Below are 54,895 nucleotides of genomic sequence, written 5' to 3'. Positions count from 1 at the left end.
GCCGGGAAGTCAGTTCGCGAGCAAGCTCGCTCCTACAAAAAACGGTGGGGTGTTGGGCTAGAGGCTGCCGAGCAGGTCGTGAGCATCCAGCAGGCGCCAGGCGATTTCCGGGTTCTTCTCCATACCCCGGCGGATCGCGGCGGGAATAGCCTGGCGGGTCTTGCGGCAGAGGCCGGGCTGCTCGTCGAAGTCGAACTCGATGCCGCGCATGGTGCGCACTTCGTTGAAGCCGGGGGCGATGTGCAGGCGGATGCCGAGCTGCTCGAAGAGCTTGTGCTGCATACGCTCCAGGTCCGCCAGGTCCTTGAGGTTTTCCAGGCGCTCCAGCAGGCGCTGTTCCTCATGCCGGGTCAGCAGCAGGATGCGCAGGTCGGCGTTGGGGGTTTGCAGCAGGCGTTCCCGATCGCAGTTGCAGGCGCCGGGCGGGCATTGCTGGCGGAGCGGAGGAGTGCTGGGCATGTCCCGATCATAGCGGGGGATCGGGGCTTGTTGTAGGAGCGAGCTTGCTCGCGAACGAATTTCCTGGAGGCTCAGGTGCCGGGGCGGTTCGCGAGCAAGCTCGCTCCTACAGATACAGTCGGATCAGGCTCAGTGCGCCGGCTTGCGAATGGTCTTGAGCAGGTCTTCCGGGCTGATCTGCCCGACGATGTTGCTCACGCCGTCGCTGCCCGGCTGCGGTAGGCCGAGGATGTGGCCCTTGATCTTGCCGATCACGTGCATCTCGCACGGCTTGCAGTCGAACTTCAGGGTCAGCACCTCGTCGCCGTGGATCAGCTGCATCGGCTGCACCTTGGTGCGTACGCCGGTGACGCCCTTGGCCTGTTTCGGGCACAGGTTGAAGGAGAAGCGCAGGCAGTGCTTGGTGATCATCACCGGCACTTCGCCCGTCTCTTCATGCGCCTCGTAGGCGGCGTCGATCAGTTGCACGCCGTGGCGGTGGTAGAACGCGCGGGCCTTCTCGTTGTAGACGTTGTACAGGAAGGACAGGTGCGATTCGGGGTACACCGGCGGCGGGCTGGTCTCGGCCTTGCGGCCACCACGCGGGTGGGCCTGCACGCGGGCTTCGGTCAGCGCTTCGATGGCCTCGCGGCGCAGCGATTTCAGCTGGGAGTTGGGGATGAAGAACGCCTGCGGGGCGTCCAGCTCGATCCGGTCGGCGTGGTACTGGGTGGTGCCCAGTTGGCCGAGCAGGTCGTGCAGTTGGTCCAATGCCTGCTCCGGCTTGTTGGCGGCGCCGAACGGGCCGTCCAGGGCGACGCTGGCGCTGACGCTTTCCTCGCTGGTGGCGGTCAGTTCCAGGCGCTCTTCACGCAGCTTGGCGACCCACGACAGGCCGACGCGGCGCTCGGCGGAAGTCTTCTGCAGCGCCTGCTGCCAGTTGTGGTCGAGGTTGCGCGACAGCGGGTGGTTCGGGCGCAGGCGGTAGAGGCCCTCGGGCATCTCGTTGGGCTCGACGCGGTAGCGGTAGCGCTTCTCGCCGTCCTCCTCGAACTCACCCTTGGGCTCGGCGATGTTGGCGCGGAAGCCGACCACTTCGCGCTTCACCAGCACGTTGAGGCCGTCGCCGTTGGACAGCGGGTCCTTGGTCACCACCAGCAGGTCGCGCTTGCCGACCTTTTCCACGGTGCCCACCGGCAGGCCGGTGAAGGTCGGCGAGTCGAAGGCGCCGATGTCGATCTTGCGCTCGCTGACGAAGTAGTCGGTGCTGCCACGGTGGAAGGTCTTGTCCGGATCGGGCACGAAGAAGTGGTCGGTGCGGCCGCTGGAGGCGCGGGCCAGGTCCGGGCGCTCGGCGAGGATGCCGTCCAGGCGCTGGCGGTAATAGGCGGTGATGTTCTTCACGTAGCCCATGTCCTTGTAGCGCCCTTCGATCTTGAAGGAGCGCACGCCGGCGTCCACCAGGGCGCTGAGGTTGGCGCTCTGGTTGTTGTCCTTCATCGACAGCAGATGCTTCTCGAAGGCCACCACGCGGCCCTGGTCATCCTTCAGGGTGTAGGGCAGGCGGCAGGCCTGGGAACAGTCGCCACGGTTGGCACTGCGGCCGGTCTGGGCGTGGGAGATGTTGCACTGGCCGGAGAAGGCCACGCACAGCGCGCCGTGGATGAAGAACTCGATGGCGGCATCGGTTTCATCCGCGATGGCGCGGATTTCCTGCAAGTTCAGCTCACGGGCCAATACCAGCTGGGAGAAGCCGGCCTGATCGAGGAACTTCGCCCGCTCCAGGGTGCGGATGTCGGTCTGGGTGCTGGCGTGCAGCTCGATCGGCGGGATGTCCAGCTCCATGATCCCCAGGTCCTGCACGATCAGCGCATCGACGCCGGCGTCGTAGAGCTGGTGGATCAGCGCGCGCGCCGGTTCCAGCTCATTGTCGTGGAGGATGGTGTTGATCGTGGTGAACACCCGCGCGTGATAGCGGTGGGCGAACTCCACCAACTGGGCGATATCGCTCACCTCGTTGCAGGCATTGTGCCGCGCGCCGAAGCTTGGGCCGCCGATGTAGACGGCGTCGGCGCCATGCAGGATGGCCTCGCGGGCGATGGACACATCGCGGGCAGGGCTGAGCAGTTCCAGATGGTGTTTGGGCAGGGACATGGTTTCTTCTTTATCAGGTGTGCTTATCAGGCGTGGCACGGGCAATCGCGCATTGTACCGGCCAAACGCCTCACCGGCATCCGTGGCGTGCCGGGCGGCGCGACCCCTGGTCGCCGTGGCGCCGGTTTCATTGTAGGAGCGAGCTTGCTCGCGAACGCCGTGCGCCCAATGGTTCCGGGGTGTCGTCCGGTTCCTCGCCATAGGCCAGCCGGGGTTGCTGCGGCCAGTCCTGCGGCGGCAGCTCGGCGAAGCCGATGTCGGCGACCCTTGCGCATCACCAGTGCGGCGTCTTCCGGCGGACGCGCCAGGCGCCAGCCCGGCCAATGCTGGCGATCGCTAGGCTCCCGCGCGGGGCGGGAGCCTAGGTGGGCTCAGAGGAACATGCCGCCCGAGGCTTCGATGCGCTGGCCGTTGATCCAGCGGCTGCCGTCGGCGAACAGCATGGCGATGGCGCCGCCGATGTCGTCCGGCAGGCCGACCCGGCCCAGGGCGGTGTTGCTGGCGATCTGCCGGTTGATCTCGGCATTGTCGCGCACCAGGCCGCCGCCGAAGTCGGTTTCGATGGCGCCGGGGGCGATGATGTTCACGCCGATGCCGCGCACGCCCAGTTCCTTGGCCTGGTAGCGGGTCAGCACTTCCATCGCGCCTTTCATGGCGGCGTAGGCGCCGTAGCCGGGCAGGGCGAAGCGGGTCAGGCCGGTGGAAACGTTGAGGATGCGTCCGCCGTCGGCGATCAGCGGCAGCAGTGCCTGGGTGAGGAAGAACGGACCTTTGAACTGGATGTTCAGCAACTGATCGAACTGCGCCTCGGTGGTTTCGGCAAAGGCGGCGTGAATGCCGATGCCGGCGTTGTTCAGCAGGAAGTCGAACCGGTCGCGGCCGAAGTGGCTGCGCAGGCCGTCGCCAATCTGCTGGGCGAAGGCGCCGAAGCTGGCGCTGTCAGCGACGTCCAGCGGCAGCATCAGGGCGCGGCCGCCGCGTTGCCGGATATCGGCGGCCACGGCGCGGGCTTCGTCGGCCTGGCTGCGGTAGGTGCCGATGATGTCGATGCCGGCGGCGGCGAGGTGCAGGGCGGCGTTGCGGCCGAGGCCACGGCTGGCGCCGGTGATGAGAGCGATCTTGCGGGTCATGGCGAAGCTCCGGTCCGGGTGGGAATGAAGAGAGCTTATTGTTCGCAATGATCGTGATAAATCGGCTGGTTTCGGAAATACTGGTCGAGTTATCCGAACAATAGAGACCCACCGCCATGCTCCGTCCCGAACTCCTGCGCACTTTCGTCCGCGTCGCCGAACTGGCCAGCTTCACCCAGGCCGGCGAACAGCTCGGCCTGCCGCGTTCCACCGTGTCCGAGCACATCCAGGCGCTGGAGGAACTGCTCGGCACTCGCCTGCTGCAACGCACCACGCGCAAGGTCACGGTGACCCAGGATGGCCTGGTGCTCTACGAGCGCGGCAAGGACATGCTCGCCCAGCTGGACGGGTTGCAGGGCCTGTTCCGCCAGCAGGACGAGGCCTTGAGCGGGCGGCTGCGGGTGGACATGCCGACGGTGATGGCGCGCAAGCTGCTGATGCCGCGCTTGGGCGAGTTCCTCGCGCGGCATCCGGCGCTGGATCTGGAGGTGAGCTGTACCGACCGTCGCGTCGACCTGGTGCGCGAAGGTTTCGACTGCGTGGTGCGGGCCGGGGCGGTGGGCGATCCGTCGCTGGTGGCGCGCCTGTTGGGGCGGACGCCCCAGGTCACCTGCGCCAGCCCCGCGTACCTGGCGGCTCTTGGCGTACCGCGGAGCCTGGCGGACCTGGCCGGGCACCGGCTGATCCATTACGCCAGCGTGCTGGGTGCGCGGTCGGCGGGCTTCGAGTACCTGCAGAACGGCGAGACGCGCAGCCTGCCGATGGCCGGTGCGCTGTCGGTGAACAACGCCGAGGCCTACGAGAGCGCCTGCCTGGGCGGACTGGGACTGATCCAGGTGCCGCTGCACGGGGTGCGCGACGAGCTGGAGGCGGGGCGGCTGGTGCGGGTGCTGGAGGACGTGGCGTTGCCGTCGATGGACGTCTCGCTGCTCTACGCCCACCGCCACCTGCCGCAGCGGGTGCGGGTGTTCATGCACTGGCTGACGCAACTGCTGGGCGAGCCCGGTGTATTGGGCCCGCCAGTCTCCGCACGGGGTTAGCTGTCCCAGGCGGAGCCGAGGATCACCTCGCAGAAGTTGCCGCGCACGAAGTCCGGGTCCTTCATCGCCAGCACGTCAGCCTTGACGTTGCCGAAGGTGGTTTGCGGCTTGCCTTTGATGCCGTCGTAGAAGGCCTGCAGGATATCCTGCTTGAACTGTCCGCCGCGCGGATGGGCGGCGACCACGGCCTCACGCTGGGCCGCGGGGAACTGGTCGTGGGCGATACCCAGCACGTCCATTTCCACGCCGGCGGTGACCAGGGCGATCTCCGCCTTCATGTGCCGCGGGATACCCGGCGTGGTGTGCAGGGCGATGGCGGTCCAGACCGTCTCGATGTCGCCTTGCGCGATGCCGTGGCTGCGCAGGAACTCGGCGGCGCAGTCGGCGCCGTCCACTTCGAAGCGTTCGCACCGGCTGCAGTAGCGCGGCATCAGGCCCATGTCATGGAACATGGCGCCGGCATAGAGCAGTTCGGCGTCATACGCCAGTCCCTTGCGCGCACCGGTCAGCGCGCCCCAGTAGTAGACGCGCGAGGAGTGGTGGAAGAGCAGGGGCGTGGCGTTGTCGCGGACCATTTCGGTGATGGCGCGGGCGAGTGCGCTGTCGGGGACGTTCACGCCGTTCAGGTCGAGGCTCATGGTGGATCTCCGAAGGAGGTGGCTGGGGGACGGCGGGGCCCGCGCCGTGTTGTGTCCATTGGAAATCCGTGGCGCGCTGGCGGCAATCGGCGCCGGGGAGCGAATCCGGACAAGCCGCGTGCGTTTGCTGCCAGCGCCCGCCGTTCGACCGATCGTCCGGAACCCGGCAAGGCAGCGCCTAGACTTGTCGATCTCGTCGTCGCCCGAGCGACCAACTCATACGCCGGCCACGTCGGCCGCGCGAGGATCAGGAGCATCGCCATGCCCAGCCTGCAACGCATCAACCCCTGCCTGTGGTTCGACAACCAGGCCGAGGAAGCCGTGGGGTTCTACACCGGCATCTTCCCCAACTCGCGGATCGGCAAGGTCGCCTACTACAGCGAGGCGGGCCGCGAGCACCACGGCAAGGAGCCCGGCTCGGTGCTGACCGTGGCCTTCGAGCTGGACGGCCAGAGCTTCCTGGCGCTCAACGGCGGCCCGGTGTTCAGCTTCAACGAGGCCGTCTCGCTGGTGGTCCATTGCGACAGCCAGGCGGAGATCGACCATTACTGGGACAGGCTGTCCGCCGGCGGGCCGGTGGAGGCGCAGATGTGCGGCTGGCTGAAGGACCGCTTCGGGCTGTCCTGGCAGATCGTCCCGCGCCACCTCGGCGACATGGTGGCCGACGCCGACCCGGTGCGCGCCACGCGCACCATGCAGGCAGTGTTCAGCATGAAGAAGCTCGACATGGCCGCGCTGGAACGCGCCCATGCGGGCAACTGACGCGTCCGTCCGGGCGACCTCGGTGGCAGTGAAGGCGCGGCTATAGTTCAAGGCGGGCTGCGCGTCGCCAGGCAGCCAGGGAGGCGCGCGCGGTCCTGCGGGAGCTCCTGGGGCGCAGGCCCCGGGGCAGGCTGTTCTCGCGGAAGGCGGTGGCCGTTGCTCGCGGTTGTCGGTCGCCGGGTTGTCTGCGCGCACACGCGGCGTTGCAGCCAATCCCCTCGACGGATAGCGGGAGACGGCATCATGAAAGCACTGCTGGTAAAAGGACATCAAGGGACCGCGGTAGGCGATCTGCGTCGCCGCCTGGCCAAGGTACTGGACGGCGATGCCGCGCAGTTTCCCGGACTGGCGAAGGGGGACGTGTTCGACGCCCAGACCGAAGCGGCGGTGCGCCATTGGCAGGCCGGCATCGGGGTGATCGCCGATGGCGTGGTCGGCGCCTGTTGCCTGAACCTGCTGGGGCTGTTGTCGCTCAAGGGGCTGGGTATCCAGCTGCCGCAGGTGCAGCAGCTGTTCCCGGCGACCAAGCCGTCCAACGTTCGTCGCTACCTGCCCTACGTCGCCGCCGCGCTGGAGAGCGCCGGCCTCACCGAGCGGCCGTTGCTGCTGGTCGCGCTGGGTACGATCCGCGCGGAAGCCGAAGGCTTCATGCCGATCTCCGAATTTCCTTCGCAGTTCAACACGCCTTCCGGGCGGCCGCCCTTCAGTGCCTACGACGGCCGCAAGGACCTGGGCAACGACCAGCCGGGGGATGGCGCGACCTTTCGTGGCCGTGGCTATGTGCAATTGACCGGACGGGCGGACTACCGGAAGTACGGCGAGGCGATCGGCGTGGACCTCGTCGAACTGCCCGACCTCGCCAATGCGCCGGAAATCGCGGCGGCCCTGTTGGCGTTGTTCCTCGCCGACGGCGCGGCGAAGCTGCGCGCCGCGCTGCCTCCGGGGCTGGTCGGCAAACCGCGGGACTTCCTCGCCGCGCGCAAGCGGGTGAATGGCGGTAGCCACGGGCTGGACCGCTTCTTCAGCGTGTTCGACCTCGCCGCCGAGGTACTCGCGCCAGCGGCCACCAAGGGCAAGGCCGTCGCCAGGCCCAGGCTCAACGCCAGCAAGGACCCGCTGGACCTGCGCGACCGAGCCTACCTGCCGCCAGCGGCCAGCCTGCCGGACAGGTTCCCTGGCGATCCCCAGGTGGCGCGCTACCTGGGCGACTATACCCAGGCCGGGCTGATCCTCGACCAGGGTCAGGAGGGCGCCTGCACCGGCTTCGGGCTGGCCTGCGTGATCAACTACCTGCGCTGGTGCAAGGCCGGCAATCCGGTGGACGGCTTCGACGCCGTCAGCCCGCGCATGCTCTATGACTTCGCCCGGCGCTATGACGAGTACGCCGGCGAGGACTACGAAGGCTCCAGTTGCCGGGGGGCGCTCAAGGGCTGGTTCCACCACGGCGTCTGCCTGGAGCGGGACTGGCCCTACACCGCGCAGGGCATCACCCAGCCACGGTTCGGCTACGCCGCCCGCGCCACCCGCAACACCCTGGGGGTCTACTACCGCATCGACGTGAAATCCATCACCGACCTGCAGGCGGCCATCCAGGAAGTCGGTGCGATCTATGTTTCCGCGTTCACCCATGACGGCTGGAACCAGTTGCCCGGCACGCCCAGGTCCGGCGCGGCGGCGAAGAAGAAGGGCGCCGCGCCCAGCCACGCAAACCTGCAGCGGATTCCCTACGCGGGGCGGCCGTCCCAGACTGGCGGCCATGCCTTTGCGCTGGTGGGGTTCAATAACGACGGCTTCATCCTGCAGAACTCCTGGGGTGCCGGCTGGGGCAGCGGCGGCTTCGCCGTGCTCGGCTACGCCGACTGGCTGGCCAATGGCATGGATGCCTGGGTCGCGGCGCTGGGGGTGCCCGGCGTGGTGCTCGGCCAGTTGGCCGCTGGCGGCCAGGCCGGCACGGCGGTGGCGGGGGCGAACAAGGCGCTCTGGTGGGACGAGGCCACCGCCTACGAGCACAGCGTGGTGCTCGGCAACGATGGGCGGGTGAGCCGCTACCTGACCCAGGACGAACTGACCCGCACCTTGCTGTTCCAGGCCTGCGCCTTGCCCGATCAATGGCTGCGCGCCCAGCCGGGCGCCACCAAGCGGCTGGTGATCTACTGCCACGGCGGCCTGAACAGCGAGGCCGCGGCCATCACCCGGGCCCGCGCTATGGGCCGTTTCTTCATCGGCAACGGCTGCTACCCGTTGTTCATGGTCTGGAAAACCGGCGTGCTGGAGTCCATCGGCAATCTCCTCGCCGAGCGTTTGCACAGCGAACCGGCGCGCGCCGGCGGGGTGCGCGAGGTGCTGACCGACGCCACCGATGCCTTGCTGGAAACCTCGGTTGGCCGTCCGCTGGCGCGGCCGATCTGGAGCGAGATGAAGGAAAACGCCGAGTTCTCCAGCCTGCCGACGCGCGGCGGCGATCTGTTGGTCAGCGCCCTGCAGAACCTCAAGCGCACCTGGGGCGAGCAACTGGAAATCCACCTGGTCGGCCATTCCGCCGGGGCGATCTTCCTCGGCTGGCTGGTCGACGTGATGGCCGCGCGCGGGGTGGACGACCGGATTGCCTCGATCCACCTCTACGCGCCGGCATGCACGGTGCAGTTCGCCAATCGCCACTACGCGCCCCACGGGCGGTTGATGAAGAACCTGTACCTGGACATCCTCTCCGACCGTGCCGAGCGTGACGACAACACCGCCGCGATCTATCGCAAGTCGCTGCTGTACCTGGTGTCCAATGCGCTGGAGGGCGACCTGCGCACGCCGATCCTGGGCCTGGCCAATGTGCTGGACGTGAATTACCGCCGCTGGGACGGCTCGTCCGCCACCGGCGAGGCGCTGAGCAACTGGCGGCAGGCGCTGCTCACGGCGGGGCTCGCGCAGGGCCGGCGGATCCAGTTGCTGGACGCGCCGAAGGTGGTCACCTGCCGCAATCCCCGGGTGGAGATTCCCGCCGCCCACGGCTGCTTCGACAACGCCGTGGACATCCTCACCCGCACGCTGACGCGCATCACCGGCGACGCGTTGGCGACGCCGGTGGATGACCTGCGCGGCTATTGACGAGGACTCAGCGATGTTCAGCCACATCACTGTCGGCACCGCGGACCTGCCGCGGGCCATCGGGTTCTACCAGCGCCTGCTCGAGCCCCTGGGCATCGGCCTGCTGGCGCACCGCCATAACCCGGAGCGCGCGGTATTCACCCACCCGCAGAGCGACATCGCCTTCTGCGTCTATGTGCCCATCGACGGGCGACCGGCCAGCGCCGGCAATGGCAGCCTGGTGGCCTTCGAGGCGCGGACCCGTGCCCAGGTGGAGACCTTCCACCGGCGCGCGCTGGAGCAGGGCGGCGCCGACGAAGGCGGGCCGGGGCTGCGGCCGAACTATTCGCCCACTTACTACGGCGCCTATGTGCGCGACCTGGACGGCAACAAGCTGTGTTGCGTCTGCCACCTGGAGGAGTAGCGCGTCGGGGTACCCGGAGGAACCACCCGCGCGGGCGCGGGCGCGGGCTTCAGGGGTGGCGGGAGTGTGTCAGACCCACTGGTCGTTGCGCTTGCGGCGCACCCGCAGCAGGGTCGGCAGGATCAGGCCCGCCAGCAGCCCGGCGCCGGCGATGCTGCCGCCGTAGGTCATGTAGCGCATCAGCACCTGCTTGTTCTCGTCACCCAGCTGCGCCTGCACCGAGCGTAGGTCGGAGCGCGCCTGGTTCAGCTCGTTGTCCAGCGAGGTGCGCGCGGCCTGCAGCTCGTCGATCAGTTTCTTGCGCGCGTCCAGGGTTTCCTGCATGCCCTGCACGCGGGTCTTCCAGGTGTCGTTGATGCCGTCGAGCTGGCTGCTCAGTTCGGTCACCTTCTGCTCCAGCTGCGGCAGGCGCTCGGCCTGGCCGGGCTTGTCCTGCAGATCGCGGCTGGGGATCCATACGGTGTTGCCGCTTTCGCTGCGGACCTGGCTGTAGTCGCCCTGGGTGCTCACCAGCTCGACCTTCTGCCCGGACACCAGGGTGCCGACGATGCGGTAGCCATCGGTCGGGCCGCTGCGCACATAGGTGGTCAGGCTGTCGTTCACCCAACGGGCGTTGCCGGCCGCCTCCTCGGCCAGCGCCGGCAGCGTGGCCGCCAGCAGGCCACCGAGCAGGCAGGCGCCCACGGCGCGGGTCTGGAGGGAGGAAACACGGGGAGCGAGCTGGCGGGATAGGGACATGGGTCATCTTCACATGGCGATAGGAACAAACCCGGCAAGCGGGAACGAAATCGCCGGCCTGGGAAATTGTTGTGAACAGGGCGGGAAATGACGCGATCCCGCGTCAACTGGCGAAGTGCCATGCAACCCGCCCAGGTGGGCCGACAGCTGACAGACAGCCGACAGGCGGGTTGAGTTCACTGGCAGGCGAAGCGGGGGATGGGCGGCTGTCCGCGACGGGGACAGCCGGAGGCCGGCAGCGCCGGATCAGGCTCGGTCCTGCGCCGCTTCGATGATATCCAGCAGGTCGGTCAGGGTGTCTTCCAGGTACTGCCCGGCGCGGTAGTCCGGCTTCAGCGCATCGCCGCCGGCGACCACCACCTGCGGGCGCTCGACGAAACGGCCGACCAGCTCGAAGTTCTCGTTCAGCACGGCCACCACCGGGATCGGGATGCGCTCCAGCGCCAGCCGCTCGCGCAGGTCGTCCTCGGCGCGGCCCTTGGTGATTACCGCCAGGTCGATGCGCGGCTGGGCGCGTTGCAGGAAGTCCATCACGGTGATGTTGATCTGGCAGTCCGGGCACCACATTTCCCCGGCCACCAGCAGGTGGTAGCGCCGCGAGACGGCGTGCAGGCGCTGGCGGGTGGCGGCGCTGACGGCGTCGGCCCCGGCCAGTTTGTCCTGCACCCTGCGCACGCCGGCGATTTCGTCCGGCAGACCGTGGGCGACGAAGGCATCGAAGCCTTCACCGATGGAGAACAGTTCCTCGTAGGAGGCCATGAGCGTTTCTCTTGCAACGGGGGAGGCCGGCATCCCAGCAGAATTGTCGGACGAGGGCAACCGCGCGCCGGCCGTCAATCCCTGTCCGGTGCGCCCAGCGGAAAGAGCGGACGGTAGGGGCGGGCCTCGTCGACGGCGCGGGCGAACGACGGGCGCGCCAGCAGCCGCGCGCGGTACGCCCGGAGCACCGGGTAGGCGTCGCCGATGCGGTGGGTCCAGTCGGCATAGAACAGCGCCGGCGCCGCCGCGCAGTCGGCGAGGGTGAAGTCGTCGCCGTTGGCCCAGGGGTCGCTGGCGGCCAGGTGGGCTTCCAGCCAGCCATAGGCGTGCTCCAGCCTTTGCGTGGCGACCGCCAGGCCATCCTCGCGCTTGCCGGCGTCACCGCTCAGGGCGCCGGAGACGGCATGCTGCACCGGGCTCATCACGTGAAGGTCGAAGAAGCGGTCGAGGAAGCGCACCTGCAGCGCCGCCATCGGCTCGTCGGGCAACCAGCGCAGCGCGCCGCCGTGGGCGAGTTGCAGGTACTCGATGATGATGCTCGACTCGGCGATGCTGCGCTCGCCGTCGAGCAGCACCGGGAATTTCGCCAGCGGCCACAGGCGCAGCCATTGCGCCGAGTAGTCGGGGGTGTCCGGCCCGATGCAGCGGAACTCGAAGGCTGTGCCGTTCTCGTACAGCGCGATCAGGACTTTCTGGGTGTACGAAGAAAAGGGATGACCATAGAGCACGAGGGACATGGCGGGACCACCTGCGGTTGCACCGCGCGCCGTTGCGGGTGGTTTAACCCTAGTTGCCGGCAGGGGCCGGGGCAAGGTGGCGGCGGATGGCCGGAGGCTCCCCTGGTCGCCCGCCGTTGCCCATCCCCGGCGATCCTCAGCCGGTGTGCTCCAGCACGTTGACCAGGGTGCCCAGCGGGTCACGCAGGAAGAACCGACGCACGCCCCAGGGTTCGATCGCCAGCGGATAGGCGATCTCGTGATGGCCTGCCTGCGCGCGGTCATGCACCTCGTCGAGGTTGTCCACTTCGATGGACAGGTCCGGCACCGGCGCACCCGAGCCGCCTTCGCTGGCCAGGCTCATCTGCGCCAGGGCGCTGCCACCGCTGGCGAGGGTGAGCAGCCAGCCGTGGTCCATGACGATCTCCAGGTCGAAGAGGTCGCGATAGAAGCGCGCCACCTCGGCGGGCCTGGCGGTGGCGAGGTTGGCGACGATGCGGCGGACGGTCATGGCGGCGCTCCGGCGGGACAAAGGCGCCAGCATAGCCCGACAGTGGCCGTGGCGCCGGAGGGCACGGCGGCGGATGCGCGAGGGGAGGAATGCGCGGCCCCGGACGGGCCGCGCGGAGGCATCAGGCGTCGAGGTCGATGCCGGACTTGCCGGGGGCGAAGATGTTGTTCGGGTCCAGCGCGCGCTTGATCGCGTGGTCCACGCGGCGCTTCACCGGGCCGTAGCTGTCGGCCACGCGGTCCATGAACGCGGTGTTGACCCGGTACACGGCGTAGCCGAGTTTCTCGAACTCATCCAGCAGCTCGGCGAAGCAGGCGTGGGCGGCCTCGGTCTGCGCCGGGTCGGTGCGGTCGTAGAGCACGTCGATCACGTGGTGCATGTCGCGCCAGCCGACGATGAACTCGCCGACGTAGTCCAGCCCGTGCTTGTTGAGGATCCGCTTGGCCAACTGCATCTGTTTGTCGGTCTCGCTGCCGCGCGCCTGGCTGACCGGGGCGAACCACATCGAGCCGCCGCCGCCGCGCCAGTTGTACAGGCCGAACTCCTGCAGGTTGGGCACGCCCTTCATCAGCTTGGCGCGGTAGTTGAACGGCTGGGTGCCGCCGGCCTGCTCCTCGGTGATCAGGGTGCCCTTGCCGAGCGCGGCGATGGCCTGCTGGACGATCTTCCAGTTCACCGCGACCTGCTCCTCGGTGCCGTACAGCGCGGCGTACACGTTCCAGGCGCCCAGGCCCTTGTCCTTCATGATCTGCCGGACCACAGAGTCCGGCGTCGCGCCCGGCTCGCGAGTGTAGTCGCTGCGCCGCACGTTGGCGCTGCCGGCTTCCCACAGCACATTGGCGATCACCAGGGCGTTGGGGATGATCTGGGCGATGCGCAGCGGCCGCAGCACCTCGACGATCTCGGCGATGTCGCTCTCGTTCTCGAAGCGGATGGCGAAGGGTTTGTACTTCGGCGGCTTGGGCATCAGCCAGAAGCCCATCTTGGTGCAGATGCCGAAGTTGGACTGGGTGAAGATGCCGTCCAGGCTCGGGCCGTAGCCCCACTTGAACACCTGCCAGCTGTTCTCGCCCTTGACCCCGCCCATGCCGGTGCGCAGCACGTCGCCGTTGGCCAGCACCACTTCCATGCCGCACTGCATGAGGAAGTGCTCGCCGTAGGGGGTGTAGCCCACGCCCCGGTCGAGGGTGTTGCCCACAGGGCCGGCGATGGCCGAGGGCGCCGACATCGACAGCATCAGCGGCAGGTTGTTCTCCTCGATGTAGTCGTACAGCTGCTGGTAGGTGACGCCCGGCTCCACCAGCGCGGTGCACAGCTCCGGGTCGACATGGAGGATCTTGTTCATCTTCTTCAGGTCGAGGATCACCTGGCCGCGCTGGCCGGGGGCCGCCGAGCCGTAGCCGAAGTTGCGGCCGGTGGAGATGGTCCAGATCGGGATGCGGTGTTCGTTGCAGATCTTCACCACGCCCTGCACCTGCTCCACGCTGGTGGCGGTGAGCGCCGCCGAGGGCGCGTGCTCGGCGTCCGGCACCGGCATCATGATCTTCATGTACGGGACCAGCTGGTCATCCTTGAGCAGCACGTTGTCCTCGCCCAGCAGGGCGCGGAACTTGACGACCGCCTTAGCGAACTCGGTGTTTTTCACGCCACGCGGGAGCACGGCGTTCTGCTTGGTTTCGGTCATGGGACGGGCTCCTTCAGGCCTGGATCGAGAAAGACACGAAATGGCCGCTCAGCCCACTGGCGACGACGCCGGGGACGAGGCGGCCAGGGGCTGCGCCGGCAAGGGCGAAGCCGAGGGCGGCGGCCCATTGCTCTTCCTGGCCGGCGCGGCGGGGCGCGGCCTGCAGTTGCAACGGGGCACGGGCGCCATCGAAGCGCGACTCGCTCAAGGCGAAGCCGGCGCCGCACAGCGCCAGGGCATGCCCCAGTCGGCTGGCGCAGCCGTGGCTGGCATCGGCGCTGAGCAGACGGTGGCGCGAGTGGCCGCCGTCGACGCTGTGCTGCCCCAGCCAGCGCACCCGCGCGCCGGCGCTGCGGGCGCGCTCCACGGCCAGCAGGGCGCTGGCGTCGTCGAGCAGGCCGAGCACTTCGCCGCCGGCGCGCAGTTGCGCATCGAGTACCGCGAGGAAGGCGCCGTCGGCGGATGCCTGCAGCACGCGCGGCGAGGCATCCGGCGCGGCGGCGAGGATGCCCTGGTAGAAGGCCGAGTCGCGGGTCGGACGCTCCAGCAATACCAGCGCCGGAGCGCCGCCACGTTGTGCCAGGCCGCCGGCGAAGGCGCCACCCGGCAGGCTCAGCGCCACGCCGGAGGCGGCGCCCAGGGCCATGCCCTTGAGCAGGGTTCGACGTTCGAGATTCATCGCGTGGCCCTCACTTGGCTGCTGGCGCGGCGGATTGCTGGATGTACTGCGCCACGTCCTTGAGTGCGTTGTCGTCGATGTAGGCGGTGGGGAAGGCCGGCATGGCGCGGAAACCGTGGCGCACCACGGCGCTGATGTATTCCACCGGCAACTGGCGGCCCTTGATCACCGGGCCGACGCCGGCCTCGTGGCAGTGTCCGCAGACCTTGGCGTAGACGTTGGCGCCGCCGTGCCACTGGCCGTCGCCGTCGGCCAGGGCCGGCAGGGCCGCGGCGGCGAGGACCAGCGCCAGGCCGGCGGGCAGGATGCGGCGAACGCCGCGGGAAAGGATGCAAGGCATGGGCTTCTCCGTTGTTGTGCTTGTTCGAAGTAGACGGTCAGAAGGGATAGGGACGCGGGCCGTGCTGCACGCTCAGCCAGTGGTCGGTGGTGAACTCGTCGATCGCCCAGTCGCCGTTGAAGCGGCCGATGCCGGAGTTCTTCTCGCCGCCGAAGGGGGCGTTGGGCGCGTCGTTCACCGGGATGTCGTTCACGTGGGTCATGCCGGCGTGAATCCGCCGTGCGAAGCGCACGGTGCGTTCCAGGTCGCCGCCGAACACCGCGCTGGACAGGCCGAACTCGCTGGCGTTGGCCAGCTCCAGCGCGTGCTCGGCATCGCGCGCCGGCTGGATGCCGACCAGCGGACCGAAGATTTCCTCGCGGGCGATCTCCATGTCCGGGCGTACGTCGGCGAACACGTGGGGCGGCAGCACGCGGCCGGCCACGGCGCCCTCCACCAGCACCCGGGCGCCTTCGGCGCGGGCCGTGTCGATCTTGCCCAGCAGGCCGTCGAGCTGACGTTGGTTGATCACCGGGCCGATTACCGTGGCCGGGTCGCTCGGGTCGCCGCAGCGCAGCGCTTGCACGCGCTCGGCATAGCGCTCGCAGAACGCCTCGTAGAGGGGCTGCTCGACGATGATGCGGTTGATCGCCATGCAGATCTGCCCCTGGTGGAGGAACTTGCCCACCACGGCGGCGTGTACCGCGCGCTCCAGGTCGGCGTCGGCCAGCACCACGAACGGGCTGTTGCCGCCCAGCTCCAGGGCCACGTGCTTGAGGTGCGCGCCGCCGCTGGCGAGGCGCCCGATGGAGCGGCCCACCGGGGTCGAGCCGGTGAAGGAGATCAGCGCCGGCACCGGGTGTTCGACGAAGGCGTCGCCGATCTCGCTGCCGGCGCCGACCACGACGCTCAGCACGCCGGCCGGCAACCCGGCTTCCTCGAACAGTCGCGCCAGCAGCAGGCCGCCGCTGACCGGGGTGTCGCTGGCCGGCTTGACCACCGCCGCGTTGCCCAGCGCCAGGGCCGGCGCCAGGGAACGCTGGGTCAGGTGCAGGGGGAAGTTCCACGGGCTGATGATCCCCACCACGCCCAGCGGGCGGCGGTAGACGCGGCTCTCCTTGCCGGGGATGTCCGATTCGAGGATGCGCCCGTGGACCCGGCTGGGGAACGACGCCGCCTCCAGGGTGATGGCGCGGGCGGCGCCCCATTCGATCTCGGCCTTGATCCGGGTGCTGCCGGATTCGCGGATGATCCAGCCGATGATTTCCTCGCGGCGGCGGTCGAACAGCTCGACCGCGCGCAGCAGCACCGCCGCACGCGCCGAGGGGGCTTGCGCGGCCCATTCGACCTGGGCGGCGCGGGCGGCCTGGCAGGCCTGGTCGAGGTCAGCGCGGGTGGCCAGCGGCAGGCTCAGCAGGCACTGGTCGGTGTAGGGATCGCGTACCTCCAGCTGGCGCGGCGAGGCGCCGTGGCGCCAGTGGCCGGCCAGCGGTTGCAGGTCCAGATCGGCATAGGGGGGCAGGGGGAAGCTCATGGAGTCCTCTCTCTTGTTGTTCAGTGGGGAAGCACGAAGCGGATCAGGCCGCAGGCAGCGGACGGCTGATCGGGCGCGTTGGCGGGTGGAGCGGGGAGGGGCAGTGGGTCATGGCACGGGCACCGTCTTGTTGTATGCGCTGGGCGCTTTGAAGAGGGTCTTAACAAGGGGCGTGCCAGAAGCGGTTAATTTAAATAAAGTTCTTTTAAATCAATTATTTGTATTTATTTTGGGGTGGGCGAACGGGGCCGGCGAAAATTTGCTTCGCGGAATTTTATGAAGAGATTTCGCCGACTCGTCGAAATGCCTCGCCTGCGCGGTTCGTTGATCGAACGTCGGCGAACGGATAGTCGATGGTGGCAATTGACCGCTGGGGCCGGGCGGGCATACTGGACCGATTCCCTGCCTGTGCCTGCCCGAGATGACAGCCCCAAGACATAACGACAACGACCGCGCGACCCTCGAAGAGCGGTTCCTGGAAGATCTCCTGAAGAGTCGCAAACGACTGATCGTGGAGAGCACCACCGGCCTCGAGAACCGTGGCTGCCCGTCCGCCGGCGAGCTGGCCGAGACGGTGGCCTTCTCGCCCCAGGATGGCTCCATCTGGCTGTGCGGCCAGCGCATGGTGCTGATGCAGACCTCGACCCTCGGCACCCTGCGCCGCGAACTGGTGGAGAACCTGGGCACCCTCAAGGCCCGCGAGGTATTCACCCGCATCGGCTGGCAGGCGGGGGCGGCCGACGCCTCGCAGGTCAGCGAGCAGTGGCCGCAGGGCGACCCCAGCGCACTGTTCTCCGCCGGGCCGCGCCTGCACATGCTCGAAGGCATGCTCAACGTCGAGGCGCTGCGCTTCGAGATGGACAACAGCCTGGGCCACTTCGACGCCGAATTCCTCTGGCACAACTCGGTGGAAGCCGACGTGCACATCGCCCAGTACGGCATCGGCAACGACAGCGCCTGCTGGATGGCCATCGGCTATGCCAGCGGCTACGCCTCGTCGCTGCTCGGCCGCCTGGTGGTGTTCCGCGAGGTGGAATGCCGCGCCTGCGGGCAGTCGGTGTGCCGTATCGTCGGCAAGCCGGCGGAGCAGTGGGATGACGTGCAGCGCGACCTCGCCCACCTGGACGCCCGCGATTTCATCAGCCGCGCGCCCCATGCCTTCGCCAGCGCGATGGAAGTCGCCAGGATGGACACGCCGCCGCCGGGCGAGCGGGACGCGCGGAGCATGGTGGGGATTTCCTCGGCCTTCGTCGCCGCCAGCCACCTGCTGCGCTGTGTGGCACCGACCCAGGCCACGGTGCTGTTGACCGGTGAGTCCGGGGTGGGCAAGGAACTCTTCGCCGAGAACCTGCACCGTGCCAGCAGCCGGCAACGCATGCCGCTGATTTCGCTGAACTGCGCGACCCTGCCGGAGAACCTGGTGGAGGCCGAGCTGTTCGGCGTCGAGCGCGGCGCCTTCACCGGCGCCGAGCGCACCCGCGCCGGACGCTTCGAGCGCGCCGACGGCGGCACCCTGTTCCTCGACGAGATCGGTACCCTCAGTCTGGCGGCGCAGAGCAAGATTCTGCGCGCTTTGCAGGAAGGCGAGATCGAGCGGGTCGGCGGCAACGCGCCGATCCGCGTCGATGTGCGGGTGATCGCCGCGACCAACCTCGACCTGCGCGCCGAGGTGGCGGCCGGGCGCTTCCGCGAAGACCTGTTCTATCGCTTGAACGTCTTCCCCATCCACCTGCCGCCCCTGCGCGAGCGGCGGGAGGACATCCCGCTACTGATGAACCACTTCCTCCGCCGCTTCAGCGAGCGGCACGGGCGGCGGCTCGCGGGCTTCACCACGCGCCTGCTCAACGCGCTGCTGACCCACGCCTTCCCCGGCAACATCCGCGAGTTGCAGAACCTCATCGAACGGGGCGTGATCGCCTGCCCGGACGGCGCGGCCATGGACATCAGCCACCTGACCCTGGGCGGCGACCGCAGCATCGCGGCGCCGGTTGGCCTGACCCCGTCCGGTCGCCTCGGCAGCCTGCCGTTGCCCGGCGAGCAGCACGCCACCGCGCTGGCCGATGCGCAACTGCTGCAGGCCGCGTTCGAGAGTGAGCAGACCCGAGGCGCTTCCGGCGAGCCGGTGCTGGCCAGCCTGCAGGCCTTCATCGCCGGCCGCGAGGGCGCCCTGGGCACCAGCCTGGATGCCATCGAGAGCCTGCTGGTGAAGCTGGCGCTGGAACGCAGCCAGGGCAACATCACCGCCGCCGCGCAGATGCTCGGCATGAGCCGCGCCCAGGTCAGCTACCGGCTCAAGCGCTGAGGCCGGTGCGGCGACGGCGCCAGCGGGGCGCCGCCGCCGTGCGGGGTCAGAGCGGGAAGGTCCACTTCAGCCAGTAGGCCGCGCCCTCCGGGCGGTTGCGCACATCGCTTTCCTGTTGCCACTTGGCGCTCAGGTGCCAGCCGGAGGCCGCGCTGTACTGCACCGACGGACCGATGGAGAAGGCCCGGCCGCGGTTGTCGTCGAGGCGATGGCCATCCTGCTCGTCGTCGCTCACCTGGCGATAGAGGTAGCCGCCCACGCCAACCACCCAGCCGTTGCCCAGGCCCCAGCCGACGGCATAGTCGGCGTGCAGTTCCTGGCCCGACAGGTAGTCGGTAGCCTGGTTCTCGAAGTTGTAGTCGTACATCAGGCGCACGTCGGCGTTGAGCCCCTGCGGGTCGATGTAGCTCAGCGCGTAGATGGCCTGCAGGGTGGTGTAGTTGCGCCCGAGGTTGACCAGGTCGTGCTTGTCGTAGGAGCCGGTGGGCAGCACCAGGTCGACCCCGGTGGCGGCATGCAGCTTGTCGCTGTAGTGGTAGCCGAGGAACGGCCCTACGTGGATATCGCCCAGGCCGCTCTTGCTCTCGCGCTGACCCTCCACCTCTACCCGCATGCGGTTCAGCGGTACCACCGCATGGAAGCCCAGGTTGCCGCCGAGCATCTGCTGCTCGGTGACCCAGATGAAGCGCGGGACGATGGAGCTCACGTGCAGGTCGAAGTCCACCGGCAGCTCGTGGCCGTCGTTGCCGCGCAGGCTGTCGGCGCGGTAATCGGCGGCGAACACCTGGCCGTAGAGGCCGGGGGGCGGCACCACGCCCATCAGGTAGTTCTCGATGCCCATAGGCCAGGACGATCCGCCCCCTTCGGTGGCCTGGGCGGTGGGAAGGGCACTGCTCAGCAGGAGAGCGCAGGACAGGCCGAGGGCCGGGTTGGGTCGATTCATGAAGGCACGCCTTTTTGTTGTTGTCGAGGCGTCTTACTCAAGCTTTGTGCCATCTTCCAGATTTTATTTTTTATTCTTTAATATCAACAAGATAGATTTCTTGTTGTCGACTCATGCGGGAGCCCTTCGGGGCGGGCACGGGGGATTTCGTTAAGAAATTCCATCGCCTGCGAAAAGTTCGCCGTTGGTGCGTGCGATCAGCGCCCGGAGTTCGTCGAATGGCGGCATCGGCAGGTGCGCAATCCCGTTAACCTTCGGCGACCCGATCAACCGAGGACTGCATCATGGGACTGTTCGACTGGAAACACTGGCTGGTGCTGCTGGCGGTGGTGGTGCTGGTATTCGGTACCCGCCGCCTGAAGGGTGCGGGGGCGGACCTGGGGGAGGCGATCAAGGGATTCCGTCGTTCGATCGCCGAGGAGGAGACTCCACAGGTGCCGGTTCAGTCCGTGCGACAGGCGGGTGCCGCGGAACTGGAGCCGGGGGCTTCGCGCCAGTAACAGGCGTTCAGGTGCGGGCGGTCCATACGTTGCGTTCGCGTAGGGGCAACTGTCTACTTCTGGACGACCTGTGCCAGCGCTTCCCCCTCTCCCTCAGGGAGAGGGGGCAGACCGTGCTGGCTGAGACCGGGGTTTCCTCCTGCATCCATGCAGCCGTCGCGGCATCCATGCCGCTCAACCCCTGAAACTCCGATTCCACCAGACCTCCTGAAGGGGCGCTCCGGTGCGTGCGGATATTTCTCTGGAAATCCTTCGCGCCGGACTCGGTTCCAACAGGAGAAAAGCCAGCGTATCGCGCCATGACCTGTAGGAGCGAGCTTGCTCGCGAACCTGCCCACAGCCGCAACGGACGATCAGGCCAGCTCCTGACAGACATCCACCCAATCCGCCGCCACCAGCTCCGCCATGCGCTGCGGCCCGATCCGCACCGCGCTGTGCACCGCCCCGGCGGCCGGCAGCACCTCGTCGAAGGCCTGCAACGACACGTCGCAGTACACCGGTAGCGGCGTGGCCAGACCGAAGGGGCAGACGCCACCGACCGGATGACCGGTCAGTTCCACCACTTCTTCGGCGCCGAGCATCTTGGCCTTGCCGCCCAGGGCTTCCTTGAGCTTGCGATTGTCCAGCCGCGCATCGCCGCGGGCGACCACCAGCACGGTGCGCTCGCCGACGCGCAGGGACAGGGTCTTGGCGATTCGTCCCGGCTCCACTCCGTGGGCCTCGGCGGCCAGGGCGACGGTGGCGGTGCTGGTTTCCAGCTCGATGATGGCGATGTCGGGGGCCTTTTCGGCGAAGAACGCGCGAACCGATTCCAGGCTCATGGGGGCGGGCTTCCTGTGCAGGGAAAGCGTTCCAATCTAGGGAGCGACGCAGGGCCTGTCCAGTCGCGGGCTCGTGCCTGTCATCGGTTGGGCTGAACGCCTTGCTCGATGCACTGCCCATGAAAAGATGGCCTGGGTGGTTTCGGATGCGTTCCGAGAGCGCGAATCCGGAGGGCCGCAGCGCGTCGCGCGGCGCATGCTGCCCGTCGCGTGCCGCGGTTCTCGCCTTTTGTCGCACAACGCCTGGCTCCGGGTATTGCGACCTATGCTCAGGCATCCTGCGAGGTACCGCGAAAAAAATTCCGAGCCGTTGTCGATTTCGTTCCGCGGGCTTCGACTATTCGTCAGGAACCGGGAATGCCCGGCCGCCACGATGCCCCTTACAAGAGGAGAAAAACCATGCGTTTCATGGTGATAGTCAAGGCCACCGCCGAATCCGAAGCGGGCGTGATGCCCAAGGAAGAACTACTCGCGGCGATGGGAGCCTACAACGAGGAGCTGGCCAAGGCCGGCGTGATGCTCGCCGGTGAAGGGCTGCAGCCCAGCATCAAGGGCGCGCGGATTCGTTTCGACGGAGCCTCGCGTACGGTCATCGACGGTCCCTTTGCCGAGACCAAGGAATTGATCGCCGGCTATTGGATCTTCCAGGTCGCTTCGCTGCAGGAGTGCATCGATTGGGTCAAGCGGTGCCCCAATCCCTTCGAAGGTCCGTCGGAGATCGAGATCCGGCAGATATTCGAGGCCGAGGACTTCGGCGCCGAATTTACCCCCGAGCTGCGCGAGCAGGAAGAACGCATCCGCGAGCAGATCGCTCGCAAACCCTGAAACCGGAGGAAACTGCCATGTTGATGAATGCCTATCTGACCTTCGACGGCAACTGCGAAGAAGCCTTCCGTTACTACGCCGAAGTGTTGCGCGGCGAGCTGCCGGCGCTGATGCGTTTCGCCGATGCGCCGGGTTGCGAGGACATGCCGGCGGACATGAAGAACCGCATCATCCACGTGCGCCTGGAGGTGGACGGCCACGTGCTGATGGGCTCGGACGCCTCGCCGCAATGCGGGACGTACGAAGGCGTGAAGGGCTGCTCGATCACGCTCAACGTCGACAGCAAGGCCGAGGCCCGGCGCATCTTCGAGGCCTTGGGCAAGGGTGGCAAGGTCACCATGCCGCTGGAGCAGACCTTCTGGGCCGTGCTGTTCGGCGCGCTGGAAGATCGCTTCGGGGTGCCGTGGCTGATCAACTGCGAGAAGGAGGCCTGATCGGGCTCGCAATGCCTCGGCCCCCTAGAAGCGAGCTTGCTCGCGAACCACCCGACTCCGGAGCCGCTGGAGAGCGTTCGCGAGCAAGCTGGCGCCTACGAAGGTTCCGCACCCTGGCAGGAGGCATCCCGGCAGGTGCTACTTCCCGGCATCGGCGCGAAAGCGCTCCGGTGTCGTCCCGGTAAATCGCTGGAACGCCCGGTGGAAGCTGGTGACGTGCTCGTAGCCCAGCAGAAAGGCGATCTCCTGCAAGGCCATGCGGCTCGCCAGCAGGTAACGCTGGGCCAGCGCCATCCGTACTTCCAGCACGATACCCTTGAAGGTCAGGCCATGCTCGCGCAGCCGCCGTTGCAGCGTATGGGGCGGCATGCGCAGCCAGGCGGCGGTCTGTTCCAGGTCCGGCAGCGGGATGCGGGCGTTCTGCAATAGATAGAAGCGCACGTCATCGGGCAGCGCCTGGCCGCGCTCGAAGCTGGCCAGGGTCGCCGCGCCCTGGGCCTGGCACAGGCGCGTCACCGTCGGGTTGGCGGTGGAGAAGGGCCGGTCGTGGTATTCCCGGGGAATCCACAGCTCCGCCTGCGGGGCGTTGAATCGGCACTGGCCGGGGAACAGTTCCGGATAGACCCGCGCATGGAGCGGCGGCGGGTAGGGCAGATGAACCTGCATGCCGGCGCAGTCTTCCAGTTCCGGCAGCCGTTGGCACAGCCAGCGCCAGGTGCTGCTCAGCCATTCCTCGCACAGCGCGTTGCGTTCCGCCTCGCTGAACGGCGGCAGTTGCAGGGTCAGGCGGATATGGCTGGCGTCTTCGTCGCGCTGGGTGTGGATCGGGTGCGGCATCAGGCTCGACGGCTGGCCGAGGGAGATGTCCCAGGAACGCCGCAGGTTCGCCGCGCTGATCAGCGCATAGCCAATCACGCCCAGGTCGTAGAGGTTGTAGCGCTGGCCCAGGCGCAAGAAGAAGTCGCTGGGGCCGAGGAGTCCGGCGGCCTGTTGCAGCAGGCGGTAGTAGCGGGCGAAGTTCATCTCGGCGGCCGCCGCTTCGCCGGCCGGTGGCAGGCCCAGGCCGCCCAGCAGGGGCGCCAGCGCCGGCAGGGCGGGGCGCGCCCGCCATTCATCGAGGAAGTGGCGGAACAGTTGGCGGGCGGCGTAATCGATGTCGAACGAGGCGGCGGTAAGCATGCTGAAGAACTGTCGTCTGCTGCTAGCGAGTTGTCATCTTATGCTAGTCGATGGGTGAAATCCGAGCCCTATACTGCCGCCACGGACAAGAACAGACAGGGCTTCCCATGACCGCTCCGGATCGCTTCCGCTCCTCCCATTCCCCCACCGACCGCTTCGCCGACCTGCTGCTGCACAACGGTCGCTTCTACACCCTCGACCCCGCCCAGCCCTGGGCCGAGGCGGTGGCCATCCGCGACGGCCGGCTGCTGGCGGTGGGGCGCCGGGAGACGATGGAGTACCTGGTCGGCCCGGACACCCTGGTGCACGACCTCGAAGGCGCCTTCTGCATGCCCGGCCTGCATGACATGCACACCCACCCGGATCTCGCCCTGGCGCCGCGCTATGCCGACGACCTGGATGTCGGCATCGAGGACCCGACCCCCGAGCAGTTGGCCAAGGCCATTCGCGACTATGCCGCCAGTCACCCTGGCGACGGCTGGATCTACGGCCAGTACTGGGTCCGCTACACCTTCCGCGAGGCCGGGCTGAAGCCGGGCCGCGAGTGGCTGGATACGATCATGCCGGACCGCCCGGTGGCGCTGCTCGACCGCATGTGGGGCACCATGATGGTCAACTCCCGCGCGCTGGAACTGGCCGGCATCGACGCCGACACGCCCGATCCGCGCAACGGCTACCTGGAGCGCGACGAACTCACCGGTGAACCCAAGGGCCTGATGATCGACGGCGCCTATGCCCTGATCCACGCCGCCATGCCGCCGACCCCGGCCAAGGTGCTGCGCCAGTCCTACCGCGACGGCGTGCATTTCCAGAGCTCCCGTGGCGTCACGGCGGCCAAGTACCTGCACGTCTGCGAGAACCGCCTGGACGCCCTCAAGCACCTGGACGACACCGGCCAGCTCACGCTGCGCGTGGAGGCGGCGATCAGTTGGCAGGACGACATCTTCCCGGTGCGCCGCCGCTGGGAGCTGCTCGGCGGCGAACGCCACTACTACCGCAGCGCGCGGCTGTCGGCGAATGCGGTGAAGTTTCATTTCGACGGCACCGTGGAGCCGCGCTCTTCCTTCCTGATCGCCCCGTGGCCGGGCGAGGACGCCTGGCGCGGCAAGCTCAACCTGACACCCGAGCACATCACCGACATGGTGGTGGACATGGATCGCCGTGGCATCCGCGTCATCGCCCACTGCACGGGTGACGGGGCGTCCGACGTGTTCCTCGACGCGGTGGCCGAAGCGCGCCGGCGCAACGGCTTCAGCGGCATTCGTCACCAGTGCGCGCACAGTACCATCCTGCATCCGGGCAACCTCAAGCGTTTCCGCGAACTGGAGGTGATCGCCGAGTTTTCCCCGGCGGCCTGGTACCCGACACCCTTCGCCAGCGGCGCGCGCTCCGGCTATGGCACGGACCGCCTGAAACGTATCTACGACTTCAAGGGCGTGCTGGCCGCTGGCGGCATTGCGGTGTTCGGCACCGATTGGCCGGTGGCCTCCATCGATCCCTGGCTGGCGCTGGAAACCCTGGTTACCCGGCAGAACCCCTGGAACGACGATTCGGCCTGCTTCGGCGAGCCGATCAGCCTGGAGCAGGCGATTCGCGTGGCAACGCTCAATGGGGCTTGTGCGATGGGGCTGGAGCACCTGACCGGCAGCCTGGAGGCAGGCAAGTCGGCGGATTTCATCGTGCTCGACCGCGACCTGTTCGCGCAGCCGGCACGCAACTACATCCACCGCACCGAGGTGCAACTGACCTTCGTCGAGGGGCGACCGGTCTACGATCGTCTCGGCCGGTTCAGCGACACTCCGCTGGCGGCGGTATGGCAGGGCGAGCCGCCGCGCATCGAAGGTGTCAACGCATGAATGCCGCGAGCATCCCGGTGACGGTGGTCGCCGGTTTCCTCGGCGCCGGCAAGACCACGCTGCTGCGCAACCTGCTGGAGCGCTGCGAGGGCAGGCGGCTGGCGGTGATCGTCAATGATTTCGGCGAGCTGAACATCGATGCCGGAATGATCGCCGAACAGTCCGAGGCGGTGTACAGCCTGGAGAATGGCTGTATCTGTTGCAGCGTGCAGGACGACCTGCTGGCGCAGCTGGAGCGCCTGGCGAATATGAGCCCGCCTCTGGAACAGGTGGTGATCGAGTGCAGCGGCGTGTCGGACCCGCAGCGCATCGTGCAGACCCTGGGTTATCCGAAACTGCGTCGGCGCCTGCATCTCGACGCGGTGCTCACCGTGGTCGACGCGGCCCGCCGCGAGCCGCTGGAAGGCGAGTACGCCCGCCTGGAGCGTATGCAGGCCGCCGCCGCCGACCTGTTGCTGCTGAACAAGTGCGACCTGCTGGATGCCGAGGAGCGGGCTGTCCAGCGTGAACGTTTCGGCCGGGGGGCGCGGGTGCTGGAAACCATCCAGGCGCGGATTCCCGATGAACTGCTGTTGGGTGAGCCGTCGCGCAAGCTGCGTCCGCACGGGCAGGAGGGCGTCGATCATGGCGATCTGTTCGAGAGCTGGAGTTGGCAGGGCGAGGCGAGCTTCGACGGAGCCCGGTTGAAGCGCTGGCTGGAGACGTTGCCGCACAGCGTGCTGCGGCTCAAGGGGCTGATCCGGGTGGCTGAACAGGACGCAGCCTTGTGGTTGCAGTATGTGGGCGGGCGCTATCAGTTGCGCACTGCTTCGATGGCCGAGGCGGCGCAGGGCTCGCGGCTGGTGTTCATCGCAGAGAAGGATGCGGGGTTGCGGGTTGATCTCGAAGCCGGGCTGCAAGGCTGCTTTGGTTCTTCGTAGGAGCGAGCTTGCTCGCGAAACGCCCCGGCGCCGGAGTTGCCTGTGAGGCGTTCGCGAGCAAGCTCGCTCCTACAGGCTCGTTGCCTGCCACGGCGACGGGCAATAAAAAACCGGCCACCAGGACCGGTTTTTCAGGGCGCGCCGAACTCAGCGGTATTCACAGAGGTAGGCGGTGTCCTGGGCGACCTTCAGCTGGAACTTGCTGCTGGCCGGCACGCTGAAGTTGCTGCCGGCGGCGAAGGTTTCCCAGCTGTCGCTGCCCGGTAGTTTGACGGTCAGCGCGCCGGCGACGACGTGCATCACCTCCAGCTGGCTGGTGCCGAATTCGTACTCGCCGGCGGCCATCACACCGATGGTGGCCGGGCCTGCGGTCATATCGAAGGCGATGGATTTGACGGTGCCGTCGAAGTACTCGTTGACCTTGAACATGGGCTTCTCCTGCTAGAGGGGTGAAAAAGGCTGGCCAGTATGCCCAAGGGCGCGGGTGTCGTCACTAGAGGCGAAGCGGGGACCGGGCGGTCGACGGAAAACCGGGGTTCAACTGGCGACCGGCAGGGCGAGCGGCAGCAGGCGGGCGGTGTTGCGGGCGTCCTCGAGGGCGCGGTGCTGTTGTCCCTGGAAGTGCAGGCCGGCCAGGTGCAGCGCGGCGTTCAGGCCGACCGGACGTTTCAGCTGGCGGGCTTCGGCGAAGCGCTGCTTGAGGTTGATGTGCGGCACGCGGGCGAGGTGGCTGTCCAGTTGCTGGCGGCGCCATTCGATCTCCAACTGGTGACGGTCGTAGTCGCCCCAACTGGTCCAGCCGGCCAGGCGCGGGCTGTGCTGCGCGAGCCAGCGTTCGAACTGCGGCCAGACCTCGCGCAGGGGCGCCGCCGCATCGACGTTGGCCTGGCTGATGTGGGTGAGTTCGCGGCAGAAGCTGGTCAGCAGTGGCCGGCGCTGTGGCCGCACGAAGCGCTGGAAGTGGTCCAGCTCGCGGCCGTCGGCCTCGGCGACGAGGGTTGCGCCGATTTCGATGATTTCCATTTCCTCGACCGGCCAGCCGCCTTCCTCGGTGGTGGCTTCCAAGTCGATCACCAGCCAGTGGGGCATAGCGGATGCTCGCGGATGAAGTTCTCCGGAGTATGGAAGGGCTTTTCAGGACCGGCAAACCGCTGTGCTAGGCTCTGCGGCTTTCGACGGCGAGGGGTAGGGCATGGCAAAAGTCGCTTTCATCGGCCTGGGCGTGATGGGGTATCCCATCGCGGGCCACCTGCAGCGCGCAGGGCATGAGGTGTGCGTGTACAACCGCACGGCGGCGCGGTCCGCACAATGGGTCGATCAGTTCGGCGGACGTTCGGCGGCAACCCCGTGCGAGGCGGCGCAATGGGCCGAGTTCGTGATGTGCTGCGTGGGCAACGATGACGATCTGCGCAGCGTGATGCTGGGCAAGGACGGTGCGTTGGCGGGCATGCAGCCGGGCGCGGTGCTGGTCGACCACACCACGGCGTCCGCGCAGGTCGCCCGCGAGCTGGCGGTGCTGGCGGCGGAGCGCGAGCTGGGCTTCCTCGACGCGCCGGTGTCCGGCGGTCAGGCTGGGGCGGAGGGCGGCTCGCTGACGGTGATGGTGGGCGGCGATCCACTGATCTTCGGCCGTGCCGAATCGGTGATTGCCGTCTACGCGCGGATGGTGCGGCTGATGGGGCCGGTGGGCAGCGGCCAGTTGACCAAGATGGTCAACCAGATCTGCGTTGGCGGCCTGCTGCAGGGCTTGTCGGAAGCGCTGCACTTCGCCCGGAGCGCCGGCCTCGATGGCATGGCGGCTATGGACGTGATCAGCAAGGGCGCGGCGCAGTCCTGGCAGTTGGAAAACCGCCACCAGAGCATGCTGGAAGGGCGCTTCGACTTCGGCTTCGCGGTGGACTGGATGCGCAAGGACCTGGGCATCGTGCTCGACGAGGCGCGCCGCAACGGTGCCCAGTTGCCGGTGACCGCGCTGGTGGACCAGTTCTATGCCGAGGTGCAGGCCGACGGTGGCGGGCGCTGGGACACCTCCAGCCTGATCACCCGTCTCAAGGACGGTTCACCGTCCTGAGCGGGGAGGGTGCCGCCCCGTGACTGGAGGCACCCGTGCGGCCTCAGGCGCGGAAGATGAAGTACACCGCGCCAAGCAGGCACAGCCCGGCCCACAGGTAGTCGAGTTTCAAGGGCTGCTGCATGAAGTACACGCTGAACGGAACGAACACCGCCAGGGTGATCACCTCCTGCATGATCTTCAGTTGCCCGACCGACAGCACGGTGTAGCCGATGCGGTTGGCGGGTACCTGTAACAGGTACTCGAACAGGGCGATCCCCCAGCTGACCAGCGCCGCGACGATCCACGGCTTGGTGTTGAGCGTCTTCAGATGGCCGTACCAGGCGAAGGTCATGAACAGGTTGGAAAGCACCAGGAGAAAGGCGGTTTGCAGCCAGGCCGGCATGGGGAGGAGCTCCATCGGAGGGGGTGCGAAGCCTAATGGAAGCGCGGCGGGACAGAAAGGGGCGCCAGTTGGCGGTTATGCCCACTGATCCGGCCGGCTTGGCGGCAAGCGCGGCGGGCTATATCCTCGGCGCCCGATTTCCACCCGCCTTCCCGTCCGAGCGAGAGTCCCACCAATGCAGTGCCGTATCGGCTGTGGCGCCTGCTGCATCGCGCCGTCGATTTCCTCGCCCATTCCCGGCATGCCTGATGGCAAGCCGGCCGGTGTGCGCTGCGTGCAATTGGACGAGCGCAACCTCTGCCGGCTGTTCGGGGATGCGCGGCGGCCAGCCGTCTGTGCCGCCTTCGAGGCCGATCCCGAGGCTTGCGGCCAGAGCAACGAGCAGGCGCTGCTCATCCTCACCGAATGGGAGCGGATCACCGCTGCCTGAGTGACTTGGAAGTCACGATTTCAGGGGCCATACTGACGTTCGTTCCGCTCAAGACCGCGGATTACGAAGGGCGCCCGCGCCCGACAAACCAAGAATAAAGTGAGGTAAGACGATGCGTGGTGTAGTGCGTATGACCTTGTTGGCCACCGCCGTGATGGGGCTGACCGGGACCGCGATGGCGGAAGACTGGCAGCTGGCGAAGGACGAGGATGGCATCAAGGTCTATCTGAGCAGCGTGCCGGGCTCCAAGTACAAGGCCTACCGTGGCGTCGTCGATATCAAGGCCGACGTGGCGACCATCAATGCCCTGCAGGAAGACGTCAAGGGTTCCTGCAAATGGATCCACGCCTGCGGCGAGATGCGCCTGCTCAAGAGCGAAGGCGTCGATTCCTGGACCTACTCGAAGATCGACATGCCCTGGCCGGTGACCGGTCGCGACGTGGTGATCCACGTCACCACCGAGAAGGCCGCCGATGGCAGCCTGATCCGTCATATGAAGGCCGAGCCGAGCTATATCCCGGAAGAGAAGGGCGAAATCCGCGTGCCGAAGCTGATCGGCGAATGGAAGCTGGTTCCCAAGGGCGCCGGCGTGACCGAAGTGACCTACCAGGTACAGACCGAGCCGGGTGGCAGCATTCCGTCCTGGCTGGCCAACAGCTTCGTGGTCGATGCGCCGATGAACACCCTGAAGGGCCTGCGCAGCGCTGCCGAGAAGTAACTGGCGCTGTTGTTCCGCTGTATGAAAAAGCCGCCTACGGGCGGCTTTTTCGCTCCTGTCGTAGCGCGTCGGTGAGGTTCTTCGTAGGAGCGAGCTTGCTCGCGAATCGCCTGACGCTGGTGTTACAGAGGGCTGTTCGCGAGCAAGCTCGCTCCTACGGAATGGCGGAGCCCCGCGCAAATAAAAAGGGCCGCCCGAAGGCGGCCTTTTCTCGTGCGCCGTAGTGCTTAGCGGGCCTTGAGGGACACGAAGTCGCGCTGGGCGCTGCCGGTGTACAGCTGGCGCGGACGGCCGATCTTGTACGGACCGGAGAGCATTTCCTGCCAGTGCGAGATCCAGCCCACGGTACGCGCAAGGGCGAAGATCACGGTGAACATGCTGGTCGGAATGCCGATGGCCTTCAGGATGATGCCGGAGTAGAAGTCCACGTTCGGGTAGAGGTTGCGCTCCACGAAGTAGGGGTCGTGGCGGGCGATTTCTTCCAGCTTCATGGCCAGTTCCAGTTGCGGGTCGTTGATGCCCAGCTCCTGGAGAACCTCGTCGCAGGTCTGCTTCATGACCTTGGCGCGCGGGTCGAAGTTCTTGTACACGCGGTGGCCGAAGCCCATCAGCTTGAACGGATCGTTCTTGTCCTTGGCCTTGGCCACGAACTTCTCGATGTTCGATACGTCACCGATTTCGTCCAGCATGCGCAGTACGGCTTCGTTCGCACCGCCGTGGGCCGGTCCCCACAGGGCGGCGATGCCCGAGGCGATACAGGCGAACGGGTTGGCGCCCGAGGAACCCGCCAGGCGCACGGTGGAGGTGGAAGCGTTCTGCTCGTGGTCGGCGTGCAGGATGAAGATGCGGTCCATCGCCTTGGCCAGCACGGGGCTGATCGGCTTGGTCTCGCAGGGGGTGTTGAACATCATATGCAGGAAGTTTTCTGCATAGTTCAGGTCGTTGCGCGGATACATCATCGGCTCGCCCTTGGAGTACTTGTACACCATGGCAGCGATGGTCGGCATCTTGGCGATCAGGCGATGCGCCGAGACTTCCCGGTGCTTCGGATTATTGATGTCCAGGGAGTCGTGATAGAAGGCGGAGAGGGCACCGATCACGCCGCACATCACGGCCATCGGGTGCGCATCCCGGCGGAAGCCGTTGAAGAAGGTCTTCAGTTGCTCGTGAACCATCGTGTGGTTCTTGATGGTGCCGACGAACTTTTCCTTCTGCTCGGCAGTCGGAAGTTCACCATTGAGCAGCAGGTAGCAGGTTTCCAGGTAGTCGGACTTCTCGGCGAGCTGTTCGATCGGGTAACCGCGATGAAGCAGTACACCCTTGTCACCGTCGATGTAGGTGATCTTCGACTCGCAGGAGGCGGTGGACATGAAGCCGGGGTCGAACGTGAAATGACCCGTGGAGGTCAGGCCCCGCACGTCGACGACATCGGGACCCAGCGTGCCGGAGAGGACAGGCAGTTCGACGGGGGCAGCGCCCTCGATGATCAACTGCGCTTTTTTGTCAGCCATGATGGCCTCCTATTTATGCTTGAAATCATCTGTACGACCCCCCACGCAGGGCCCGCACCACTATAGAGAGATAAATCCGAATGTCAATTTGCACAATCGGACATGATCGGCTCCTCCAAGCCTCTGTTTTGGCGAAAAAAATTGCCTGTTTACGCCTTTTCGGGGGGTGCGGCAATTAGTCCTTAGGTGAAGGTCTTTCCGTTGTCATTAGGGGCCTAACTGTCTATACTCGGCGACCAGCCGCCAAGGGCCGTCCGGCCTCGCTTGATTGGTGGTTGTCACTCCCGAAGGTGATGGGTACCTGACAAGTGCACCTCCCGACAACTAGCCCTGATCCATAAAAGGGCTCTCAGTGTGAAAAAAGCCGTGAATAGCAAACGACCCGTAAACCTAGACCTAAGGACCATCCAACTCCCTATCACTGCTTACACGTCGATTCTCCACCGTATCTCTGGCGTCATTCTGTTCGTGGGCATCGCAGTGCTGCTGTTCGCACTGGATCGTTCCCTCGCTTCGGAAGAAAGCTTCGAGCAGGTGAAGGCGTGTCTGGCCAATCCGTTGGTCAAGCTTGTGATCTGGGGCCTGCTGTCTGCGCTGCTGTACCACCTGGTAGCCGGTATTCGTCACCTCATCATGGATGCAGGTATTGGCGAAACACTGGAAGGCGGTAAGCGTGGTTCGAAAATCGTCATCGCTGTCGCAGTGGTGCTGATCGTTCTGGCGGGGGTATGGGTATGGTAACTAACGTCACTAACTTGTCGCGTTCGGGTCTCTACGACTGGATGGTCCAGCGCGTCTCCGCGGTCGTTCTCGCGGCTTATGTCCTCTTCCTGCTGGGCTTCCTGATTGCGCACCCGGGCATTTCCTACGCCGAGTGGCATGGTCTGTTCTCCCACAGCCTGATGAAGATCTTCAGCCTGTTGACGCTGGTTTCCCTGAGCGTGCACGCATGGGTCGGTATGTGGACTATCACGACCGACTACCTGACTCCGATGGCGCTGGGCAAGTCCGCGACCGTCGTGCGTTTCCTCGTCCAGGCGGTATGCGGCATGGCCATGTTCGCATTCTTCGTCTGGGGTGTGCAGATTCTCTGGGGTAACTGATCCATGGCTAGCATTCGCTCTCTTTCTTTCGACGCCATCATCGTTGGTGGCGGCGGCGCCGGCATGCGCGCTGCGCTGCAACTGGCCCAGGGCGGTCACAAGACTGCCGTGGTGACCAAGGTCTTCCCGACCCGTTCGCACACCGTATCCGCCCAGGGCGGCATCACCTGCGCCATCGCTTCGGCCGACCCGAACGACGATTGGCGCTGGCACATGTACGACACCGTCAAGGGCTCCGACTACATCGGTGACCAGGACGCGATCGAATACATGTGTTCCGTCGGCCCGGAAGCCGTGTTCGAACTGGAACACATGGGCCTGCCGTTCTCCCGTACCGAGCAGGGCCGCATCTACCAGCGTCCGTTCGGTGGTCAGTCCAAGGACTTCGGCAAGGGTGGCCAGGCTGCCCGTACCTGCGCCGCGGCCGACCGTACCGGTCACGCCCTGCTGCACACCCTCTATCAGGCCAACCTGAAGAACGGTACTTCCTTCCTTAATGAGTGGTACGCCGTTGACCTGGTGAAGAACCAGGATGGTCATGTGGTTGGCGTCATCGCCATCGACATCGAGACCGGCGACACCGTTTACATCCGCTCCAAGGCCGTGGTCCTGGCCACTGGCGGTGCCGGCCGTATCTACGCCTCCACCACCAACGCCCTGATCAACACCGGTGACGGTATCGGTATGGCCCTGCGCGCTGGCGTGCCGGTGCAGGACATCGAGATGTGGCAGTTCCACCCGACCGGCATCGCCGGCGCCGGTGTACTGGTCACCGAAGGTTGCCGCGGTGAAGGTGGCTACCTGATCAACGCTCACGGCGAGCGTTTCATGGAGCGTTACGCTCCGAACGCGAAAGACCTGGCTGGCCGCGACGTGGTTGCCCGCTCCATGGTCAAAGAAGTGATCGCCGGCAACGGCGTGGGCCCGAACAAGGACCACGTACTGCTGAAGCTCGACCACCTCGGCGAAGAAGTTCTGCACAGCCGCCTGCCCGGCATCTGCGAACTGTCCAAGACCTTCGCCCACGTCGATCCGGTCGTCGCTCCGATCCCGGTCATCCCGACCTGCCACTACATGATGGGCGGCGTCGCCACCAACATTCATGGCCAGGCCCTGACCACCGATGCCAACGGCAACGAGCAGATCATCGAAGGTCTGTTCGCCGTAGGCGAAGTGGCTTGCGTATCGGTACACGGCGCCAACCGCCTGGGCGGCAACTCGCTGCTCGACCTGGTTGTGTTCGGTCGTGCCACCGGTCTGCACCTGGAGAAGGCGCTCAAGGATGGTATCGAGCACCGCCAGGCTTCCGAATCCGACCTGGAATCCGCTTTCAAGCGCCTGAACGGCGTGAACGAGCGCACCAGCGGCGAAGAAGTCGCTCCGCTCAAGCGCGAGCTGCAATCCTGCATGCAGAACTACTTCGGTGTGTTCCGTACCGGCGAGTACATGCAGAAAGGTATCGCTCAGCTGGCTGATCTGCGTGAGCGTATCGCCACCGTCAAGATCAACGACAAGAGCCAGGCATTCAACACGGCGCGTATCGAAGCGCTGGAACTGCAGAACCTCCTCGAAGTGGCCGAAGCCACTGCGATTGCGGCAGAAGCCCGCAAAGAGTCCCGCGGCGCGCATGCCCGTGAAGACTTCGAGGAGCGCGATGACGAGAACTGGCTGTGCCACACCCTGTACTTCCCGGGTGAGAAGCGTGTAGCCAAGCGTGCCGTCAACTTCGCGCCGAAAACTGTTCCGGCATTCGAACCCAAGGTTCGTACTTACTAAGGGTGCCCGCCATGTTGCAAGTGAGTGTTTACCGCTACAACCCTGAGAAGGACGCTGCGCCCTACATGCAGGACTTCCAGGTCAATACCGACGGCAAGGACATCATGGTCCTGGACGTGCTGGCGCTGATCAAGGAACAGGACGAGGGTTTCTCCTACCGTCGCTCCTGCCGTGAAGGCGTGTGCGGTTCCGACGGTATGAACATCAACGGCAAGAACGGCCTGGCCTGCATCACCCCCCTATCGGCCGCTGGCCTGAAGGGTGGCAAGCTGGTCCTGCGTCCGCTGCCGGGCCTGCCGGTCATCCGTGACCTGGTCGTCGATATGCGCATCTTCTATAGGCAGTACGAGAGCGTGAAGCCGTTCCTGCAGAACAAATATGCAGCCCCGGCCATCGAACGTCTGCAAAGCCCGGAAGAGCGCGAGAAGCTGGACGGTCTGTACGAGTGCATCCTGTGCGCCTGCTGCTCGACCTCCTGCCCGTCGTTCTGGTGGAATCCCGACAAGTTCCTGGGCCCCGCCGCGCTGCTGCAAGCCTATCGTTTCCTGGCCGACAGCCGTGACACCGAAACTCAGGCGCGCCTGGCGAGCCTGGATGACCCGTTCAGCGTCTTCCGCTGCCGCGGGATCATGAACTGCGTGAACGTCTGCCCGAAGGGTCTGAACCCCACCAAGGCAATCGGTCACATCCGTAACATGCTGCTGCAGAGCGGCACTTGATCCGAGGGCCTCGCGCCCAAAGATCATTGCAAGAGCGACACCTGTACCGCCGGAACATTGTCCGGCGGTACAGTCCCTAGGACCCAAGCCCACAAAGCGGGGGTCCTGTTTTGAAAACGTATATATGACCAGCAGGGGCATCCGGGCTGGTACCCGGACTATCTGCGGGGATCGGTGGCTTGAAGTCGCTGTGTATGACTTCGCGCCAGAGATTCCACAGGTGGAGTCCCCTTACCGAGGGTGACCAAGCATGCACGAAAGCGTAATGCAGCGGATGTGGAACAGTGCCCATCTATCCGGTGGAAACGCTGCCTACGTCGAAGAGCTCTACGAGCTCTACCTGCACGACCCGAACGCTGTGCCAGAAGAGTGGCGCACGTACTTCCAGAAGCTCCCCGCCGACGGCAATCCTGCCCCCGACGTCTCGCATTCCTCTATCCGTGATCATTTCGTACTCCTGGCCAGGAACCAGCGCCGCGCCGCGCCTGTTTCCGCTGGCAGCGTAAGCACCGAGCACGAGAAGAAGCAGGTCGAAGTCCTGCGTCTGATCCTGGCATACCGTCTGCGTGGACATCAGGCAGCGTCGCTCGATCCGCTGGGTCTCTGGGTGCGTACCGCTCCCTCCGACCTGTCGCTCGAACACTACGGGCTCACTGCTGCAGACCTCGACACCACCTTCCGTACCGGTGAGCTCTACATCGGCAAGGAAGAAGCCCCCCTGCGTGAAATCCTCGATGCGCTGAAGCAGACCTACTGCAGCACCATCGGCGCCGAGTTCATGCACATCGTCGACTCCGAGCAGCGCCACTGGTTCGCCCAGCGCCTGGAAAGCGTGCGCGGCCGTCCGACATATTCCGCCGACGCCCGCTCTCACCTGCTCGAGCGCCTGACCGCTGCCGAAGGCCTGGAAAAGTACCTGGGCACCAAGTACCCGGGCACCAAGCGCTTCGGCCTGGAAGGCGGCGAGAGCCTGATTCCGATGATCGACGAGATCATCCAGCGCTCCGGCTCCTACGGCGTCAAGGAAATCGTCATCGGCATGGCCCACCGTGGCCGTCTGAACGTCCTGGTCAATACCCTGGGCAAGAACCCGCGCGACCTCTTCGACGAGTTCGAAGGCAAGAAACTGGTCGAGCTGGGCTCGGGTGACGTGAAGTATCACCAGGGCTTCTCCTCCAACGTCATGACCACTGGCGGCGAAGTCCACCTGGCCCTGGCGTTCAACCCCTCGCACCTGGAGATCGTTTCCCCGGTGGTCGAGGGCTCGGTACGTGCCCGCCAGGACCGTCGCAAGGACGGCAGCGGCGACAAGGTCGTGCCGATCTCCATCCACGGCGATGCCGCTTTCGCGGGGCAGGGTGTGGTCATGGAAACCTTCCAGATGTCGCAGACCCGTGCTTACAAGACGGGCGGCACCATCCACATCGTGATCAACAACCAGGTGGGCTTCACCACCAGCCGCCAGGACGATGCTCGTTCCACCGAGTACGCGACCGACGTGGCGAAGATGATCCAGGCGCCGATCTTCCACGTGAACGGCGACGATCCGGAAGCGGTACTGTTCGTGACCCAGTTGGCCGTCGACTACCGCATGCAGTTCAAGCGTGACGTGGTCATCGACCTGGTCTGCTACCGCCGTCGCGGCCACAACGAGGCCGACGAGCCGAGCGGCACCCAGCCGCTGATGTACCAGCAGATCGCCAAGCAGCGCACCACCCGTGACCTGTATGCCGATGCGCTGATCGCAGCCGGCGTGCAGACCACCGAGCAGGCCCAGGAGAAAGTCGACGAGTATCGCGACGCCCTGGACAACGGCCTGCACGTGGTAAGAAGCCTGGTCAAGGAGCCCAACAAGGAGCTCTTCGTCGACTGGCGTCCCTACGTGGGCCATGCCTGGACCGCGCGTCACGACACCCGCTTCGACCTGAAGACCCTGCAGGAACTCTCCACCAAGCTGCTGGAGACTCCGGACGGCTTCGTCATGCAGCGTCAGGTGCAGAAGATCTACGAAGACCGCGCCAAGATGGCGGCCGGCGGCATGCCCATCAACTGGGGCTTCGCCGAGAACCTGGCCTACGCCACCCTGCTGTTCGAGGGCCATCCGGTGCGCATGACCGGTCAGGACGTCGGCCGCGGCACCTTCTCGCACCGCCACGCGGCGCTGCACAACCAGAAGGACGACTCGGTCTACATCCCGCTGGCTCACCTGTTCGACGGCCAGCCGCGCGTCAGCCTGTACGACTCCTACCTCTCGGAAGAAGCCGTACTGGCGTTCGAATACGGCTATGCCACCACCATGCCGAATGCGCTGGTGACCTGGGAAGCCCAGTTCGGTGACTTCGCCAACGGTGCGCAGGTCGTGATCGACCAGTTCATCACCAGCGGCGAGACCAAGTGGCAGCGCCTGTGCGGCCTGACCATGCTGCTGCCGCACGGTTACGAGGGCCAGGGTCCGGAGCACTCCTCCGCGCGTCTGGAGCGTTACCTGCAGCTGTGCGCCGAGCAGAACATCCAGGTCTGCGTGCCGACCACCCCGGCCCAGGTCTACCACATGCTGCGCCGTCAGGTGATCCGTCCGCTGCGCAAGCCGCTGATCGTGATGACACCGAAGTCGCTGCTGCGTCACAAGCTGGCCATCTCGACCCTGGAAGATCTGGCCAACGGCTCGTTCCAGACCGTGATCAACGAGATCGACAACCTGGATCCGAAAAAGGTCGACCGCATCGTGCTGTGCAGCGGCAAGGTGTACTACGACCTGCTGGAGAAGCGCCGCGCCGAAGGTCGCGACAACATCGCGATCGTTCGTCTCGAGCAGCTCTATCCGTTCCCGGAAGACGATCTGGCCGAGGTGCTGTCGCAGTACAAGAACCTCAAGCACATCGTCTGGTGCCAGGAAGAGCCGATGAACCAGGGTGCCTGGTTCTGCTCGCAGCACCACATGCGTCGTGTCATCGCCGCGCACAAGAAAGGTCTCAACCTGGAATACGCGGGCCGCGAAGGCTCGGCAGCTCCGGCTTGCGGCTACGCTTCGATGCACGCCGAGCAGCAGGAAAAACTGCTGCAGGACGCCTTCACCGTTTAACGCCAACGCGCAGTTGATACCGAATTTAAGGAAACACACATAATGGCTATCGAAATCAAAGCCCCAACCTTCCCGGAATCGGTTGCCGACGGCACAGTCGCAACCTGGCACAAGAAGGTCGGTGAAGCCGTCAAGCGTGACGAGTTGATCGTCGACATCGAAACCGACAAGGTCGTGATCGAAGTACTGGCCGAGGCCGACGGCGTCCTGGCCGAGATCGTCAAGAACGAAGGCGACACCGTTCTTTCCAACGAACTGCTGGGCAAGCTGAGCGAAGGCGGTGCTGCCGCTGCCGCTCCGGCTGCTGCAGCAGCTCCGGCTGCCGCTCCGGCCGCCGCTGCTCCGGCCGCCGCCGCTGGCGACGACAACATCCTCTCGCCGGCCGCCCGCAAGCTGGCCGAAGAGAACGGCATCGACCCGAACAGCCTGGCCGGCACCGGCAAGGGCGGTCGCGTGACCAAGGAAGACGTCGTCGCTGCCGTCGAAGCCAAGAAGAACGCCCCGGCTGCCGCTCCGGCCGCCAAGGCCGCTGCTCCGGCTGCCGAGGCCCCGGTCTTCGCCGCTGGCGATCGCGTCGAGAAGCGCGTACCGATGACCCGCCTGCGCGCCAAGGTTGCCGAGCGCCTGGTCGAGGCCCAGTCCTCGATGGCCATGCTGACGACTTTCAACGAAGTCAACATGAAGCCGATCATGGACCTGCGCAACAAGTACAAGGACCTGTTCGAGAAGAAGCACAACGGCGTTCGCCTGGGCTTCATGTCCTTCTTCGTCAAGGCCGCCACCGAAGCACTGAAGCGCTTCCCGGGTGTCAACGCCTCGATCGACGGCAACGACATCGTCTACCACGGCTACCAGGACATCGGTGTGGCAGTGTCCAGCGACCGCGGTCTGGTCGTACCGGTTCTGCGTAACGCCGAGTTCATGAGCCTGGCCGAGATCGAGAACGGCATCGCCACCTTCGGCAAGAAAGCCAAAGACGGCAAGCTGTCCATCGAAGACATGACCGGTGGTACTTTCACCATTTCCAACGGTGGCGTATTCGGTTCCCTGTTGTCGACTCCGATCGTCAATCCGCCGCAGACCGCCATCCTCGGCATGCACAAGATCCAGGAACGCCCGATGGCCGTTAACGGCCAGGTGGTGATCCTGCCGATGATGTACCTGGCGCTGTCCTACGATCACCGGATGATCGATGGCAAGGAAGCGGTAAGCTTCCTGGTCACCATGAAGGACCTGCTGGAAGATCCGGCTCGCCTTCTGCTGGACGTCTGATACGTCAATTCACACGACGGCCCCGTACTACACGACGGCCCCGAAAGGGGCCGTCCGCTTCACCGGAATAAGGATTGAGACATGAGCCAGAAATTCGACGTGGTTGTGATTGGTGCCGGCCCCGGCGGTTACGTAGCCGCCATCCGTGCCGCCCAACTCGGCCTGAAGACCGCCTGCATCGAGAAGTACATCGGTAAAGAGGGCAAGGTCGCTCTCGGCGGTACCTGCCTGAACGTAGGCTGCATTCCGTCCAAGGCGCTGCTGGACAGCTCCTACAAGTACCACGAAGCCAAAGAGGCCTTCGCGGTCCACGGTATCGAAGCCAAGGGCGTCACCATCGACGTTCCTGCGATGGTTGCCCGCAAGGCCAACATCGTGAAGAACCTGACCGGCGGCATCGCTACCCTGTTCAAGGCCAACGGTGTGACCTCCTTCGAAGGCCACGGCAAGGTCCTGGCCAACAAGCAGGTCGAAGTGACCGGCCTGGACGGCAAGACCCAGGTTCTGGAAGCCGACAACATCATCATCGCTTCGGGCTCCAAACCGGTCGAAATCCCGCCGGCTCCGCTGACCGACGACATCATCGTCGACTCCACCGGTGCCCTGGAATTCCAGAGTGTACCGAAGAAGCTCGGCGTGATCGGTGCCGGCGTCATCGGTCTGGAACTGGGTTCGGTCTGGGCTCGCCTGGGCGCTGAAGTCACCGTCCTGGAAGCCCTGGACAAGTTCCTCCCGGCTGCCGACGAGCAGATCGCCAAGGAAGCCCTGAAGGTCCTGACCAAGCAAGGCCTGAACATCCGCCTGGGCGCTCGCGTGACTGGCACCGAGATCAAGAAGAAGCAGGTCACCGTGACCTTCACCGACGCCAACGGCGAGCAGAAGGAGACCTTCGACAAGCTGATCGTGGCCGTGGGCCGTCGCCCGGTGACCACCGACCTGCTGGCCGCTGACTCCGGCGTGACCCTGGACGAGCGTGGCTTCATCTTCGTCGACGACCACTGCAAGACCAGCGTTCCGGGCGTCTACGCCATCGGTGACGTGGTTCGCGGCGCCATGCTGGCGCACAAGGCCTCGGAAGAGGGCGTGATGGTTGCCGAGCGCATCGCCGGCCACAAGGCCCAGATGAACTACGACCTGATCCCGGCCGTGATCTACACCCACCCGGAAATCGCATGGGTTGGCAAGACCGAGCAGCAGCTCAAGGGTGAAGGCGTCGAAGTCAACGTCGGTACCTTCCCGTTCGCCGCCAGCGGCCGCGCCATGGCTGCCAACGACACCACCGGTCTGGTCAAGGTCATCGCCGATGCCAAGACCGACCGCGTACTGGGCGTCCACGTGATCGGCCCGAGCGCCGCCGAACTGGTTCAGCAGGGCGCGATCGGCATGGAATTCGGCACCAGCGCCGAAGACCTGGGCATGATGGTCTTCTCCCACCCGACTCTGTCCGAAGCGCTGCACGAAGCGGCCCTGGCAGTGAATGGCCACGCCATCCACATCGCCAACCGCAAGAAGCGCTAAGGAACGGGACCACGGCGGGGAGGGCGGCAGTCTTTTGCGAGGGGCTGCCCCCGACCCGCCGGATCGTTTCTCCCCCGAGGGGGACTCGGTCACAGGTGGCGTGGTGCCACGAGCGCCGCGCCGAATGCGCAATACCCAAGACGAAAACGGTAGACAAGCATGAATCTCCACGAATATCAGGGTAAGCAGCTGTTCGCTGAGTACGGCCTGCCCGTATCCAAGGGCTTCGCCGTCGACACACCCGAAGAGGCCGCAGAAGCCTGTGAAAAGATCGGTGGTACCGAGTGGGTCGTTAAGGCCCAGGTACACGCTGGTGGCCGCGGCAAAGCGGGCGGTGTGAAGCTGGTCAAGAGCAAAGAGGACGCCAAGGCGTTCGCCGCCAACTGGCTGGGCAAGCGTCTGGTGACTTACCAGACTGACGCCAATGGCCAGCCGGTCAGCAAGATCCTGGTGGAATCCTGCACCGACATCGATAAGGAGCTGTACCTCGGCGCCGTTGTCGACCGTTCCAGCCGTCGCATCGTCTTCATGGCCTCCACCGAAGGTGGCGTGGACATCGAGAAAGTGGCGCACGAAACCCCTGAGAAGATCCTCAAGGCCACCATCGATCCGCTGGTTGGCGCTCAGCCCTACCAGGGTCGCGAGCTGGCTTTCCAGCTGGGCCTCAAAGGCGACCAGATCAAGCAGTTCACCCACATCTTCGTTGGCCTGGCCAAGCTGTTCCAGGACTACGACCTGGCGCTGCTGGAAGTGAACCCGCTGGTGATCAAGAAAGACGGCAACCTGCACTGCCTGGACGCCAAGATCAACATCGACTCCAACGCCATGTACCGTCAGCCCAAGCTGCGCGCCATGCACGACCCGTCCCAGGACGACGCTCGTGAAGCCCATGCGCAGAAGTGGGAGCTGAACTACGTCGCGCTGGAAGGCAACATCGGCTGCATGGTCAACGGCGCTGGCCTGGCCATGGGCACCATGGACATCGTCAACCTGCACGGCGGCAAGCCGGCCAACTTCCTCGACGTTGGCGGCGGTGCCACCAAAGAGCGCGTGACCGAAGCGTTCAAGATCATCCTGTCCGACAGCAACGTCGCTGCCGTTCTGGTGAACATCTTCGGCGGCATCGTTCGCTGCGACATGATTGCCGAAGGCATCATCGGCGCCGTGAAAGAAGTCGGCGTGAAAATCCCGGTTGTCGTTCGTCTGGAAGGCAACAACGCCGACCTCGGCGCCAAGGTCCTGGCCGAGAGCGGTCTGAACATCATCGCGGCGACCAGCCTGACCGACGCTGCCCAGCAAGTCGTCAAGGCCGCGGAGGGTAAGTAATGAGCGTCCTGATCAATAAAGACACCAAAGTCATCTGCCAGGGCTTCACCGGCTCGCAGGGTACCTTCCACTCCGAACAGGCCATCGCCTACGGCACCAAGATGGTTGGCGGCGTGACCCCCGGCAAGGGCGGCACCACCCACCTCGGCCTGCCGGTGTTCAACACCGTCAAGGAAGCCGTGGAAGCCACCGGCGCTGACGCTTCGGTCATCTACGTTCCGGCTCCGTTCTGCAAGGACTCGATCCTGGAAGCGGCCTTCGGCGGCATCAAGCTGATCGTCTGCATCACCGAAGGCATCCCGACCATCGACATGCTGGAAGCCAAGGTCAAGTGCGACGAGCTGGGCGTACGCCTGATCGGCCCGAACTGCCCGGGCGTGATCACTCCCGGCGAGTGCAAGATCGGCATCATGCCCGGTCACATCCACCTGCCAGGCAAGGTCGGTATCGTGTCGCGTTCCGGCACCCTGACCTACGAAGCCGTGAAGCAGACCACCGACGCCGGCTTCGGCCAGTCCACCTGCGTGGGCATCGGCGGCGACCCGATCCCGGGCTCCAACTTCATCGATATCCTGAAGCTGTTCCAGGAAGATCCGAAGACCGAAGCCATCGTCATGATCGGCGAGATCGGCGGTTCCGCTGAAGAAGAAGCCGCGGCCTACATCAAGGCCAACGTCACCAAGCCGGTGGTTTCCTACATCGCCGGTGTGACCGCCCCTCCGGGCAAGCGCATGGGCCACGCTGGCGCCATCATCTCCGGCGGCAAGGGCACTGCGGACGAGAAATTCGCCGCGCTGCAGGACGCCGGTGTGAAGACCGTGCGTTCCCTGGCTGACATCGGCAAGGCCCTGGCCGAGCTGACCGGCTGGACGGTCAAGTAAGCGCCTCGCTTATTTAACCGTTCGTCAACAGAGGCCACCTTCGGGTGGCCTCTGTCGTTGCGGCGCCGTCTCAAAACTGTCGTTCAGGCGACATGGCCGATCATCACGCGGACGATCTGACGTATGTCAGTGCAGTTCATCGGAATAGATCGTTAGGCTAACAACTATATGAAGCGTCGCGTTCCCCACAAGGGAAAGCTCGCTCACCGTCAATTCCTACCCGGAAGCGACGGTGATTCCTGACCGTCAAGGATGGCGGGATAACCAGAATGCAGGAGCAACCGGGCCACGAGCCCACGGAAAACCTCTGCTATCGGACTTCCAAGAACAAATCACCGTACCGATGACAGCAGCATCACAGGATGCCCAGGCTTGCCCAGAGTGAGTCGGCCAATCCCGTCCGATGCGGCTTTGTCACGTCCGTACGGTCGATCTGCCTTGGGAGACCATGAAACCGTTTCAGCACTGTGGTATTCCCCTTCATGAACGTCTTGAAAGGCCAGGACATCCTGGCATTGGGTTTTATGACCTTCGCGCTGTTCGTCGGCGCGGGCAACATCATCTTCCCGCCCATCGTCGGTCTGCAGTCCGGGCCGCACGTATGGATGGCGGCACTGGGCTTCCTGATCACCGCAGTCGGCCTGCCGGTGATCACCGTCGTCGCGCTGGCCAAGGTCGGCGGGGCGATGGACACCCTGAGCCACCCGATCGGTCGAGTCGCCGGTGGGCTGCTGGCGGCCGTCTGCTACCTGTCGGTCGGGCCATTGTTCGCCACCCCGCGTACCGCCACCGTGTCCTTCGAAGTGGGCCTGGCGCCGCTGACCGGGGAGGGCGCGCTGCCGCTGTTCCTCTACAGTCTGGTGTACTTCTCGGTGGTACTGGTGATCTCGCTGTATCCGGGCAAGCTGCTCGATACCGTTGGCCGCTTCCTCGCGCCGCTGAAGATCATCGCCCTGGCCGCACTGGGCATCGCCGCCTTCATGCTGCCCGCCGGCCCCATTGGCGTCGCTGAACCGGCCTACCAGACCGCCGCGTTCTCCCAGGGCTTCGTCAATGGCTACCTGACGATGGACACCCTTGGCGCGCTGGTCTTCGGCATCGTCATCGTCAACGCGATCCGCTCCCGTGGCGTGCAGTCGCCGCGCCTGATCACCCGCTACGCCATCATCGCCGGCCTGATCGCCGGTGTCGGTCTGGCGCTGGTGTACATCAGCCTGTTCCGCCTGGGTGCCGGCAGCCATGACATCGCCGCCGGTGCCGCCAACGGCGCCGCCGTCCTGCATGCCTACGTGCAGCACACCTTCGGCTCGCTGGGCAGCACCTTCCTCGCCGTGCTGATCGCGCTGGCCTGCCTGGTCACCGCCGTGGGCCTGACCTGCGCCTGCGCCGAGTACTTCTGCCGTATCGTGCCGCTGTCGTACCGCAGCCTGGTGATCATCCTGGCCAGCTTCTCGCTGCTGGTGTCGAACCTGGGCCTGACCAAGCTCATCCAGTTCTCCATCCCGGTGCTGACCGCCATCTACCCGCCGTGCATCGTGCTGGTGGCGCTGAGCTTCTGCGCCAGCCTGTGGCGTTCGCAGACCCGCATCGTCGCCCCGGTGATGGTGGTGTCCTTCGTCTTCGGCATCATCGACGCCCTCAAGGGCGCCAAGCTCGATGCCTGGATGCCGGCCTGGATGCAGCACCTGCCGCTGGCCGAACAGGGCCTTGCCTGGCTGATCCCCTCGGTGGCCATGCTGGCCGTGATGGTGGTGATCGACCGCCTGCTGGGCAAACCCCAGGAAGCGATGGCCTGACGCCAGACCTGCCAGCGAAAAAGGCCGCCCACAAGGCGGCCTTTTTATGTCTTTGTGGGAGCGAGCTTGCTCGCGAACCGCCGGGCAGTTTTGTATCCGCCATGAAAGCGTTCGCGAGCGGGCCCGCTCCTACAGGCAGGTGGGGCGGCGAGCCGTGTCTTTCCCTGCATATCTGGCGTCTATCTGCCGCGTATTCCTTCAACACTTCGCGCAAGGACAAGCATGACCGACGTCGACCTGTTCGATATCCAGTACCTGTGGAACCTGTTCGCCATTCTCTGGTTCCTCGTCTGCTGGCTCGGCTATACCCGTTATGCCAAAACCAAGGCCCGCGACACTGCCTGCCTGGCCAGCGTGTTGCACCTTTACCGCCAGGACTGGATGCGCCGCCTGCTGCTGCGCGACAACCGCGTGGCCGATGCCAGCGTGATCGGCAATCTGGAGCGCAATGCTTCGTTCTTCGCGTCCAGCACCCTGATCATCCTGGCCGGCATCCTGACTTTGCTGGGTTCCGCCGAACGCACCATTTCGGTGCTGGCCGACCTGCCGTTCGTGACGTCGCCGACCCGTGGCCTGTCGGAGCTGAAATTGCTCTGCCTGGCAGTGGTCTTCGTGTATGCCTTCTTCACCTTCAGTTGGTGCATGCGGCAATACAATTTCGCGGCGGTGCTGGTGGCTTCCGCGCCGATGGTGGGGGAGCGCAGCGTGGGCGAGCAGGAACGCAAGTTGTTCGCCGAGCGTGCGGCGCGCGTGGTGTCGTTGGCGGCGCACCAGTTCAACCAGGGCCTGCGGACCTATTATTTCGGGTTGGCGATGCTCGCCTGGTTCATCAATCCGCTGATCTTCATGCTGGTGACTGCCGGTGTCGTGGGGGTGTTGTACCAGCGCGAGTTCCATTCCCGCGTGCTGCACGTGATGGTCTACACGCCAACGCCGCAGGCGGATGCGCCACGCGAGGACGATATCCCAGCCTGACCGGGAGTCGGATGCGACAAGGCCCGCGAGAATGCGGGCCTTGTGCTGTACAGCGCGAGAAACGGCTTACTGCTGCTTCTGCTCTTCGCCTGCGGGCTCCTGCGGCGCGGTAGCCGGAGCAGCCGGGGCAGCTTCGGGTGCCGGCGGAGTCGTCGGCGCCGGGGTGGCCGGCTGTTCAGTAGCGGCGGGCGCGGCCGGCGCTTTCGGCTCTTCTTTCTTGTCGCAAGCGGCAAGACCCAGACCGGCGATCAGCATCAGAGCGAGGGGAAGGGTTTTTTTCATGTGGAGCCTCCATGTGTGGCTTTCCTGGTGGTAGCCCTTTGAGCAGATGCGCCTCAAAGAAGTTCAATGAATATTCCTGCACTACAGTATTTCATCACTGTAGGTAGGCTCCGAGCGGGGTATGATGCGGGCCCACGCAGTCATTCGGTCGCCCACTCCCATGAGTGAAAACCCCATTCTTGAGCGTGCCCAGCGCTTTCTCTCGGCGCTGCGCCATTGCCAGTTGCTGGGCATCAGCGCCCATGCCGCCGACACTTCCGGCCTGACACTGCGCCTGCCATACAGCCCGGCCATCGTCGGCAATCCGGAAACCGGCGTGATCCACGGCGGGGCGATCACCACGCTGATGGACACCACCTGCGGCATCTCCACCGTCTGTGTGCTGCCGCAGTTCGAGATATGCCCGACCCTGGATCTGCGCATCGACTACATGCACCCCGCCGAGCCTGGCAAGGATGTGTTCGGTTTCGCCGAGTGCTACCGCGTCACCCCGAATATCATCTTCACCCGTGGCATCGCCTACCAGGACGACCCGTCCGAGCCCATTGCCCACGTAGTCGGTACCTTCATGCGCATGGGCAAGGCGGTTTCCGCCGGCAACGTGAAGCGCAGCGTCGACGGGGAGGCCTCCGCATGAGCACGCCGAGCATCGAGCAACTGGTGCGCGAGGCCCACGCGAGCAAGAACTACGATGGACTGATCGAGTCGATTCCCTACGCCAGGATGATCGGCATCCGCTGCCTGCGCCTGGGCGACGATGCGATCTTCCACCTGCCGGCCAACCCCGACAACATCGGCAACCCGACCCTGCCGGCATTGCACGGCGGCGTCATCGCCGGCTTCATGGAACACGCCGCGCTGCTGCACCTGCTGATGTTCATGGGCATTCCACACATGCCCAAGATCATCGACTTCTCCATCGATTACCTGCGCGCCGGGCATTTCCGCGATACCTATGCGCAATGCCAGGTCTGGCGACAGGGACGGCGGGTGGCCAACGTGGCGATCACCGCCTGGCAGACCACTCGCGCCGAACCGATCGCCACCGCACGGGCGCACTTCAAGGTCGACGGCGCCTGAATGGACACCCTGCTGATCCTGCTCGGCCTGCTGCTGATCCTTGCCGGCTACGTCTGGCTGGTCAGCCAGGCCTTCGGCCGCAGCCTGTTCTGGGGGATCGCCAGCCTGGCGCCGCCACTGGCACTGGCGTTCATCCTGCGCCACTGGGCGCAGGCGCGGCGTGCCGTGGTATTCGTTGCGCTGGGCTGCATCCCGCTGGTGGTTGGCCTGGCCCTGCTGGCGGCCCATGACAGCGCACGCCTGGAGGCCATTCTGCGCCTTGACTGGCTGCGCTCCGAGCCGGTCGTCAAGCCGGAGTTGGCCATCCGCTTGCGCGGTGAGCTGAATGGCAAGCCGTTCGAGCCTGAGCAGGCCGATCTGATCGACGGGGTGCTGAGCCTGCGGGAAGGGCAGGACTTCTATGCACACCGTGAAGTGCAGATTCGCCTGCCGGCAGCGGTCCAGGGACCACTGCGGCTGGATGTCCTGCCCGATGATTCCGGCACCTTGCCGGACGTCGAAATCAGTTGGCTGGCTCCTGGCCAGGACCTGCCCGAGGCGGTCCGCCTGGCGCGGGGGTACAGCCTGCACCTGGACCTCCAGCCGGAGGCGCCCAACCGGATGGTCGGGGCCTTCCATCTGGTGCTTCCCGCGTCGATGCAGACCACCCTGAGCGGCCAGATCGAGCTGTACACGGATCGTCTGCGCTATCGCGACGGACAGGTCGATACCCACGTCGACTCCCAGGACACCCTGCTCTACGTGGTGCGCGACTACCTGCAACGCCGCTTCGCCCAGCACGATATCGAGCTGGCTCCGCTGCCACGGCTGGACACCCGGCGGCCAACGCTGCAGGTGCAGGTGGTGTTCAGCATTGCCGGCGAGCCACAGACGCTGTCGCTCACGCTGGTCAAGAGCGTACCCCGTGGATGGGGTGTCCGGGGCGACAAGTACCCGCGCCTGGCCGATAACCCGCCACCAGTGCCGGCTCCGCCGCCGGCGCAACCCGTCGAGGCGGAGGCGGGCCAACCGTCGGCCGCGCCGGAGGTCGGCGTGCTTTCGCTGCAGCGCCTGCAGGCCGCTCCCGAGCACTTCGCCAATCGCCACATGCGGGTCCAGACCGAGCAGGGACGCACGGCCGACGGGGTTTTCGTCGGCCTGGATGGCGACGGCCGCCTGGTCATCCGCCACAGCCTGAGCGGCGCGGGAGAGGCGAGCTACGTCCTGCGGCCCAGCGAAGTGGTCGGCATCGAATTGCTCGCTCATTGAGTTGTCGGGGCAACCCCTTGAATTTGCTCAGGAAGCCCCCATCTCGCTGACATCGGCCGTAATAGACGGCATTTGTCATCCTCGGAGCGAGAAAGAATGAGCGTGGAGACTCAAAAAGAAACCCTGGGCTTCCAGACCGAAGTGAAGCAACTGCTTCACCTGATGATCCATTCCCTGTATTCGAACAAGGAAATCTTCCTTCGCGAGCTGATTTCCAACGCCTCCGACGCCGCCGACAAGCTGCGTTTCGAGGCCCTGGCCAAGCCGGAGCTGCTCGAAGGCGGCGCCGAGCTGAAGATCCGTGTCAGCTTCGACAAGGATGCCAGGACCGTCACCCTCGAAGACAACGGCATCGGCATGAGCCGTGAGGACGTGATCGCGCACCTGGGCACCATCGCCAAGTCCGGCACCGCCGACTTCCTGAAGAACCTCTCGGGCGACCAGAAGAAGGATTCGCACCTGATCGGCCAGTTCGGCGTGGGCTTCTACAGCGCCTTCATCGTCGCCGACAAGGTCGATGTGTTCACCCGCCGCGCCGGCGTGCCGGCCAGCGAAGGCGTGCACTGGGCGTCGAAAGGCGAGGGTGACTTCGAAGTCGCCACCGTCGAGAAGACCGCTCGCGGCACCCGCATCGTCCTGCACCTGAAGGACGGCGAAGAAGAGTTCGCCGACGGCTGGCGCCTGCGCAACATCGTCAAGAAGTACTCCGACCATATCGCGCTGCCCATCGAGCTGCCCAAGGAGCAGCACGGTGAGGAAGCGCCGGCCGACACCGAGTGGGAAGTGGTCAACCGTGCCAGCGCCCTGTGGACCCGTCCGCGCACCGAGGTGAAGGACGAGGAATACCAGGAGTTCTACAAGCACATCGCCCATGACTTCGAGAACCCGCAGTCCTGGAGCCATAACAAGGTCGAGGGCAAGCTCGAGTACACCTCGCTGCTCTACGTCCCGGCCCGCGCGCCGTTCGACCTGTACCACCGCGAGGCCCCGCGCGGCCTGAAACTGTACGTGCAGCGCGTGTTCATCATGGACCAGGCCGACCAGTTCCTGCCGCTGTACCTGCGCTTCATCAAGGGTGTGGTGGACTCCAACGACCTGTCGCTGAACGTCTCCCGCGAGATCCTGCAGTCCGGCCCCATCGTCGACTCGATGAAGTCCGCGCTGACCAAGCGTTCCCTGGATATGCTGGAGAAGCTGGCGAGCAACGACGCCGAAGCCTACAAGGGCTTCTGGAAGAACTTCGGCCAGGTGCTGAAGGAAGGTCCCGCCGAAGACTTCGCCAACAAGGACAAGATCGCCGGCCTGCTGCGCTTCTCTTCCACCAGCGACGAGAGCGGCGAGCAGAGCGTTTCCCTGGCCGACTACATCGGTCGCCTGAAGGAAGGCCAGGACAAGATCTACTACCTCACCGGCGAAAGCTTCGCCCAGGTGAAGAACAGCCCGCACCTGGAAGTCTTCCGCAAGAAAGGCATCGAAGTGCTGCTGCTCACCGACCGCATCGACGAGTGGCTGATGAGCTACCTGCCGGAGTTCGACGGCAAGTCGTTCGTCGACGTCGCACGTGGCGACCTGGACCTGGGCAGCCTGGATTCCGAAGAGGACAAGAAGGCCCAGGAAGAAGTCGCCAAGGCCAAGGAAGGCCTGGCCGAGCGCCTGAAAGCCGCGCTGGGCGACGAAGTCGCCGAGGTGCGCGTGTCCCACCGCCTGACCGACTCGCCGGCGATCCTCGCCATCGGCGAGCAGGACCTGGGCCTGCAGATGCGCCAGATCCTCGAAGCCAGCGGGCAGAAGGTGCCGGAGTCCAAGCCGATCTTCGAGTTCAACCCGGCTCACCCGCTGATCGAGAAGCTGGATGCAGAGCCCGACGAGGAGCGCTTCGGCGAGCTGTCCCACATCCTCTTCGATCAGGCCGCGCTGGCGGCTGGCGACAGCCTGAAAGACCCGGCGGCCTACGTCCGCCGGCTCAACAAGCTGCTGGTGGAACTCTCCGCCTGATCGAAACAAGGCCCGCTTCGGCGGGCTTTGTGTTTTTCTGTACCCGCCACTCTTTCAATAACGGGGAGACCCCAATGAGTCAGATCAGCGTGCGACCCGTCGCCTACAGCGTCGACGGCGAGTCTTTCGAAGGTCAGCTGGTATTCGATGCCGCCAGCCAGGCCGCGCGTCCGGGGCTGCTGATGGCGCCGAACTGGATGGGCGTCGGCCAGGGTGCCCTGGACATTGCCCGCCAGGTTGCCGAACGAGGCTACGTGGTGCTGGTGGCCGACCTCTACGGCAAGGACCTGCGCCCCAATGGCCCGGAACAGGCCGGCGCCGCCATGATGCCGCTGAAGAATGACCGCGCGCTGCTGCGCAAACGCATGCAGGCGTCGCTCAAGGCCCTGCTGGATCAGGCCGGCAAGGCACCGCTGGATACCGCGAAGCTGGCCACCTTCGGCTTCTGCTTCGGCGGCTGTTGCGCCCTGGAGCTGGCGCGCGATGGCGCACCGCTGGCGGCGACCGTGTCCTTCCACGGCACCCTGGACACGCCGAACCCGGCGGATGCGAAGAACATCCAGGGTTCGGTGCTGGTGCTCGACGGTGCTGTCGACCCATTCGTACCGCGCGAGCAACTGGCCGATTTCGCCCGGGAAATGATCGATGCCGACGTCGACTGGGCGCTGACCAGCTTCGGTGGCGCGGCGCACTCCTTCACCGACCCGCATGCGCAGATCCCCGGCAAGATGCAGTACGACGCCAAGGTGGCGCGCCGCGCATTCGCCGCGATGTTCGACCTGCTGGACGAGCGCTTCGGCGGCTGAAGTCCCGGGTGCGCGAAAACACCGCGCCCCATTGGGGATCGCGGCGTGTAGGCGCAAGCTTGCTCGCGAACCTCGCTTCGCAGTGGGGATTGTTGCGAGCAAGCTCGCTCCTACCCAAAAAGACCCGGCATTCGCGCTCAGGGCAGGTTGGCCGAACGCTGCATCATGCGCTCGTCGGCGCGGTAACCCTTGGCGCCGAACCAGGCGATGTACAGGTAGCACAGCAGCGGAATGGCGAAGGAGTGCAGCAGTCCGATGCGGTCGGCGAAGAAGGCCTGGATCAGCGGCATCACCGCGCCGCCGACGATGGCCATGCAGAGCAGGCCCGAGCCCTTGCTGGTGAGGTTGCCCAGGCCCTCCAGGGCGAGGGAGAAAATGGTCGGGAACATGATCGAGTTGAACAGGCCGATGAGGATCAGCGCCCACATCGCCGCGTGTCCGCCGACGCTCAGGGCCACGGCGATCAGCAGGGTGTTGACCAGAGCGTTGAAGGCCAGCATGCGGTTGGCCGGAATGGTACGCATCAGGGCACTGCCGATGAAGCGGCCGATCATCGCGCCGCCCCAGTAGAACGACAGGTATCTGCCGGCGTGGTCGGCGGGCAGGCCGGCGATGTCCGGCTGACCCATCAGGCTGACCAGGTAGCTGCCGATCGACACCTCGGCGCCGACGTAGGCGAAGATGCCGATCACGCCGTAGATCAGGTGGCGGTGGGCGAACAGCGATTGACGGCCGGTCGCCGCGCCGTCGCTGGGTTCGCCGTGGTGGATCTTCGGCAGACGGAACAGGGCGATCAGCACGGCGATGGCGAATAGCAGTCCGGCCAGCACCAGGTAGGGCAGTTTCACCGAGTCCGCCTCGTTGGCGGCGGAACTGCCGATCTGCGACGCAGCGCCGGCACCGATGGCGAGGATGGTCACCGAGCCCACCAGCGGACCGACCGTGGTGCCCAGGGAGTTGAAGGCCTGGGTCAGGTTGAGGCGGCTGGCGGCGGTTTCCGGCCGGCCGAGGATGTTCACGTAGGGGTTGGCCGCCACCTGCAGCAGGGTGATGCCGGAGGCGAGGACGAACAGCGCGCCGAGGAAAAAGGGATAGGACTGCGCGCTCGCCGCCGGATAGAACAGCAGGCAGCCGACGCCGGCAGTGGCCAGCCCGACGATGATCCCGCTCTTGTAGCCGACCTTCTCCACCAGCCGCCCGGAGGGGAAGGACATGACGAAGTAGGCGGTGAAGAAGCAGAACTGGATCAGCGACGCTTCCACGTAGGACAGCGTGAAGACCGCCTTGAGGTGCGGCACGAGGATGTCGTTCAGCGAGGTGATCAGGCCCCACATGAAGAACAGCAGGGTGAGCACCGTCAGGGCGCTGGTGTGGCGGTTGGCGTGCGGTTGGTCCATCGCGGACTCCTTGTGCCGGACATGTGGGCCTTGCCGGAGCAAGGGGCTGGGGCGCGATGTTGTGGGTAAGCGCGCCGCGAATCCTTTCTCGCCTGCCGTTTCCAGCCCTGGATGAGGAACCGTTTCCCGGTGCGCTCAGCGCGGCAGTTCGATGCGCTCCTGCTCTCCCGGGACTGTCGGCCAGTAGCGGGCGGACCACCGGGCACGGGCGCTGTCGATCAGCGCCGGGTCGCTGGCGACGAAGTTCCAGTTCATCCGCCGGGGGCCGTCCAGCGGCGCGCCGCCAATGATCATCGCGTGGCAGTCGGTACAGGCGGAAAGGGTGAAGGCAATGCCCTCGGGCAGGACCAGCAGGTTGTGTGGCGGCACCGGCTCATTGTCGAGCAGGGCCTCGCCCTCGAGCAGGTACAGCGCGCGTTGCGGGTGCTCGTCGGGAATCGCCAGGGTGGCGCCCGCGCTGAGCTTCAGTTCGGCGTAGAGGGTCGGCGATAGCACCGGTACCGGCGATTCGAGGCAGAAGCCCGTGCCTGCGATCATGCGGATGCGCACGCCCAGGGCGTCGCTTTCCGGCAGGCTGGCGGCGGGGTGGTGGCTGTAGCTGGGATCGCAACGTTCCTGTTCTCGTGGCAACGCCAGCCAGACCTGCAGGCCGTGCAGGCGCGAGCCGTCGTGGCGCAGCGTCCGGGGCGTGCGTTCGACGTGGGCGACGCCGCGCCCGGCGGTCATCCAACTGACGTCGCCGGGCAGCACGAGCTGGTCCGAGCCGAGGCTGTCCTTGTGCTGCACCTGGCCCTCGAACAGGTAGGTGAGGGTGGACAGCCCGATGTGCGGGTGCTGGCGGATGTCCATGCCGTGTTCGGGGACGAAGGTGCTTTCGAGCATGTGGTCGAAGAACACGAAGGGGCCGACGCTGCGGCATTGCGCGGACGGCAGCGGACGGAGAATGGGAACGCCTTCGACGTCTTCGGCGCGTGGGCGGATGCTTAGCAGGGAGTCGCTCATGGCGGTTTCCAACGGGTCTGATCTGGGCATGATAGACGCTCGCCGCCACCCCGGCCCGGTTCGCGTCGGTATCGAGCTGTCATCAGCCTGTCACGCCGATGTCATAGCCTCGCGCGGTCCCCAACAAGGAGCGCAACATGTCCATTTCCCGCCTGCCAGCGGCCCTGGCCCTCACCCTGGCTTCCGCCTTCGCGTCCTCGGCCTTTGCCGAAGTGCGCGTCAACGGCCCGGTCGAGTACGGCGTCTTCGTCACCAACTACAAGGATTACCAGCCGGGCGAACGCGTGCTGACCCGCAGCCAGGAGCAGCTCGAATCCACGACGCGGGTCCCGGCCAAGCTGGGCACCAAGTTCGGCCTGCGTTACCAGCTCAGCGGCAAGCAGGAGGGCGATGCGCCCCTGACCCTGCTGTATTTCACTCCCGGCGTGGTGACCCCGGACGGCCAGCGCCACGACAAGTTCGAGGTGGTGCAGAAGCTGGTGGTCGGTGCGCCGACCGACGTGATGGCCTACCAGTTCACCGAGAACCACGAGGTGGTGCAGGGGCAGTGGCGCTTCATGGTGTTCCAGGGCGATCGCCTGCTGGCGGAGAAGACCTTCACCGTCGAGTGAGTCACGAGGAAAAAAACTGGCCATAGGCCTGATGCTGTTCACTTAAGAAAAACGCCGCGACTCCTTCGCCAGGATCGCGGCGTTTCTTTGCTCCGCAGGTCGCTTCAAGCGGGGATTTTGAATGGGTTGTTCCCTCTGTGGCTCTGAAAAAGGAACAAAAAACCGATACCAGAGCACCTGGTATCGGTTTATCGGAGCTCGCGATGGTCCACTAAATGCCTAAGTGAACAGCATTACGGCCATAGGCCGGGTTTTTCCTTGCTCGCGAAAAAGCTCGGATTTCATCCTTCGGATTGGCAGGCGGGAAACAGTTTGTTACTTTGCCTGCACGATAGTGCCAACTCTGAGCGTGCAGCCAGAATCGACAGGGGTACTCCGAGCGCCCGCAAGCGCTCCAGCAGGCGAGTTACTGCGTGATGGTCCGGCAGGAGCCGGGCGATCAGCAGCCGAGAGACGAATAAAAACAGCACCGGTTGCAACGACCGGGCAATAAATCTTGGCCGTCAAGGAGGTAATGCTGTCTATGA

The 54,895-nt window shown here is 65.6% G+C and carries 53 protein-coding genes (1 of these 53 only partly in view); 31 read left to right on the top strand and 22 right to left on the bottom strand.

All coding sequences use genetic code 11. The features are described 5' to 3' along the window. Positions 1-57: 57 nt before the first annotated feature. From ACYCAX_RS01410 to ACYCAX_RS01400, 3 genes are all read right to left on the bottom strand, one after another. On the bottom strand, positions 58-459 hold the full coding sequence (locus ACYCAX_RS01410) for a hypothetical protein (protein WP_015477555.1): 402 nt from the start codon (positions 457-459) through the stop codon (positions 58-60). Positions 460-588: 129 nt separating this feature from the next. Next, positions 589-2,592 carry a peptidase U32 family protein gene (locus tag ACYCAX_RS01405; protein ID WP_460247278.1) on the bottom strand — a complete coding sequence of 668 codons (2,004 nt, stop codon included), beginning with the start codon at positions 2,590-2,592 and terminating at the stop codon, positions 589-591. Positions 2,593-2,963: 371 nt separating this feature from the next. Continuing rightward, positions 2,964-3,722: an SDR family NAD(P)-dependent oxidoreductase gene (locus ACYCAX_RS01400; protein WP_294973425.1), complete on the bottom strand. Its 759-nt coding sequence runs from the start codon at positions 3,720-3,722 to the stop codon at positions 2,964-2,966. 116 nt (positions 3,723-3,838) lie between these two features. Between ACYCAX_RS01400 and ACYCAX_RS01395 the strand changes: the two genes are divergently transcribed. Continuing rightward, complete coding sequence (locus ACYCAX_RS01395) at positions 3,839-4,762, top strand: LysR substrate-binding domain-containing protein (protein ID WP_294973427.1); 924 nt, start codon at positions 3,839-3,841, stop codon at positions 4,760-4,762. Here the strand turns inward: ACYCAX_RS01395 and ACYCAX_RS01390 are convergent. Next, the gene (locus tag ACYCAX_RS01390; protein WP_294973429.1) at positions 4,759-5,400 is read right to left on the bottom strand and encodes an HD domain-containing protein; all 642 of its coding nucleotides are present in this window, start codon (positions 5,398-5,400) and stop codon (positions 4,759-4,761) included. The two genes, ACYCAX_RS01395 and ACYCAX_RS01390, sit on opposite strands and share 4 nt — an antisense overlap. Positions 5,401-5,661: 261 nt before the next feature. On the opposite strand from ACYCAX_RS01390, the gene ACYCAX_RS01385 reads away from it, so the two are divergent. The 3 genes from ACYCAX_RS01385 (at position 5,662) to ACYCAX_RS01375 (ending at position 9,664) form a co-directional block, all read left to right on the top strand. Further along, positions 5,662-6,162 carry a VOC family protein gene (locus ACYCAX_RS01385; RefSeq protein WP_015477550.1) on the top strand — a complete coding sequence of 167 codons (501 nt, stop codon included), beginning with the start codon at positions 5,662-5,664 and terminating at the stop codon, positions 6,160-6,162. Between the two features lie 243 nt (positions 6,163-6,405). Next, positions 6,406-9,261, top strand: a complete 2,856-nt coding sequence (locus ACYCAX_RS01380; protein WP_460247277.1) for a C1 family peptidase — start codon at positions 6,406-6,408, stop codon at positions 9,259-9,261. 13 nt (positions 9,262-9,274) lie between these two features. Further along, entirely contained in the window at positions 9,275-9,664 is a 390-nt protein-coding gene (locus ACYCAX_RS01375) for a VOC family protein (RefSeq protein WP_015477548.1), read from the top strand. A 69-nt stretch (positions 9,665-9,733) separates the two neighbouring features. Here the strand turns inward: ACYCAX_RS01375 and ACYCAX_RS01370 are convergent, their stop codons facing one another. The 8 genes from ACYCAX_RS01370 to ACYCAX_RS01335 all read right to left on the bottom strand — a co-directional run bounded on the left by ACYCAX_RS01370 (position 9,734) and on the right by ACYCAX_RS01335 (position 16,604). Then, complete coding sequence (locus ACYCAX_RS01370; protein ID WP_294981432.1) at positions 9,734-10,402, bottom strand: TIGR04211 family SH3 domain-containing protein; 669 nt, start codon at positions 10,400-10,402, stop codon at positions 9,734-9,736. Positions 10,403-10,648: 246 nt separating this feature from the next. Beyond that, entirely contained in the window at positions 10,649-11,161 is a 513-nt protein-coding gene (locus ACYCAX_RS01365) for a thioredoxin family protein (RefSeq protein ID WP_294981435.1), read from the bottom strand. Positions 11,162-11,235: 74 nt separating this feature from the next. Further along, positions 11,236-11,898 (bottom strand): glutathione S-transferase family protein, encoded by a 663-nt coding sequence (locus tag ACYCAX_RS01360; protein WP_015477545.1) that lies wholly within the window; start codon positions 11,896-11,898, stop codon positions 11,236-11,238. Between the two features lie 136 nt (positions 11,899-12,034). Next, positions 12,035-12,388 (bottom strand): VOC family protein, encoded by a 354-nt coding sequence (locus tag ACYCAX_RS01355; protein WP_460247276.1) that lies wholly within the window; start codon positions 12,386-12,388, stop codon positions 12,035-12,037. Between the two features lie 121 nt (positions 12,389-12,509). After that, a complete protein-coding gene (locus ACYCAX_RS01350; protein ID WP_460247275.1) occupies positions 12,510-14,072 on the bottom strand; it encodes an FAD-binding oxidoreductase in 1,563 nt (520 codons plus the stop codon). A 13-nt stretch (positions 14,073-14,085) separates the two neighbouring features. Then, on the bottom strand, positions 14,086-14,751 hold the full coding sequence (locus ACYCAX_RS01345; RefSeq protein WP_460247274.1) for a hypothetical protein: 666 nt from the start codon (positions 14,749-14,751) through the stop codon (positions 14,086-14,088). Between the two features lie 10 nt (positions 14,752-14,761). Then, positions 14,762-15,091, bottom strand: coding sequence for a c-type cytochrome (locus tag ACYCAX_RS01340; protein ID WP_460247273.1), 330 nt, complete (start codon positions 15,089-15,091; stop codon positions 14,762-14,764). A 37-nt stretch (positions 15,092-15,128) separates the two neighbouring features. Next, on the bottom strand, positions 15,129-16,604 hold the full coding sequence (locus ACYCAX_RS01335; RefSeq protein ID WP_015477540.1) for an aldehyde dehydrogenase family protein: 1,476 nt from the start codon (positions 16,602-16,604) through the stop codon (positions 15,129-15,131). A 421-nt stretch (positions 16,605-17,025) separates the two neighbouring features. Between ACYCAX_RS01335 and ACYCAX_RS01330 the strand changes: the two genes are divergently transcribed. Beyond that, positions 17,026-18,906, top strand: a complete 1,881-nt coding sequence (locus ACYCAX_RS01330) for a sigma 54-interacting transcriptional regulator (RefSeq protein WP_460247272.1) — start codon at positions 17,026-17,028, stop codon at positions 18,904-18,906. 46 nt (positions 18,907-18,952) lie between these two features. Here ACYCAX_RS01330 and ACYCAX_RS01325 read toward each other — a convergent pair whose 3' ends face one another. Next, entirely contained in the window at positions 18,953-19,849 is an 897-nt protein-coding gene (locus ACYCAX_RS01325; RefSeq protein ID WP_460247271.1) for a SphA family protein, read from the bottom strand. A 284-nt stretch (positions 19,850-20,133) separates the two neighbouring features. Here ACYCAX_RS01325 and tatA point away from each other — a divergent pair, with 284 nt between their 5' ends. Next, a complete protein-coding gene (tatA, locus tag ACYCAX_RS01320) occupies positions 20,134-20,349 on the top strand; it encodes a twin-arginine translocase TatA/TatE family subunit (RefSeq protein WP_460247270.1) in 216 nt (71 codons plus the stop codon). A gap of 353 nt (positions 20,350-20,702) precedes the next feature. Here tatA and ACYCAX_RS01315 read toward each other — a convergent pair whose 3' ends face one another. Beyond that, positions 20,703-21,170: a YbaK/EbsC family protein gene (locus ACYCAX_RS01315; protein WP_015477536.1), complete on the bottom strand. Its 468-nt coding sequence runs from the start codon at positions 21,168-21,170 to the stop codon at positions 20,703-20,705. 399 nt (positions 21,171-21,569) lie between these two features. Here ACYCAX_RS01315 and ACYCAX_RS01310 point away from each other — a divergent pair, with 399 nt between their 5' ends. Next, positions 21,570-21,995, top strand: coding sequence for a YciI family protein (locus tag ACYCAX_RS01310; RefSeq protein ID WP_294978500.1), 426 nt, complete (start codon positions 21,570-21,572; stop codon positions 21,993-21,995). 17 nt (positions 21,996-22,012) lie between these two features. Further along, a complete protein-coding gene (locus ACYCAX_RS01305; RefSeq protein ID WP_015477534.1) occupies positions 22,013-22,429 on the top strand; it encodes a VOC family protein in 417 nt (138 codons plus the stop codon). A gap of 138 nt (positions 22,430-22,567) precedes the next feature. On the opposite strand, the gene ACYCAX_RS01300 is transcribed toward ACYCAX_RS01305, so the two are convergent. After that, the gene (locus tag ACYCAX_RS01300) at positions 22,568-23,608 is read right to left on the bottom strand and encodes an AraC family transcriptional regulator (RefSeq protein ID WP_015477533.1); all 1,041 of its coding nucleotides are present in this window, start codon (positions 23,606-23,608) and stop codon (positions 22,568-22,570) included. A 107-nt stretch (positions 23,609-23,715) separates the two neighbouring features. Here ACYCAX_RS01300 and ACYCAX_RS01295 point away from each other — a divergent pair, with 107 nt between their 5' ends. Together ACYCAX_RS01295 and ACYCAX_RS01290 are read left to right on the top strand one after the other, a co-directional pair. Then, on the top strand, positions 23,716-25,464 hold the full coding sequence (locus tag ACYCAX_RS01295; protein WP_294978493.1) for an amidohydrolase: 1,749 nt from the start codon (positions 23,716-23,718) through the stop codon (positions 25,462-25,464). Further along, on the top strand, positions 25,461-26,384 hold the full coding sequence (locus ACYCAX_RS01290; RefSeq protein ID WP_015477531.1) for a CobW family GTP-binding protein: 924 nt from the start codon (positions 25,461-25,463) through the stop codon (positions 26,382-26,384). The genes ACYCAX_RS01295 and ACYCAX_RS01290 overlap by 4 nt, the downstream gene beginning before the upstream one ends. 147 nt (positions 26,385-26,531) lie before the next feature. On the opposite strand, the gene ppnP is transcribed toward ACYCAX_RS01290, so the two are convergent. Continuing rightward, a complete protein-coding gene (ppnP, locus tag ACYCAX_RS01285; protein WP_460247269.1) occupies positions 26,532-26,813 on the bottom strand; it encodes a pyrimidine/purine nucleoside phosphorylase in 282 nt (93 codons plus the stop codon). 108 nt (positions 26,814-26,921) lie between these two features. Further along, positions 26,922-27,473, bottom strand: coding sequence for a 3'-5' exonuclease (locus ACYCAX_RS01280; RefSeq protein WP_015477529.1), 552 nt, complete (start codon positions 27,471-27,473; stop codon positions 26,922-26,924). A gap of 103 nt (positions 27,474-27,576) precedes the next feature. Here ACYCAX_RS01280 and ACYCAX_RS01275 point away from each other — a divergent pair, with 103 nt between their 5' ends. Continuing rightward, positions 27,577-28,455: an NAD(P)-dependent oxidoreductase gene (locus ACYCAX_RS01275; RefSeq protein ID WP_294978488.1), complete on the top strand. Its 879-nt coding sequence runs from the start codon at positions 27,577-27,579 to the stop codon at positions 28,453-28,455. Positions 28,456-28,498: 43 nt separating this feature from the next. Here the strand turns inward: ACYCAX_RS01275 and ACYCAX_RS01270 are convergent, their stop codons facing one another. After that, the gene (locus tag ACYCAX_RS01270; RefSeq protein ID WP_015477527.1) at positions 28,499-28,840 is read right to left on the bottom strand and encodes a DMT family protein; all 342 of its coding nucleotides are present in this window, start codon (positions 28,838-28,840) and stop codon (positions 28,499-28,501) included. A gap of 175 nt (positions 28,841-29,015) precedes the next feature. Here ACYCAX_RS01270 and ACYCAX_RS01265 point away from each other — a divergent pair, with 175 nt between their 5' ends. Continuing rightward, complete coding sequence (locus tag ACYCAX_RS01265; RefSeq protein WP_015477526.1) at positions 29,016-29,270, top strand: YkgJ family cysteine cluster protein; 255 nt, start codon at positions 29,016-29,018, stop codon at positions 29,268-29,270. A gap of 112 nt (positions 29,271-29,382) precedes the next feature. After that, positions 29,383-29,988, top strand: coding sequence for an START domain-containing protein (locus tag ACYCAX_RS01260; RefSeq protein WP_086009563.1), 606 nt, complete (start codon positions 29,383-29,385; stop codon positions 29,986-29,988). 227 nt (positions 29,989-30,215) lie between these two features. Here ACYCAX_RS01260 and gltA read toward each other — a convergent pair whose 3' ends face one another. Further along, the gene (gene gltA / locus ACYCAX_RS01255) at positions 30,216-31,499 is read right to left on the bottom strand and encodes a citrate synthase (protein ID WP_015477524.1); all 1,284 of its coding nucleotides are present in this window, start codon (positions 31,497-31,499) and stop codon (positions 30,216-30,218) included. Positions 31,500-31,853: 354 nt separating this feature from the next. On the opposite strand from gltA, the gene sdhC reads away from it, so the two are divergent. The 11 genes from sdhC to ACYCAX_RS01200 all read left to right on the top strand — a co-directional run bounded on the left by sdhC (position 31,854) and on the right by ACYCAX_RS01200 (position 45,947). Next, positions 31,854-32,240 (top strand): succinate dehydrogenase, cytochrome b556 subunit, encoded by a 387-nt coding sequence (sdhC, locus tag ACYCAX_RS01250; RefSeq protein WP_162140831.1) that lies wholly within the window; start codon positions 31,854-31,856, stop codon positions 32,238-32,240. Beyond that, entirely contained in the window at positions 32,234-32,602 is a 369-nt protein-coding gene (sdhD, locus tag ACYCAX_RS01245; RefSeq protein WP_259754399.1) for a succinate dehydrogenase, hydrophobic membrane anchor protein, read from the top strand. Before sdhC ends, sdhD begins: the two co-directional genes overlap by 7 nt. A 3-nt stretch (positions 32,603-32,605) precedes the next feature. Continuing rightward, a complete protein-coding gene (sdhA, locus tag ACYCAX_RS01240) occupies positions 32,606-34,378 on the top strand; it encodes a succinate dehydrogenase flavoprotein subunit (protein WP_015477521.1) in 1,773 nt (590 codons plus the stop codon). Between the two features lie 11 nt (positions 34,379-34,389). Next, positions 34,390-35,097, top strand: a complete 708-nt coding sequence (locus tag ACYCAX_RS01235; RefSeq protein WP_015477520.1) for a succinate dehydrogenase iron-sulfur subunit — start codon at positions 34,390-34,392, stop codon at positions 35,095-35,097. Positions 35,098-35,347: 250 nt separating this feature from the next. After that, positions 35,348-38,179, top strand: a complete 2,832-nt coding sequence (locus ACYCAX_RS01230) for a 2-oxoglutarate dehydrogenase E1 component (RefSeq protein ID WP_460247268.1) — start codon at positions 35,348-35,350, stop codon at positions 38,177-38,179. Between the two features lie 42 nt (positions 38,180-38,221). Then, complete coding sequence (odhB, locus tag ACYCAX_RS01225) at positions 38,222-39,451, top strand: 2-oxoglutarate dehydrogenase complex dihydrolipoyllysine-residue succinyltransferase (protein ID WP_460247267.1); 1,230 nt, start codon at positions 38,222-38,224, stop codon at positions 39,449-39,451. 81 nt (positions 39,452-39,532) lie between these two features. Next, positions 39,533-40,969, top strand: a complete 1,437-nt coding sequence (lpdA, locus tag ACYCAX_RS01220; RefSeq protein ID WP_015477517.1) for a dihydrolipoyl dehydrogenase — start codon at positions 39,533-39,535, stop codon at positions 40,967-40,969. A gap of 159 nt (positions 40,970-41,128) precedes the next feature. Then, positions 41,129-42,295 carry an ADP-forming succinate--CoA ligase subunit beta gene (gene sucC, locus ACYCAX_RS01215; protein WP_015477516.1) on the top strand — a complete coding sequence of 389 codons (1,167 nt, stop codon included), beginning with the start codon at positions 41,129-41,131 and terminating at the stop codon, positions 42,293-42,295. Further along, a complete protein-coding gene (sucD, locus tag ACYCAX_RS01210) occupies positions 42,295-43,176 on the top strand; it encodes a succinate--CoA ligase subunit alpha (RefSeq protein WP_015477515.1) in 882 nt (293 codons plus the stop codon). Before sucC ends, sucD begins: the two co-directional genes overlap by 1 nt. A 482-nt stretch (positions 43,177-43,658) precedes the next feature. Continuing rightward, positions 43,659-44,972, top strand: coding sequence for a branched-chain amino acid transport system II carrier protein (brnQ, locus tag ACYCAX_RS01205; RefSeq protein ID WP_015477514.1), 1,314 nt, complete (start codon positions 43,659-43,661; stop codon positions 44,970-44,972). A 222-nt stretch (positions 44,973-45,194) separates the two neighbouring features. Beyond that, positions 45,195-45,947 carry a DUF599 domain-containing protein gene (locus tag ACYCAX_RS01200; protein ID WP_460247266.1) on the top strand — a complete coding sequence of 251 codons (753 nt, stop codon included), beginning with the start codon at positions 45,195-45,197 and terminating at the stop codon, positions 45,945-45,947. A gap of 66 nt (positions 45,948-46,013) precedes the next feature. Here the strand turns inward: ACYCAX_RS01200 and ACYCAX_RS01195 are convergent, their stop codons facing one another. Beyond that, positions 46,014-46,229 carry a hypothetical protein gene (locus tag ACYCAX_RS01195; protein WP_460247265.1) on the bottom strand — a complete coding sequence of 72 codons (216 nt, stop codon included), beginning with the start codon at positions 46,227-46,229 and terminating at the stop codon, positions 46,014-46,016. A 160-nt stretch (positions 46,230-46,389) separates the two neighbouring features. Here ACYCAX_RS01195 and ACYCAX_RS01190 point away from each other — a divergent pair, with 160 nt between their 5' ends. From ACYCAX_RS01190 to ACYCAX_RS01170, 5 genes are all read left to right on the top strand, one after another. Next, positions 46,390-46,866, top strand: a complete 477-nt coding sequence (locus ACYCAX_RS01190; protein ID WP_015477511.1) for a PaaI family thioesterase — start codon at positions 46,390-46,392, stop codon at positions 46,864-46,866. Next, entirely contained in the window at positions 46,863-47,309 is a 447-nt protein-coding gene (locus tag ACYCAX_RS01185; protein ID WP_015477510.1) for a PaaI family thioesterase, read from the top strand. Before ACYCAX_RS01190 ends, ACYCAX_RS01185 begins: the two co-directional genes overlap by 4 nt. Next, the gene (locus ACYCAX_RS01180) at positions 47,310-48,557 is read left to right on the top strand and encodes an MFS transporter (RefSeq protein WP_460247264.1); all 1,248 of its coding nucleotides are present in this window, start codon (positions 47,310-47,312) and stop codon (positions 48,555-48,557) included. A 96-nt stretch (positions 48,558-48,653) separates the two neighbouring features. Next, complete coding sequence (htpG, locus tag ACYCAX_RS01175) at positions 48,654-50,552, top strand: molecular chaperone HtpG (protein ID WP_460247263.1); 1,899 nt, start codon at positions 48,654-48,656, stop codon at positions 50,550-50,552. 74 nt (positions 50,553-50,626) lie between these two features. Beyond that, positions 50,627-51,358 (top strand): dienelactone hydrolase family protein, encoded by a 732-nt coding sequence (locus ACYCAX_RS01170; RefSeq protein ID WP_460247262.1) that lies wholly within the window; start codon positions 50,627-50,629, stop codon positions 51,356-51,358. A 137-nt stretch (positions 51,359-51,495) separates the two neighbouring features. Here ACYCAX_RS01170 and ACYCAX_RS01165 read toward each other — a convergent pair whose 3' ends face one another. Further along, positions 51,496-52,755 carry a sugar MFS transporter gene (locus ACYCAX_RS01165; protein ID WP_460247261.1) on the bottom strand — a complete coding sequence of 420 codons (1,260 nt, stop codon included), beginning with the start codon at positions 52,753-52,755 and terminating at the stop codon, positions 51,496-51,498. 135 nt (positions 52,756-52,890) lie between these two features. After that, complete coding sequence (locus ACYCAX_RS01160; RefSeq protein ID WP_460247260.1) at positions 52,891-53,757, bottom strand: pirin family protein; 867 nt, start codon at positions 53,755-53,757, stop codon at positions 52,891-52,893. A 137-nt stretch (positions 53,758-53,894) separates the two neighbouring features. Between ACYCAX_RS01160 and ACYCAX_RS01155 the strand changes: the two genes are divergently transcribed. Together ACYCAX_RS01155 and ACYCAX_RS01150 are read left to right on the top strand one after the other, a co-directional pair. Then, positions 53,895-54,368, top strand: a complete 474-nt coding sequence (locus ACYCAX_RS01155) for a DUF3859 domain-containing protein (protein WP_460247259.1) — start codon at positions 53,895-53,897, stop codon at positions 54,366-54,368. 523 nt (positions 54,369-54,891) lie between these two features. Continuing rightward, on the top strand, positions 54,892-54,895 hold the beginning of the coding sequence (locus tag ACYCAX_RS01150) for a DUF1302 domain-containing protein (protein ID WP_460247258.1). 1,958 nt of this gene lie beyond the right edge of the window; only the first 4 of its 1,962 coding nucleotides appear in the window; the start codon lies at positions 54,892-54,894; its stop codon lies off the right edge, out of view.

This window comes from Pseudomonas sp. MT3, assembly GCF_054720805.1.
Note: the sequence above shows the minus strand (reverse complement) of the source record. Positions and strands in the feature narration are given on the sequence as shown.

What these genes read in the sequence shown, in the direction of transcription:
- ACYCAX_RS01275 (WP_294978488.1), top strand. Translation starts at nt 27,577, where the DNA reads ATGGCAAAAGTCGCTTTCATCGGCCTGGGCGTGATGGGGTATCCCATC.
- ACYCAX_RS01395 (WP_294973427.1), top strand. Translation starts at nt 3,839, where the DNA reads ATGCTCCGTCCCGAACTCCTGCGCACTTTCGTCCGCGTCGCCGAACTG.
- ACYCAX_RS01265 (WP_015477526.1), top strand. Translation starts at nt 29,016, where the DNA reads ATGCAGTGCCGTATCGGCTGTGGCGCCTGCTGCATCGCGCCGTCGATT.
- ACYCAX_RS01170 (WP_460247262.1), top strand. Translation starts at nt 50,627, where the DNA reads ATGAGTCAGATCAGCGTGCGACCCGTCGCCTACAGCGTCGACGGCGAG.
- ACYCAX_RS01290 (WP_015477531.1), top strand. Translation starts at nt 25,461, where the DNA reads ATGAATGCCGCGAGCATCCCGGTGACGGTGGTCGCCGGTTTCCTCGGC.
- ACYCAX_RS01230 (WP_460247268.1), top strand. Translation starts at nt 35,348, where the DNA reads ATGCACGAAAGCGTAATGCAGCGGATGTGGAACAGTGCCCATCTATCC.
- sdhA (WP_015477521.1), top strand. Translation starts at nt 32,606, where the DNA reads ATGGCTAGCATTCGCTCTCTTTCTTTCGACGCCATCATCGTTGGTGGC.
- ACYCAX_RS01380 (WP_460247277.1), top strand. Translation starts at nt 6,406, where the DNA reads ATGAAAGCACTGCTGGTAAAAGGACATCAAGGGACCGCGGTAGGCGAT.
- gltA (WP_015477524.1), bottom strand. Translation starts at nt 31,499, where the DNA reads ATGGCTGACAAAAAAGCGCAGTTGATCATCGAGGGCGCTGCCCCCGTC.
- ACYCAX_RS01370 (WP_294981432.1), bottom strand. Translation starts at nt 10,402, where the DNA reads ATGTCCCTATCCCGCCAGCTCGCTCCCCGTGTTTCCTCCCTCCAGACC.
- ACYCAX_RS01280 (WP_015477529.1), bottom strand. Translation starts at nt 27,473, where the DNA reads ATGCCCCACTGGCTGGTGATCGACTTGGAAGCCACCACCGAGGAAGGC.
- ACYCAX_RS01300 (WP_015477533.1), bottom strand. Translation starts at nt 23,608, where the DNA reads ATGCTTACCGCCGCCTCGTTCGACATCGATTACGCCGCCCGCCAACTG.
- brnQ (WP_015477514.1), top strand. Translation starts at nt 43,659, where the DNA reads ATGAACGTCTTGAAAGGCCAGGACATCCTGGCATTGGGTTTTATGACC.
- lpdA (WP_015477517.1), top strand. Translation starts at nt 39,533, where the DNA reads ATGAGCCAGAAATTCGACGTGGTTGTGATTGGTGCCGGCCCCGGCGGT.
- ACYCAX_RS01190 (WP_015477511.1), top strand. Translation starts at nt 46,390, where the DNA reads ATGAGTGAAAACCCCATTCTTGAGCGTGCCCAGCGCTTTCTCTCGGCG.
- ACYCAX_RS01235 (WP_015477520.1), top strand. Translation starts at nt 34,390, where the DNA reads ATGTTGCAAGTGAGTGTTTACCGCTACAACCCTGAGAAGGACGCTGCG.
- ACYCAX_RS01340 (WP_460247273.1), bottom strand. Translation starts at nt 15,091, where the DNA reads ATGCCTTGCATCCTTTCCCGCGGCGTTCGCCGCATCCTGCCCGCCGGC.
- ACYCAX_RS01185 (WP_015477510.1), top strand. Translation starts at nt 46,863, where the DNA reads ATGAGCACGCCGAGCATCGAGCAACTGGTGCGCGAGGCCCACGCGAGC.
- sucC (WP_015477516.1), top strand. Translation starts at nt 41,129, where the DNA reads ATGAATCTCCACGAATATCAGGGTAAGCAGCTGTTCGCTGAGTACGGC.
- ACYCAX_RS01260 (WP_086009563.1), top strand. Translation starts at nt 29,383, where the DNA reads ATGCGTGGTGTAGTGCGTATGACCTTGTTGGCCACCGCCGTGATGGGG.
- ACYCAX_RS01270 (WP_015477527.1), bottom strand. Translation starts at nt 28,840, where the DNA reads ATGCCGGCCTGGCTGCAAACCGCCTTTCTCCTGGTGCTTTCCAACCTG.
- ACYCAX_RS01345 (WP_460247274.1), bottom strand. Translation starts at nt 14,751, where the DNA reads ATGAATCTCGAACGTCGAACCCTGCTCAAGGGCATGGCCCTGGGCGCC.
- ACYCAX_RS01295 (WP_294978493.1), top strand. Translation starts at nt 23,716, where the DNA reads ATGACCGCTCCGGATCGCTTCCGCTCCTCCCATTCCCCCACCGACCGC.
- ACYCAX_RS01350 (WP_460247275.1), bottom strand. Translation starts at nt 14,072, where the DNA reads ATGACCGAAACCAAGCAGAACGCCGTGCTCCCGCGTGGCGTGAAAAAC.
- ACYCAX_RS01400 (WP_294973425.1), bottom strand. Translation starts at nt 3,722, where the DNA reads ATGACCCGCAAGATCGCTCTCATCACCGGCGCCAGCCGTGGCCTCGGC.
- ACYCAX_RS01200 (WP_460247266.1), top strand. Translation starts at nt 45,195, where the DNA reads ATGACCGACGTCGACCTGTTCGATATCCAGTACCTGTGGAACCTGTTC.
- ACYCAX_RS01405 (WP_460247278.1), bottom strand. Translation starts at nt 2,592, where the DNA reads ATGTCCCTGCCCAAACACCATCTGGAACTGCTCAGCCCTGCCCGCGAT.
- sdhD (WP_259754399.1), top strand. Translation starts at nt 32,234, where the DNA reads ATGGTAACTAACGTCACTAACTTGTCGCGTTCGGGTCTCTACGACTGG.
- ACYCAX_RS01155 (WP_460247259.1), top strand. Translation starts at nt 53,895, where the DNA reads ATGTCCATTTCCCGCCTGCCAGCGGCCCTGGCCCTCACCCTGGCTTCC.
- ppnP (WP_460247269.1), bottom strand. Translation starts at nt 26,813, where the DNA reads ATGTTCAAGGTCAACGAGTACTTCGACGGCACCGTCAAATCCATCGCC.
- ACYCAX_RS01325 (WP_460247271.1), bottom strand. Translation starts at nt 19,849, where the DNA reads ATGAATCGACCCAACCCGGCCCTCGGCCTGTCCTGCGCTCTCCTGCTG.
- ACYCAX_RS01385 (WP_015477550.1), top strand. Translation starts at nt 5,662, where the DNA reads ATGCCCAGCCTGCAACGCATCAACCCCTGCCTGTGGTTCGACAACCAG.
- ACYCAX_RS01165 (WP_460247261.1), bottom strand. Translation starts at nt 52,755, where the DNA reads ATGGACCAACCGCACGCCAACCGCCACACCAGCGCCCTGACGGTGCTC.
- ACYCAX_RS01335 (WP_015477540.1), bottom strand. Translation starts at nt 16,604, where the DNA reads ATGAGCTTCCCCCTGCCCCCCTATGCCGATCTGGACCTGCAACCGCTG.
- ACYCAX_RS01160 (WP_460247260.1), bottom strand. Translation starts at nt 53,757, where the DNA reads ATGAGCGACTCCCTGCTAAGCATCCGCCCACGCGCCGAAGACGTCGAA.
- sucD (WP_015477515.1), top strand. Translation starts at nt 42,295, where the DNA reads ATGAGCGTCCTGATCAATAAAGACACCAAAGTCATCTGCCAGGGCTTC.
- ACYCAX_RS01305 (WP_015477534.1), top strand. Translation starts at nt 22,013, where the DNA reads ATGTTGATGAATGCCTATCTGACCTTCGACGGCAACTGCGAAGAAGCC.
- ACYCAX_RS01390 (WP_294973429.1), bottom strand. Translation starts at nt 5,400, where the DNA reads ATGAGCCTCGACCTGAACGGCGTGAACGTCCCCGACAGCGCACTCGCC.
- ACYCAX_RS01375 (WP_015477548.1), top strand. Translation starts at nt 9,275, where the DNA reads ATGTTCAGCCACATCACTGTCGGCACCGCGGACCTGCCGCGGGCCATC.
- ACYCAX_RS01310 (WP_294978500.1), top strand. Translation starts at nt 21,570, where the DNA reads ATGCGTTTCATGGTGATAGTCAAGGCCACCGCCGAATCCGAAGCGGGC.
- ACYCAX_RS01410 (WP_015477555.1), bottom strand. Translation starts at nt 459, where the DNA reads ATGCCCAGCACTCCTCCGCTCCGCCAGCAATGCCCGCCCGGCGCCTGC.
- ACYCAX_RS01360 (WP_015477545.1), bottom strand. Translation starts at nt 11,898, where the DNA reads ATGTCCCTCGTGCTCTATGGTCATCCCTTTTCTTCGTACACCCAGAAA.
- tatA (WP_460247270.1), top strand. Translation starts at nt 20,134, where the DNA reads ATGGGACTGTTCGACTGGAAACACTGGCTGGTGCTGCTGGCGGTGGTG.
- odhB (WP_460247267.1), top strand. Translation starts at nt 38,222, where the DNA reads ATGGCTATCGAAATCAAAGCCCCAACCTTCCCGGAATCGGTTGCCGAC.
- ACYCAX_RS01355 (WP_460247276.1), bottom strand. Translation starts at nt 12,388, where the DNA reads ATGACCGTCCGCCGCATCGTCGCCAACCTCGCCACCGCCAGGCCCGCC.
- ACYCAX_RS01365 (WP_294981435.1), bottom strand. Translation starts at nt 11,161, where the DNA reads ATGGCCTCCTACGAGGAACTGTTCTCCATCGGTGAAGGCTTCGATGCC.
- ACYCAX_RS01195 (WP_460247265.1), bottom strand. Translation starts at nt 46,229, where the DNA reads ATGAAAAAAACCCTTCCCCTCGCTCTGATGCTGATCGCCGGTCTGGGT.
- ACYCAX_RS01330 (WP_460247272.1), top strand. Translation starts at nt 17,026, where the DNA reads ATGACAGCCCCAAGACATAACGACAACGACCGCGCGACCCTCGAAGAG.
- ACYCAX_RS01315 (WP_015477536.1), bottom strand. Translation starts at nt 21,170, where the DNA reads ATGAGCCTGGAATCGGTTCGCGCGTTCTTCGCCGAAAAGGCCCCCGAC.
- htpG (WP_460247263.1), top strand. Translation starts at nt 48,654, where the DNA reads ATGAGCGTGGAGACTCAAAAAGAAACCCTGGGCTTCCAGACCGAAGTG.
- ACYCAX_RS01180 (WP_460247264.1), top strand. Translation starts at nt 47,310, where the DNA reads ATGGACACCCTGCTGATCCTGCTCGGCCTGCTGCTGATCCTTGCCGGC.